Consider the following 55,210-nt stretch of genomic DNA (forward strand, 5'->3'; position numbering starts at 1 on the left):
CACCATCGCCCCCAGCGACGCGATGGTCAGGGCGACGCCGAGGTAAGCGATCAAGCCATTCATGGCGAAACTGCCCAACGGGCTGGCTGCCGCGGACAGGAAGGACACGGTGGCGAACATCCGGTTGCGATGTTGCTTGGGGGTCGCCAGCAGCCTCACGGCAGAGGTCGGAATGTTGATCAGCATCAGGCCCACCCCACCGCAGAAAAACGCCAGGGGCACGACGACTATCGATGAGAGCGTGCCGGCCAGCCACATATTGCCGCCCAACAGCGCAAAGCCTGCGGCGACACACAGGTCGCGGGACACCCGATAGGTCAACCAACCGGTGATCTTGTAGCTGCCCGCCAGGATGCCCAGGCCGAAGCACGCATCCAGCAGGCCGAGGTAAGTGATCGGGAAGTGGATAACCGTCTTCACGTAGAGCGGCAGCAGGATGGTAAAAAACGGAAACAGGGCAAAGTTGACGAGCATCGCCACAAGGGCCAGGTAGAACTCGACTTTCACCTGATAGACCGCCTTGAACCCCGAGTAAATCATGCGCCAGCCGCTGGCAGCCGGGCTTTGTTCATCGGGGGCGCTGGCGCCGAGGCGGAGTGGGATCGAGGTAATCAGCACTGCCGCGCCAAGCATCGCAAAGAAGTCGACGGTAAACGCCAGCGTGGTGCCGAAGCTGAAAATCAATGCGCTGGCCATGACTGGCCCAAGCAGGTTGGAAACGGACGAGAGCATGCTTTTGGTGCGCATGGCCAGTGAGACCTGATCGTCACGCGCAAACAAGGGAATGATCGATGACTGCAACGGGTCACGCACACCGGCGACGGCACTGCTGACTAGCATCAGGGCGCCGACGCTCCAGGGGTTGAACAGCTGAGTCGCAGACAGAAAAACCATCGACAGCGCGGTCAGCACGCTGGTCAGGGATGCCAGCCTGAGGATCAGGATCTTGTTGTACTTGTCGCCCAGCCATCCCAGCAGCGGGCGGGCCAGCACCTCTGCCGCGATGGAGCAGGCGATCATGTTGGCGAAGGCGAGGGCGGAACCGGTTTCCTGCAAGGCCCACCACGCCACGGCGAGTTGGTTGCAGCGGCCACCGAGTACCACCAGCAAAAAGCTGAATTGTATTTTCAGCAGGCGCCGGTCGAGGGCCGGCAAGCCCCACATGGACCGATTGATGCCGGTTATTCGCCCGCTGGCGTCAACCGCGCTTCCAGCTCGGCCACTTTGGCCTCCAGGCTCTCCAACCGCGCACGCGTTCGGGCCAGCACTACCATTTGGCTATCAAACTCTTCCCGGCTCACCAAGTCGAGCTTGCTGAAACCGCTTTGCAGCAATGCCTTGAATTGGCTTTCGATTTCATTGCGGGGCAACGGCGTGTCACCGCTGAACAGGCGAGAGGCGTGGCCGCTCAGGGCGTCGAGGAGGTCTTTGGGCGCGAGCATGGGAAATATTCCGGAAAACAGTTGGCCGGCAGTGTATCACGCAGCGTCTATAGTCTTTTTCACGACGGCGGGCGCACGCTTTTCGCGCAGAGGGCCGGGCGGCGGCGCACTGTTTTTGTGCGCATTGCAACCGCCGAAGAGGCCCGCCGGTGGGCATAAGTGGGCAAAGGACTGATTTCAGTGATTTTTACGGAGCTGGCAAGGTTTCTGCTTAGACGATCATGACCCATGCACTGATGCAGTCGCTGTGACGAATGCAGTGCGCCGACGGATCAGGGGTACAGGTTTCGTCACCAGTGGTTCGCTGGCGTCGCAAAGGCAAATGCCGAGGCGACGACGCGTTACAAAGCCAGGCACTGCGCTTAGACTTGAGACGGGTTTGTTTTCCTGGGGCAAGTCCACCAATTCGGGAGAGAGTTTTCATGAAGCTAGTCACTGCCATCATCAAGCCGTTCAAGTTGGACGATGTGCGCGAGTCGTTGTCCGAGATCGGCGTGCAGGGCATTACCGTTACTGAGGTCAAAGGCTTCGGTCGGCAGAAGGGTCATACCGAGCTGTATCGCGGCGCGGAATACGTGGTCGATTTCCTGCCGAAGGTGAAGATTGATGTCGCCATTGACGACAAGGATCTTGATCGGGTTATCGAGGCGATAACCAAGGCCGCCAACACCGGCAAGATCGGTGACGGCAAGATCTTCGTGGTCAATCTGGAACAGGCTATTCGCATCCGTACCGGCGAAACCGATACCGACGCAATCTAAGCCGCCAAACCCCAACGCCCCAGGAGAAAACAATATGACTCTGCGTAAATTCGCAGGGCTCGGAGCCCTGTTGTCCATCGTAATGCCAAGCCTGGCCATGGCGGCAGACGAAGTGGCTGCTCCAGTCCTCAATTCCGGCGACACCGCCTGGATGCTGACCGCCACCGCTTTGGTGCTGTTCATGACCATCCCTGGCCTGGCGCTGTTCTACGGCGGCATGGTCCGTTCCAAGAATATTCTGTCGGTGATGATGCAGTGCTTCGCGATCACCGGCCTGATCAGCATCCTGTGGGTCGTCTACGGCTACAGCATCGCGTTCGATACCACCGGTATGGAACAGGGCGTCGTCAATTTCAACTCCTTCTTCGGCGGCATGGGCAAGGCATTCCTGGCAGGCGTGACCCCAGCCAGCATCACTGGCCCTGCGGCATTGTTCCCGGAAGCGGTGTTCATCACCTTCCAGATGACCTTCGCCATCATCACTCCGGCGTTGATCGTCGGTGCCTTCGCCGAGCGTATGAAGTTCTCTGCGATGCTGATCTTCATGGCGATCTGGTTCACCCTGGTCTACGCGCCGATCGCGCACATGGTGTGGAGCGGCAACGGTGGCCTGATGTGGGACTGGGGCGTGCTGGACTTCGCTGGCGGCACCGTGGTGCATATCAACGCCGGTGTGGCTGGCCTGGTGGCGTGCATCGTGCTCGGCAAGCGCAAAGGCTTCCCGACCACCCCGATGGCTCCGCACAACCTCGGTTACACCCTGATCGGCGCGGCGATGCTGTGGATCGGCTGGTTCGGCTTCAACGCCGGCTCCGCGGCTGCGGCCAACGGCACTGCCGGCATGGCGATGCTGGTCACCCAGATCGCTACCGCTGCTGCTGCGCTGGGCTGGATGTTCGCCGAGTGGATCACCCACGGTAAGCCAAGCGCACTGGGCATTGCCTCGGGCGTAGTCGCTGGCCTGGTTGCAATCACCCCAGCCGCAGGCACCGTGGGCCCGATGGGCGCCCTGGTGATCGGCCTGGTTGCCGGTGTGATCTGCTTCTTCTGCGCCACCAGCCTCAAGCGCAAGCTGGGCTACGACGACTCCCTGGACGCCTTCGGCGTGCACGGTATCGGCGGCATCGTCGGTGCGATCCTCACCGGTGTGTTCGCAGCCCCTGCGCTGGGCGGCTTCGGCACGGTGACTGACATCGCTGCGCAAGTCTGGATCCAGTGCAAAGGCGTTGGCTTCACTGTGATCTACACGGCGATCGTGACCTACATCATCCTCAAGGTGCTGGACATGGTCATGGGCCTGCGGGTGACCGAAGAGGAAGAGGCCGTCGGACTCGACCTGGCGCAACACAACGAGCGCGGCTACAACTTGTAATAGCGTGAAAAAAAGATGCCCGGCTTGCCGGGCATTTTTTTGCCTGGCGTTTGTCAGTCATACCAATGTGTAGCGGTTTTTACGCCGTGTTTGTGATGGGATGCACACGGCACTTTTCAGCGTGCGAATGTCTTACAGGCATGTAGGCGTATTCGACACTTTGTTTTTTCCCAGAGCGCGCTAGAATGCGCGCCGATGGGCGCAGAACTGTATTTATCTGGGCGAGCACCGTGATCATGGCGGTGCTCGTAAAGTCCTCGCCACCTTGCACGGTGATGGGGCATAAGCCACTGGTTACCCAGTGGATGTTGATTTTCTTCCGGCTGCCTCGACAGAGGGTGAAGCTGGGCTATAACTAATCTGCTTTTCGCAAGTCATGAGGTAGAACATGAGCGACGATGATCTGGAAAACGACGAACTCGAAGTAGGTGACGAAGACGACACCGAAGAAGGTCTGGAAGCGGCGGCGGAAGACGTTGCTGACGACGACGGTGGCGATGACGCACCTGCCCCGGCTGCCAAAGGCAAAGCCAAGGCAGCGGTGTCGGTCGATGAATTGCCGAGCGTTGAAGCCAAGAACAAAGAGCGTGATGCCCTGGCCCGTGCGATGGAAGAGTTCCTCGCTAAAGGCGGCAAAGTGCAGGAAGTCGAGGCCAACGTGGTGGCGGATCCACCGAAGAAGCCGGATAACAAGTACGGCAGCCGACCTATCTGAGGTCAGCACCCGCTTGTAAGAAAAAGCCCGCCGTCGCTGCGGGCTTTTTCATGCCTAGCGCAATACCCTGTGGGAGCGGGCTTGCCCGCGATGGCGCAGTGTCAGTCAATGAAAATGTGCCTGATAGACCGCTATCGCAGGCAAGCCAGCTCTCACATTGGGTTCGGTGTCAGTTCCAGCTGCGGAGCAACTCTGGCAGCTCCGCCAGGTTGCGAATCTCGGCATCCGGACGCTTATCCGCATCCCACGCCTTGCCCGTCGGGTTAAACCACACCGCTCGAAGCCCCGCCTGCTGCGCCCCAGCAATGTCGTCCCCTGGGTGATCGCCAACATGCACCGCCGCATTGGCATCCACCCCACCACGCTGCAACGCTTCCTGAAACAATCGCGCATCTGGCTTGGCAATGCCGATATCTTCTGCGCGAAGGGCAAAGTGGAAGTAATCCGCCAGCCCAACGCGCTGCACATCGGCGTTGCCGTTGGTGATCACCCCTAGCAGGAAGTGCTGGCGAAGCGCTTGCAGCATGGGCTCGGCTTCGGGGAATGGGGTGAGCTGGTGGCGCGCATGAATGAACGTCTCGTAGCAGACATCCGCCATTTCCGTAGCCTCGGGCTGTGGATAACCGGCTTCTTCAAACGCATGCGTCAACACCCGGTGGCGCAGGATGCTGATCCGGTGTTTCAGCTCGGGATGGCGTTCCAGCACCTGTTGGCGAAGACTGGCGAAATGCTCCAGCGGCAAGTCGCCGACCTTGGCGGCGTTAAGCGCCAGCCATTCTCGCATCGACGCTTCGGCACTGATGATGACGGGTACGTTGTCCCAGAGTGTGTCGTCCAGGTCGAAGGTGATCAGCTTGATACTCATGAGTCGCCGCCCTTGATTCGTTTGGCCCGTGGATGGGCGCTGTCGTACACCGTTGCCAGGTGTTGGAAGTCCAGATGGGTGTAGATCTGTGTGGTCTTGATGTCGGAGTGGCCGAGCAGCTCTTGAACCGCGCGCAGGTCTTGGGATGATTCCAGTAGGTGGCTGGCAAAAGAGTGTCGCAGCATGTGTGGGTGCAGGTTCTGGCCCAGCTCGCGCTCGCCGGCGGCCTTGACCCGCACTTGAATCGCCCGTGGCCCCAGGCGCCGGCCTTGCTGGCTGACAAACACCGCATCATCCGCCGGATTGGTCAGCAGGCGCAGCGGTAACCACAGGAGCAAGGCTTCGCGGGCTTTGCGGCCCACCGGCAACACGCGGGTCTTGCTGCCTTTACCGAGTACCTGTACCAGGCCGTCCGCCAAGTCCAACTGGTCGAGATTCAAGCCAGTCAGCTCCGACAGGCGCAGGCCCGATGAATAGAACAGCTCAAGGATGGCCTGGTCGCGATGGGCCAGGAAGTCATCTTCAACGGCGCCATCCAGCAATTGCAGGGCGCGATCGGTATCCAGGGTCTTGGGCAGGCGCCGTTCGCCCTTGGGTGGTGACAGGCCGTTGGCCGGGTCGTGATCGCACAGGCCTTCGCGGTTCAAATAGTGATAGAGCCCGCGTACCGCCGAGAGCAGGCGCGACAGGCTGCGCGAGGATTGACCTGCCTGGTGCAGGCGCGCGATCAGGCTGCGCAGGCTCTGGATATCCAGGGCCTTCCAGCTGCCGATCTGTTGTTTTTCGCAGTAGGCCAGGACCTTGTTCAAGTCCCGCCGGTAGGCTTCCAGGGTATGGGGCGACACCTGGCGCTCGTTGCGCAGGTGAGCGCAATAAGCGTCCAGTTGCCGTTCCATGGCTAGCGCACCGCGCGCAGGGCGGTGGTGAAGCGCGGCAGGACGCGGCCCAGTACCTCGGCGATGTAGGTCAGGAACAGCGTGCCCACTGAGCTTTTGTAATGGTGTGGATCACGGCTGGCGATGGCCAGCACGCCGTGCAGGCCTTGATGGCTGAGCGCGACCACCGCCGTGGAACCTATCTGCTTGCGCTGTTCGGCACCAAACAGGAAGTCCAGCTCATGTTCGCGCAAGGTGCCGCTGATGGTCTTGCCTTCGGACAACAGGCCGCCGATGGCGGTTTGTGCGTCGCTGCCACTGACCCAGCGTCCCACCGGCATCGGGTTGTCGCTGAACAGGATCAGGCTCACGAACGGCACCTGGAAGTCCTGGCGCAGGCTGTCTTCCACGGCGATCACCGTTTCTTCCAGGCTGGTAGCGTCCATCAGGGTCAGGATCAGGCGGCGGGTTTTCTCGAACAGGCGGTCGTTGTCGCGGGCGACGTCCATCAGGTGCGAGAGCTTGTGGCGCATCTCGATATTACGCTCGCGCAGGATCTTCATCTGCCGCTCCACCAGCGACACCGTGTCACCACGTTGGTGGGGGATGCGCAGGGCCGGCAGCAGTTCATCATGCTCGACGAAGAAGTCCGGATTAGCCTCAAGGTACGCCGCGACGGCAGCGGCCTCCAGACTTTCGCTCGGGAACGCTTCTGCGGGTACTTGAGGCTTATCGGTCATTGGATTGGCTCACTCATAGACGGACCTGTCCTTCGTATACGCGCGAGGCCGGCCCGGTCATCAGCACCGGGTGGCCAGGGCCTGCCCACTCGATGGACAAGCGTCCGCCGGGCAGGTCGATCAGCAGCGGCGAATCCATCCACCCCTGCCTGATCGCGGCCACGGCAGCGGCGCAAGCACCGGTGCCGCAGGCCTGGGTTTCGCCGGCGCCGCGTTCCCATACACGCAATTGCGCGCGGTTACGGTCGATCACCTGCAGGAAGCCCACGTTGACCCGCGCCGGAAAGCGCGGGTGGTGTTCGATTTTCGGCCCCAATTCATGCACGGGGGCGTTATTGATGTCGTTGACCCGCAGCACCGCATGGGGGTTACCCATGGACACGGCGGCGATATCGACGGTCTTGCCATCAACGTCCAGCGCGTAGCTGACAGCTTGCTCGGTAGCCTGGAACGGGATGTCCGCCGGCACCAGGCGTGGCGCGCCCATGTTGACGCTGATCTGGCCATCACTGCGGATATCCAGCTCGATCACGCCACTCTTGGTCTCGACGCGGATCTGCCGCTTGGCGGTCAGGCGCTTGTCCAGCACAAAGCGGGCAAAGCAGCGTGCACCGTTGCCGCACTGTTCCACTTCGGAACCGTCGGAGTTGAAGATCCGGTAACGGAAATCCACCTCCGGGTTGCTCGGCGCTTCGACGATCAGCAATTGGTCGAAACCAATGCCGGTGTGACGGTCGCCCCACTGTTTAGCGTGCTTGGGCAGGATATGCGCGTGCTGGCTGACCAGGTCGAGGACCATGAAATCATTGCCCAGCCCGTGCATCTTGGTAAAACGCAGCAGCATGGCTTACTCCGGCAGCAGGCTTTCGCCAGCATACAACTCGGCTACCGTCTCGCGGCGACGCACTTCAAACGCTTGATCACCGTCCACCAACACCTCGGCGGTACGGCCGCGGGTGTTGTAGTTGGAACTCATGACAAACCCGTAGGCACCGGCCGAATGCACGGCCAGCAGATCGCCTTCTTCCAGGGCCAGCTGACGGTCCTTGGCCAGGAAGTCGCCGGTCTCGCAGATCGGGCCGACGATGTCGTAGGCGCGGGCTTCGCTGGCGCGCGGCGTCACGGCGGTGACATTCATCCAGGCCTGGTACAGCGCCGGGCGGATCAGGTCGTTCATCGCCGCATCGACGATGGCGAAATCCTTGTGCTCGGTGTGCTTGAGGTACTCGACCTGGGTCAGCAGCACGCCGGCATTGGCGACGATATAGCGGCCAGGCTCGAACATCAGCGTCAGGTCACGGCCTTCGATGCGCTCGCGCACCGCCTGGATATAGTCGGCAATCAGCGGCGGCTCTTCGTCGCGATAACGCACGCCCACGCCACCACCGAGGTCGATGTGGTGCAGGTAGATGCCGCATTCACCGAGACGGTCGATCAATGCCAGCAGGCGGTCGAGCGCATCCAGGAACGGCGGCAGCGTGGTCAGTTGCGAGCCGATATGGCAGTCGACACCCAGCACTTCCAGGTTCGGCAGTTGCGCGGCGCGGATGTATACGTCCTCGGCGTCGGCAATGGCGATGCCGAACTTGTTCTCTTTGAGACCGGTGGAAATGTAGGGGTGGGTGCCGGCATCGACGTCCGGGTTGACGCGCAGGGAGATCGGCGCGCGAACGCCCATTTCGGCGGCCACGACTTGCAGGCGTTCCAGCTCGTCGGTGGATTCGATGTTGAAGCAATGCACGCCGACTTCCAGGGCGCGGCGCATGTCATCGCGGGTCTTGCCGACGCCGGAGAACACGATCTTGTCAGCCTTGCCGCCAGCGGCCAGCACACGTTCCAGCTCGCCACGCGACACGATGTCGAAACCAGCGCCGAGGCGCGCCAGGACATTCAGTACGCCGAGGTTGGAGTTGGCCTTGACCGCGTAGCACACCAGGTGCGGCACACCGTCGAGGGCATCGGTGAACGAGCGGTACTGGGCTTCGATATGCGCACGGGAATACACATAGGTCGGGGTGCCAAAGCGCTGGGCAATCGCGGACAACGCCACGCCTTCCGCGAACAGCTCGCCGTCCCGGTAGTTAAAAGCGTCCATGGAAGTCCCTTATTCGTAGGTGTCGTGCTTATGCGCTTTGGAAGGCTTTTGCGACGATTGCGCCTGTTCGTTCGGGTCTTTGCTGTCATCGGGCAGGTACAGCGGGCCTTTTTGACCACAGGCACTAACGAGGCAAGCGACCGCGACGAGCGCAGCAAGGGAAGAGATCAGGCGCTTCATGGCGAAATCCTTGAATATGCATTAATTGCGCCCGAGTATACCGACCACCCGCCAGCTTGCCTATGCGCTGGAATACCCGTCCGGCGGGGGTTTGCCGACACGGCCGGGAAGCGGACTACGCTGCTTGAGGATTTTCCACACCGTCAATCGTGTTGAAATCGGTATCCTTTGCAATCGGCGGGGCTCGCCCGTATCGTGCGGCGCTTGAGCAAAACCAGACACTTTTGAGGTTGCCACAATGAGTTTGACCGAAGCCCGTTTTCACGACCTGGTGGATGCGACCCAGCAGGCGCTGGAAGATATTTTCGACGACAGCGGCCTGGACGTGGACCTGGAAAACTCGGCCGGCGTGCTGACCGTCAAGTTCGAGAACGGCACTCAACTGATCTTCAGTCGCCAGGAGCCTTTGCGTCAGCTGTGGCTGGCTGCACGTTCCGGTGGTTTTCACTTCGATTACAACGAAGAAGACAACAATTGGCAGTGCGATACCAGCGATGAGCTGCTCAGTGAAATGCTCGCGCGGCTGGTCCTGGAACAAGCCGGCGCCGAGCTGGATTTCGACGAGATCTGACTGTGACCCAGCCTGCACCTGTCCGCCCGCCGAAGCCGCTGTTCAGTAATGTCAGCCCGGCGGTGCCGTCACCTTGTATCAGTTTGTGTCGCCTAGACGAGCAGAAAGTCTGCCTCGGCTGCTTCCGCCACGTGGAAGATATCCGTGAATGGCGCTCTGCCGACGATGCGCGGCGCCGGGTGATCTGCGCCGAGGCCGAGCAGCGCCGAGCCCACGCCTGAGGCCGTCTTGTTTATTTGTGACGCTGTGGTAGTGTCCGGGTACGCCTCAACTCATCGAGGCCCGTGAGAACCCCGCCTTTTCCTGGCGGGGTTTTGCTTTTTTGTGCAGAAAAAAGGAGTCTGCCTGAATCATGACCACCGCACCGTCCATCATCCTCACCCGCCTTGACGTGCAGCGTCTGGAGCAACTGATCGACCGCTTGGGCGACGAATCTCCCGGCGTCGAAGCGTTGCAAGCCGAACTCGACCGCGCCGAAGACGTGGTTGGCCACGATGAAGTGCCTGCGGGTGTCGTGACCATGAACTCCAGCGTGCATTGCCGTGAGCAAGGCAGCGGCAAGGACTACCACCTGACCCTGGTCTACCCGAAACACGCCAATGCCGATGAGGGCAAGATCTCGATCCTGGCTCCCGTGGGCAGCGCGTTGCTCGGTTTGCAGGTTGGTCAGCACATCGATTGGCCGGCACCGGGCGGCAAGACCCTCAAGCTGGAACTGCTCAATGTTGAAGGACAACCTAAAGACGGCGGCGCCTTCCCTCTCTAAATCTGACTCAGCGCCACGTTGAGCGACAGCTCCAGCTCGGCCTTGTAACGCAGGTACAGGTTGCTCGGGCTTTGCACATCGCCGAGCAGGCCGGACAGGTCCAGGTCGGTGATGTAGCAGCGGTAACGCTCGATCTCCCGGCGTTGCCCGACGATTTCCTGGGCGACCACTGCAAAGAGTTGGTCGCCAAATTCCAGTTCGGAAAACTCTCGCTGATTGCAGTACAAGGTAATGCCCACCTGGCCTGGGGCGGCCTTGCCGATAATCGCCTGCACGTCGTAAAACGGTTTGTTCGCCGGGTTCAGCGGCGCAGGTCGAGGTTCGATGCCGCGCGCGCGGCCGTTGCCAGATGGCAATAGCTGGTAATACAAGACCTGTACCGCGCCCAGCGGCTCTTGCGGGTCCAGCGGCGACAGCGCGTCCCGGCGATAAATGATCGACTGCAAGAAACGCTGCAACGGCGCCAACAGGCTCTGTTCATCGTGAAACGGCAGGCGCTGTTGCCAGAGCGCGTTGAATTCATCCAGCACATACAGCTCGGCGAAGCCTTCGTTGACCCGGTAGAACACCTGCACGCAATCGGCCATCCCCATCGGCAGCAGCAACGCCAGGTCGTGGTCTTCCAGGGCCATGGCGTCCAGGTGCAACGGGCTGTAGTTGGCTAATTCTTCGCTGAGGTAGGCGATCAGCGCATCCTGGGTCGGCAGGGATACATGGGTGGCCTGGCCCGGCATCAACTCCATGACGTGATAGTGCTGCTGCACCTGAAGCAAATAGCGGTGATTGCCCTGGCCGAGCAGCAGGTTCTGCGCGGTGTCGAAGATTTCTTCCACGCGCTGGGCAATGAACTGCGCACGGTTGTGACAGAAACAACGCACCCGCAGGCGTGGCAGATGGTCCGACGGCAACTGGTTGAGGTAGTCGCGCAGGCAGTCGAGCAGCGCGTGCGGGCCGTCAAAGCGGCTGACCATCACCTCGTTCCAGCTGTTGAGCGTGACCTGGTCCAGGGTCAGCACCAGGTTGTCCCGTACACCGGCATAGCTCAGGGAGTCGGTGCGCTCGGTGGTCATCAGGATATTCAGGTCGCGGTGATGCTTGAGCGGGTCGACGCCGACGTTGATCAGCAACAACACTTCCTCCGGCACGGCCGAGCGCAGCAGGCGCTCTTCATCCACGCTGGCCAGGGGCAGGGCGATGGTTTGTTGCAGGCTGCCCAGCAGGTTGAACAGCTCGAATTCGGTCATGTCGCTGGTGCCGGGGTGCAAGGCCAGGCGGGTGCTGCTGTCGATCACGCCGTTGCGATGGCACCAAGTGAGCATTTCCAGCAGGTCGCGGCTGCGCTTGATCGGCGCAAAATGCTCCCATTCCAGCGCCGTGAGGTTACCGTTGTAAAGGCCCCAGTGGTGCTGGCCCGGCTCCTTGCGGTTGGGCGATTGCACCAGGGTCAGGGTGTCTTCGGCCAAGTCCGGGGCAATGCCGGGGTTGATGAACTCGACCTTGCCGGCCTTGCGTTCAAAGGCGGCGTACAGGCGCCGACCCAGCACATTGAGGTCGCGCTTGTTGATCAGGCTGACCGTTTGTTCGGTGCGGGCGAATTGGGTCAGGAAGCGGTAACTGTAATTGAGCTCGCTGACCAGCGCCCGCCGCTCGGAGGCAACCTGGCGCACCTTCCATTGACTGCGGCTGTCGAGCAACGCCAATTGGCGCTGGTCCCAGCCCCATTCATGGGCCAGGCGCTCCAGCAGCAGGCGTTGCCAACTGGTGGTGCGCTGGCCCGCGCTGAGCTTGCGGTTGACCTTCAGGTACAGCGCGCGCCGCACCAGTTCCAGGCGCTCGGGCTCGTTGCGGGCCTTGAGGTATTCCTCGATACGGCGGTACACCACGATGTACGGGTCCAGCTCATCCAGATCCATCTGGTTGGCGAACACCGCTCGCTTGAAGCGCAGGCTCAGGCAGTGCACGTTCGGGTGTTCGCTGGCGTAGACCTCGGTCAGCAGCAGCTTGAGCACGGATTTGTAGGGTGACTCGATGCCTTTGAACAGTTGCCACAGCCCGGCACCAATGAATTCGCCTGGGGGAATGCGCGCCAGGTGACCCAGGTCGAGGGTTTCGTCGGCGCGGATAAAACGCTTGGAAATCAGCGTGTGGGTGAACTCGGCATAACGGGTTTCTTCATACACCGGCACCAGCCACCAGATCGGTGTGCGTCCGGCCAGCCAGATGGCGGTGCGGTAGAACTCATCCAGCAACAGGTAATGCTGGGTGGTGCCGCAGTCGTCGGAGCTCAGTTGCGTGTCGCGCTCTCCGAGCACAAAGCGTGTCGGCTCGATCAGGAAGAAGTGCGCCTCGGCGCCCATGGTCAGGGCCCAGGCTTCCAGCAACTGGCACTTTTTGCGCAGTTCGGCCAGCTCAGTTTCGCTCAGGTCCGGGGCGTGACACACCCACACGTCCATATCGCTCTGGTCGGCCTGGGCCAGGGTGCCCAGGCTGCCCATCAGGAACAGGCCATGGATCGGTCGCGGCGGGTTGCCGTGGCGCGGTTTGTAGGAGAACGAACGGGTCAGGCGCTGGGCTTCGGTGAGGGCTTGGGCTTCCGGTTCGTAATTCGACAGGCCTGCTGGCGTACTGCCCGACACATAACCCGGCAGCAACGGATGGTTGACGTGGAAAAACAGCGGCAATAGGTTCAGCACGCTTTGCTGGCGCGGCGTCAGCCCCTCGATGGCCCGGGCCATGCGGCCTTCATTGAGGGCCATGAACCGCGCGCGCAACTGGGCCAGCACCTTGCGGTCGATGCCTTCGTCCAGGTCGGGGCGGATTTCATGGGTGCGGGTCATGTCGAACTCGGTGGCTCGCAGGGCCCGACGTGGGCGGCCGTGTAGGAGTTTACAGCCAGTAGCGTAGGAGGTTTAGAGGGAAATGGTTTTTGACGTCAGAATTTTTGCACTTCCACAGCAACGCCCTCGGAATCCGCAGGAGGCGGACTCCATGGGCGTATCAGATATCAGGCGGCTTCTTTGGTCGTGGCAGTGGTCAAGATAGTCAGCAGGGTCTGGGCCTGCTCTGCGGCGTCCCGGCCAAGGCTGGTCAGGTAGCCCCCGTCCGGCTGGTCGATAAGCCCTTTCGCGTGGAGGCGTTTGGCAGCGGCGATGGCAGTCGGCGCGGCGGTCTGGTGGACTTTCAGACCTTCTTTGGTGCTGTCCAGGGGGAAGAGTACAAGGATTTCCAGTTCGGCAACCAACTCAGGGGTATACGACATAAGGACTCCAGACTTTCTAAGAATTTATTAGAGGCTAGCAGGCCATAAGGTGAACGCACTTTGCCGAACTGTCCAGTGTGTTGCCGCGTGTTGGATTTATTGCTTTTCGGGCGGCAATTCCGGCAGCGCGCGCAGTGCAGTTTCATACCATTCGGTATTGAAGGCGCGGTCCTCTTCCAGCAGCGCGTCGATCTCGATAGCCAGCACGTGAGCCATCAGTTGCAGGATATCTTCACGCTCGTAGCCCACCAGGGTCAGCTTGTTGAACGTGGCCTTGGCGGCCGGTGGGTTTTCGCTCTCGATCTGGTTCTCGATCGCTTCGGTCAGGGTGGTTTCGGCGAATTCTTCTTCGTCGTTGTCGATATCGGTCGGCTCGCTCATGGCAGGCTCCTCAAGGAAAGGGCGCCAGTCTAACTCCATTCAGGCCGGTGATGCTTCTGGTCAGGGCTGGCGTCGGGATCTATAACACTTGCAGCCAACCCCATTCCCGGCCTGGAGGCACCTGCAATGCTCAAGCTCTACGGATTCTCGGTCAGTAACTACTACAACATGGTCAAGCTGGCGCTGCTGGAGAAAGGGCTGCCTTTCGAAGAGGTGCCTTTTTACGCTGGTCAAACCCCCGAAGCCCTGGCCGTGAGCCCGCGGGGCAAGGTGCCGGTGCTGGGCGTGAAACAGGGTTTTATCAACGAAACCAGCGTGATCCTCGAATACATCGAACACACCCAGGAAGGGCCGGCGCTGCTCCCGGCCGAGCCGTTCCAGCGTGCACTGGTGCTGGCGCTGTGCCGAGAAATCGAGCTGTACATCGAGTTGCCTGCCCGTGCGTGTTTTGCCGAGGCGTTTTTTGGCATGCCGGTACCGGAGGCAATCAAGGAGAAGTCCAAGGCCGAGTTGCTGTTGGGTTTCGGGTCGTTGGGCAGGCACGGCAAGTTCGCACCCTATGTGGCGGGGGAGAGTTTCACCATTGCCGATCTGTATTTCATGTACAGCGTGAACCTCGCCTGCGCGGTGGGCGAGAAGCTGTTTGGCCTGGATCTGCTGGCTGAAATGCCGGCGGCCAAGGCGTTGCTGGAAAGGTTGCACGCCATGCCCAACGCTCAGAAAGTGGCGGCGGACAGAGAGGCGGCGATGCCGGCGTTTATGGCGATGATCGCGGCCAAGAAATAGATTTTTGGCGTCTGGCAGAACGCTATCGCGGGCAAGCCCGGCTCCCACATTGGAATGCGATTTCCTGTGGGAGCTGGCTTGCCTGCGATGCTTTTAGCGGCTGGCGAGCAATTCCTGGCCGCGCAACACAGCTGCTTTCACCTGCGCCGGTGCAGTACCGCCGATGTGATTACGGGCATTTACCGAGCCTTCCAGGGTCAGCACGGCAAACACGTCCTGCTCGATCTGGTCGCTGAACTGACGCAGTTCTTCCAGGCTCATTTCCGCCAGGTCCTTGCCGGTGTCGACGCCATATTTAACTGCGTGGCCAACGATTTCGTGGCAATCGCGGAACGGCAGGCCACGGCGTACCAGGTAGTCCGCCAGGTCGGTCGCGGTGGAGAACCCGCGCAACGCCGCTTCACGCATGATCGCGTGCTTAGGCTTGATCGCCGGGATCATGTCGGCAAACGCGCGCAAGGAGTCGCGCAGGGTGTCGGCAGCGTCGAACAACGGCTCTTTGTCTTCCTGGTTGTCCTTGTTGTAGGCCAGCGGCTGGCCTTTCATCAGGGTCAGCAGGCCCATCAAGGCGCCGAACACGCGGCCGCTCTTGCCCCGCACCAGTTCGGGGACGTCGGGGTTTTTCTTTTGCGGCATGATCGAGCTGCCGGTGCAGAAACGGTCCGGCAGGTCGATGAACTGGAATTGCGCGCTGGTCCACAGCACCAGCTCTTCGGAGAAACGTGACAGGTGCATCATGGCGATGCTGGCGGCGGCGCAGAATTCGATAGCGAAGTCACGGTCCGACACGCCATCCAGGGAGTTGCCGCCTACGGCGTCGAAGCCCAGCAATTGCGCGGTGTATTCGCGGTCGATCGGGTAGGTGGTGCCGGCCAGCGCGGCGCTGCCCAATGGCATGCGGTTGGCACGCTTGCGGCAATCCACCAGACGCTCGTAGTCGCGGCTGAGCATTTCGAACCAGGCCAGCAGGTGGTGGCCGAACGTCACCGGTTGCGCGGTCTGCAGGTGAGTGAAGCCCGGCATGATGGTGTCCGACTCACGCTCGGCCTGTTCCAGCAAACCTTTTTGCAGGCGGGTGATTTCGGACAGGATCAGGTCGATTTCATCACGCAGCCACAGGCGGATATCGGTGGCCACCTGGTCGTTACGGCTGCGACCGGTGTGCAGCTTCTTGCCGGTCACACCGATGCGGTCGGTGAGGCGGGCCTCGATGTTCATGTGCACGTCTTCCAGGTCGACGCGCCAGTCGAAGGTGCCGGCCTCGATCTCGCCACGGATGGTGGTCAGGCCGTCGATGATGCTGTCGCGCTCGGCGTCGGTCAGCACGCCGACCTTGGCCAGCATCGTCGCGTGGGCGATGGAGCCCATGATGTCGTGGCGGTACAGGCGCTGGTCGAAGGTGACGGAGGCGGTGAAGCGGGCGACGAAGGCGTCGACGGGTTCACTGAAGCGGCCGCCCCAGGACTGGTTGGTCTTGTCGGTGCTCATGGATTCGCTCGTGATCTGCTTAATAAAGAGGCATGGAAGTGTGCCGGCGATAATAACAGGGTTGCCCGTGGACGCGGTGCTGCGGGTCGTCGGCATTTTTATTTGTGCAAAGGATGGCTAAGTGCCTTGCCGCCGAACGCGTCCAGGACGAGACTGGGTACAGGGGTTTATTGAAACGATATTTGACGATTGAGCAATGTCGTCTCAGTGAGCGTCTACAGTTGGACTGATAGTGTGTGAATGCACCAAAGTCGGGTGATGCGGTCAGAGCCCAGACTATCCATTTAAAAAGGGGGGTATTCGGATTGTGTATCAGCAAACCCTACGACGATGCCCGAAGGCAGCAGGTCTTGGGCGCTATTGAACAGGTCCGGGTAAATATGGGTGCCACTCTCAGGGCACTTTTTGCCGCTCGCGCTAGTCTTAGCGTGGATCGCTGTGACGCAAGTCACCGCACCTGTCTACGCTATCCTTGTGCGAGACTCACGCAGGAATCCAGCGCAATATGAATGTCCTGATCGTTGATGACGAACCCCAAGCCCGCGAGCGACTGAGCCGTTTGGTCAGTGATCTCGAGGGTTACGCAGTACTCGAACCGAGCGCCACCACGGGCGAAGAGGCGTTGACGCTGATCGACAGCCTCAAGCCGGATGTGGTGTTGCTCGATATCCGTATGCCAGGCCTCGATGGCCTGCAAGTTGCCGCCCGACTGAGCGAGCGAGAGTCGCCACCCGCCGTGGTGTTTTGCGCAGCAGGCGATGAGTTTTCCGCGGAGACGCTGGAGGCCAGCGGTGTCAGCTTCCTCACCAAACCGGTGGCTGGCGAAGCATTGCTCAAGGCCCTGAAAAAAGCCGAACGCCCAACGCGTGTGCAACTCGCCGCCCTGACTCAGCCAGCAGCCCAGAGTGGTAACGGGCCGCGCAGCCATATCAGCGCACGCACCCGCAAAGGTATCGAGCTGATCCCCTTGGGCGAGGTGGTCTATTTTATCGCCGATCACAAGTATGTGACCTTGCGCCATCAGGGCGGCGAAGTGCTGCTCGATGAACCGCTCAAGGCGCTTGAGGATGAATTCGGCGACCGCTTCGTGCGTATCCACCGCAATGCGCTGGTGGCCCGCGAGCGCATCGAACGCCTGCAACGCACGCCGCTGGGGCACTTTCAGCTATTCCTGAAAGGCCTGAATGGCGACGCACTGATCGTCAGCCGACGGCATGTGGCGGGTGTGCGCAAGATGATGCAGCAGCTTTAGCCGGAGGGCTGTGGCGAGGCCTGCAATTCATATCCCGGTGCGACGCGGCCAGGGAGGCCCCGCACTTGCTGATTCAAATCAAAGCGTATTTGCCTGAGCTGTTATTATCTGCCGTATCTATTCAGTACGGATTGATCCATGTCCTCTCGCGAAATCCGCATCGCCACCCGTAAAAGCGCCCTGGCCTTGTGGCAGGCCGAATACGTCAAAGCACGCCTGGAACAGGCCCACCCTGGTCTCAAGGTGTCCCTGGTGCCCATGGTCAGTCGCGGTGACAAGCTGCTCGACTCGCCACTGTCGAAGATCGGCGGCAAGGGTTTGTTCGTCAAGGAACTGGAAACCGCGCTGCTGGAAAACGAAGCCGACATCGCCGTGCATTCGATGAAAGACGTGCCCATGGACTTCCCCGAAGGCCTGGGCCTGTTTTGCATCTGCGAGCGCGAAGACCCGCGTGATGCTTTTGTTTCCAACACCTACGCGTCCCTGGATGAGTTGCCTCTGGGTAGCATCGTCGGCACGTCGAGCCTACGTCGTCAGGCACAGCTGCTGACCCGTCGCCCAGACCTGCAGATCCGCTTCCTGCGTGGCAACGTCAACACCCGACTGGCCAAGCTGGACGCCGGTGAATATGACGCGATCATCCTCGCCGCGGCCGGCTTGATTCGCCTGGGCTTCGAAGACCGCATCACCTCGGCCATCAGTGTCGAGGACAGCCTGCCTGCAGGCGGACAGGGCGCCGTTGGTATCGAATGTCGCACCGCCGACAGTGAAATCCACGCCCTGCTCGAACCCCTGGATCACCATGACACCGAAGTCCGCGTCACGGCCGAGCGTGCCCTGAACAAGCACCTCAACGGTGGCTGCCAGGTGCCGATCGCCTGCTACGCCGTGCTTGAAGGTGAAAATCTTTGGTTGCGTGGCCTGGTGGGCGATCCGGACGGCGGCACGCTCCTGACCGCCGAGGTGCGCGGCCCGCAGCGTGAAGCCACGGCCTTGGGTATCCAGGTAGCCGAGGAACTGCTGGACAAAGGCGCTGGTGCCATCCTGCAGAAGGTCTACGGCGAGGCCGGTCCGCAGTGACCGAATGGCGCGTGTTGCTGACGCGGCCTGCCGAGGAGTCGATGGCCCTGGCGGCCTCGTTGTCCGAAGCTGGCATTTTCAGCAGCAGCCTGCCTTTGCTGGATATTGAGCCGCTCCCCGTCACACCTGAACAGCAATCCGTCTTCCATGACCTGGGGCGTTACTGTGCGGTGATCGTCGTCAGTAAGCCGGCGGCGCGCCTTGCCGTGGTGCAGTTGGATCGCGCATGGCCACAGCTGACGTGGTTCAGTGTCGGCGCGGCTACCGCGCAGGTGCTGGCCGAGCATGGCCTCAGTGTTAAGTATCCGCCTACTGGCGACGACAGCGAGGCTTTGCTTCAATTGCCCGCGTTACGCGAGGCTATCGCCCGCCCGGGTGCCCAGGTGTTGATCCTGCGCGGCGAGGGCGGTCGGGAACTGCTGGCGGAGCGTTTGCGTGAACAAGGTGCTAGTGTCGACTATCTGGAGTTGTATCGCCGTTTCCTGCCGGCCTACGACGCCGGGGCACTGATGCAACGCATCCAGTTGGAACGCTTGAACGGCCTGGTGGTCAGCAGTGGGCAGGGTTTTTTACACCTGCAAACCCTGGCTGGAGCCCATTGGCCCCAGGTGGCACAGCTGCCGTTGTTCGTGCCAAGCCCGCGAGTCCTGGAGATGGCGCGGGCCGCTGGCGCAGAAAAAGTTGTGGATTGTCGCGGCGCGAGTGCCGCGGCTTTGTTAGTGGCGATACGGAGTTATCCCGTTCCCACTCTCTGAAACGCAAAGGACGGATACGTGAGCGAAACAGCCTTGCCTAAAGATGAAACCCAACCCGCACTTGATGCGCCGGTTGAGTCACCGGTCTCCGCGCCGCGCCGTGGCAATGGCCTGGCAATCGTCGCCCTGTTGCTCGGCGTTGCCGGTGTGGCCGCTGGCGGTTGGGGAATCTGGCAGGTCCGCGCCCTGCAAGCCAGTAGCCAGCAGCAACTGGGCCAGGTGCAGACCCTCGATGACCAATCCCAGTCCCTCAAGCAAAGCCAGCAACAACTGGCAGCGCGACTGGCGCAGTTGCCGGCTGCGGATGAGCTGGAGGAGCGCCGTCGCCTGGTGGCCCAATTGCAGGGTGATCAGCAGCGCCTGAGCCAACGCCTGGAAACTGTGCTGGGATCCAGCCGCAAGGACTGGCGCCTGGCTGAGGCGGAACACTTGATCCGCCTGGCGAGCCTGCGCCTTTCTGCCCTTCAAGATATCAACAGCGCCCAGGCGTTGGTCCAGGGTGCTGACGAGATTCTTCGCGAGCAAAGCGATCCAGGCGCCTACGCCGCGCGTGAGCAGTTGGCCAAGAGCCTTGCCGCTTTGCGCAGCACCGAGCAGCCGGACCGCACCGGGTTGTACCTGCAATTGGCGGCCTTGCGTGATCAAGTGGTGCAACTGGCAGCTATCGCTCCTGAATATCAGTTGACCGAACCTGCTTCCCAGGGGCGTCCAACCACCGATACGGAAAGCCGCTGGAGCCAATGGTGGGAGCAGATTTCCCGTTACTTCCGCATCGACTTCAACCCGGATGACAACATCCGTCCGCTGCTGGCCGGCCAAGGTTTGAACCAGGTGCGCCTGGCCCTGAGCCTGGCGCTGGAGCAGGCGCAATGGGCAGCGCTCAATGGTGAGTCGGCGGTCTATAGCCGCTCATTGGGCGAGGCGCGCAGCGTGTTGCAGGACAACTTCAACCAAGACAACCCGCAGAGCAAGGCGATGCTGGCGCGTATCGCCGAGCTTGAGCCCAAGGCGGTATCGGTGGTGACGCCGGACCTGGCCGCGAGCCTTGCTGCCGTGCAGGCGTACCTTGAACGTCGTCATCTGTCTGCCGACGAAGCCAAGGCGGCGGCCACGCCGGCGAAGCAGGAGTAGAGCCGATGAAACGTTTCTATGTGATTCTGGTGCTGGCGATTGCAATCGCGCTGGCACTGGCCGTGGGCATTTCGAAACACACCGGCTACGTGCTGATTACCTACCCTCATGTGCTGCATTACGAGTCGAGCTTGTGGGCGACCCTGGTAGCGGTGTTTGCCATCGGCCTGGCGATCTACCTGGTCCGTGTGCTGCTGAGCCTGGTCACCACCTCCGGTGGGGTGGTCAACCCGTGGTCGCGGCGTAACCGCAGCCGTCGCGTGCAGATCGCCATCGAGCAGGGCCAGATGGACCTCGCCGAAGGTCGCTGGGCCAGTGCCGAGCGCCACTTGCATCGTGCAGCCGAAGCCGAACGTCAGCCACTGCTCTACTACCTCGGCGCAGCCCGTGCCGCCAATGAGCAGGGGCGTTACGAAGAGTCCGACGGTCTGCTGGAGCGCGCCTTGGAGCGTCAGCCCCAGGCCGAGCTCGCGGTTGCCCTGAGCCATGCACAACTGCAACTGGACCGCGGTGATACTGACGGCGCACTGACCACCTTGCAGGCCATGCACGAACGTCATCCCCACAACGCCCAAGTCCTGCGTCAATTGCAGCGTTTGCATCAGCAGCGGGGCGATTGGTCGTCGGTGATCCGCCTGCTGCCGGAACTGCGCAAGGATAAAGTGCTGCCCGCCAGCGAGCTGGCCGAGCTTGAGCGTCGCGCGTGGGGCGAGAACCTGAGCCTCGCAGCCCAGCGTGAAGAGCAGGGCGAGGCCGGCTTGCAATCCCTCGAGCGGGCCTGGCAGCAACTCACTTCAGCCCAGCGCCAGGAGCCGCAATTGGTCCTGGCTTATGCCGAGCAACTGCGCCAGTTGGGCGCCGATGCCAAGGCCGAAGAAGCGCTGCGTGGAGCGATAAAGCGCGGCTACGACAGCCATCTGATTCGGCTCTACGGCTTGCTGCGTGGCAGTGACCCCGCCAAGCAATTGAAGTTTGCCGAAGGTTGGCTCAAGGATCACCCAGGTGATGCCAGCCTGCTGCTGACGCTTGGCCGTCTGTGCTTGCAAAACAGCCTGTGGGGCAAAGCGCGGGATTATCTGGAAAGTAGCCTTCAGGTGCAGCGCAATCCCGAGGCCTGTGCCGAGTTGGCGCGATTGTTGGCGCAACTGGGTGATACGGAGCGCAGCAACCAGCTGTTCCAAGAGGGGCTGGGGTTGCTGGATAACCGTTTGCTGGCGTCACCGCTGCCTGTTCCGGTCCGCGCTTGATGTAGGCGATGGTTGATGGTTGGCTCGGATATGTCTGGCAGCCACCCCCTCATTACGTCGAAAAGACGGGCTGTAGAGCGTTTGTGGGCAGCGTCCGACGCTCAATAGCCCAACGTCTTCCATCTTCTGGCGGTAAGTCCTTACCGTCTCGCGGAATCGTCTGCTCTGGCACGTATTGAAAGGGGTCAGGCCTTTCCTCTACCGTAGCGACCTATCTTTCGCGATGCGGATAAAGCATGTCTTTGGCCCCTTCACGCTCCTTGTTTTTCCTTGCGTTCCTGGCAGGTGCGCTGACATTGGGCGCGTCCTTTTACCTCGAGTTCGGCGCCTCCTTGCGCCCTTGCTTCCTGTGCCAGCTGCAAAGAGGGTTCCTGGCGGCTTTCACATTGATCAATCTGGTCGCCGTGATCCATAACCCCCAGCGTTCCGTGGGCTGCGTGTATGGGCTGGCGGGCATGGCCTTCGCGTTGCTCGGCGCCATTACCGCCACACGCCAGGTATTGCTACAAAACGCCGCACCGGGTCAGGCGGCTGATTGCTGGCCTAGCCTGCACTACATGATCGAAAACCTGTCGTTTTCGCAGGCCCTGCAATTGACGGTCAAAGGCACTGTTGACTGCGTGGAGATCAACTGGACGCTGTTTGACTTGAGTGTGCCGGAATGGAGCTTGTTGTTCTTCGTCGGGATGTTGATCCTGGGGGGCATGCAGTTTTCACGGCTGCTTTTAAGCCATCATTTGCGTCCGGTGAGACGCTGAAGGTCAGTTGCGGTTCGTAGGACGGGATTAAACACTTGTATGAACTTTCTGTCCTGCGTACCTTGAAGCCACAGTCATGCGGGCATAATCTGGCCCGCACGTGTCATTGAAACCGTTTGTCAGATGCGGCCTTGTCCGGTTGCTGCTTTATCCTTGAAGTGTTGCGCGGGCACCAGGCGGCAGCGCCCCTATAGGGAAGAGAGATCATCATGCTGGAAAGTTGTCAGAATGCTCAGGAACGCTGGGGTGGGGTGCACAAGCTGATCGACAGCTGGCTGAAGGCACGTCACGAACTGGTTCGGGCCTTTGATGCGCTCGGCGCCAAACCCGAGGCACTGGCGCAGAACCGTGAACCGCTGCAGGATTTCTGCGGCGTGTTGGTGGACTATGTGTCAGCCGGCCATTTCGGCGTCTACGGACAACTGACCAAGGAGGCGGAAGCCTTTGACGATCAGCGTGGCCTGGATTTGGCTGAGACCATTTACCCACGCATCGATGTCATCACCGAGAAGCTGCTGGCCTTCACCGACCTGTGTGATGCCGGAAACTGTGTTGCAGCAAAATTCAAAGAATTGGGTGCGCTGCTGCATGAGCGATTCGAGCTGGAAGATTGCTTGATCGAAGTGCTGCATAACGCTCACAAGGAAGAGTCTGCTACTCAGGCTTGAAGCTCGATCGCGATACAAAAAAACGGTGCGCATGACGCACCGTTTTTTATGGCCTCAGTGTCGGGTTCCGAGCAACTCGATCTCGAACACCAAAGGGGTATAGGGCGGGATCAATTCGCCGGCACCGTCGGCACCATAGGCCTGGGCTGACGGGATCACCAGGCGCCATTTCGCGCCCACTGGCATTTGCTGCAGTGCACTGCTCCAGCCGCTGATCACGCTGTCCAGACGGAACCACTGGGGTTGCGTGCTTTGGTCGAACACCGTCCCATCGGGCAATCGTCCCACGTACTTCACTTGGACTTGATCGCTGGCCGTTGGCTTCTCGCCAGTGCCGGGAGTGAGTTCGGTAAGCAGGATTCCATCCGCCAATTCGCGCACGCCTTTTACGGCTTTTTCCTTGCTCAGGAATTGTTGTTCGGCCGCGAGCGCTTTTTCGCTTTGCGGTGCCTGCGCATCGGCTTCGTTCTGTGCTTCGTGCTGGGCAAGAATCTGCTCGATGCGTGCGTTGTCCAATGCCAACGGCTTGCCTTGATACGCTTGCTTGAGGCCGTCGATCAACGCTTGTAGCTGCAGGTCCGGAACCTCCTGGCGCAAGCGTTCACCAAGGCTCGCGCCCAGGCTGTAGGCGAGGTCGTGTTGGTTTTGTTCAGTGGTTTTTGCCGGCGATTGCTCGCTCGCATTGGTCACTGATATTGCTAGACCAAGCACAAGAAAAAGGTAACGCGACATGGGTATGCTCCCGCCGAAAGTGCGACGGATTATGCCAGTGTGAACGGGTAAAAAGTGCCGCGTGTTTTCGTTATATCGATAAGAATTTTCGCGCGGTGCAACGCAAGGCAAACGATACTGTCAACATGCCCTAGCGGCGGTAAGAGCAGAGGGCTAGTATGAGCCGCACCCACGTCAGCCAGGAGGTAAACCATGTCGGCCAAACAGAAGCCTGTTAATACCCCGTTGCATTTACTCCAACAACTCTCGGGCAGCTTGCTCGAACATCTGGAAAGCGCTTGTTCCCAAGCTCTGGCCGATGCAGAAAAACTGCTCGCCAAGCTGGAAAAACAACGCGGTAAAGCGCAAGAAAAGCTGCACAAATCCCGCACCAAACTGCAAGACGCCGCCACTGCCGGCAAGGCCAAGGCACAAGCCAAAGCCAAAGACGCTGTCAAAGAACTTGAGGACCTGCTGGACGCCCTCAAGGATCGCCAAGCTGAAACCCGCGCCTACATTTCCCAACTGAAAAAAGATGCCCAGGAAAGCCTGAAACTGGCCCAGGGCGTTGGTCGTGTGAAGGAAGCTGTGGCTAAAGTGCTGGGTGCTCGTACCCCTGCAAAAGCGGTTGCAGCGAGCGCGTCGAAAAAGCCAGCGAGCAAGGCTGTTGCTGCCAAGGCACCTGCTAAAGCTGTGGCAAAACCTGCTGCCAAAACTGCTGCTGCGAAACCAGCCGCCAAGCCAGCTGCTAAAACCGCTGCTGCGAAACCAGCCGCCAAGCCAGCTGCTAAAACCGCTGCTGCGAAACCAGCCGCCAAGCCAGTTGCTAAAACCGCTGCTGCGAAACCAGCCGCCAAGCCAGCTGCTAAAACCGCTGCTGCGAAACCAGCCGCCAAGCCAACTGCCAAAACCGCTGCTGCGAAACCAGCCGCCAAGCCAGCTGCCAAAACTGCTGCTGCGAAACCAGCCGCCAAGCCAGCTGCCAAAACTGCTGCTGCGAAACCAGCCGCCAAGCCAGTTGCCAAAACTGCTGCTGCGAAACCAGCCGCTAAGCCAGCTGCCAAAACTGCTGCTGCGAAACCAACCGCTAAGCCAGTTGCTAAACCTGCTGCTGCAAAACCGGCCGCCAAGCCAGCCGCTAAACCTGCTGCTGCGAAACCAGCCGCGAAGCCAACTGCTAAACCTGCCGCTGCAAAACCCGCTGCGAAGCCAGCCGTTGCCAAGCCAGCTGCTGCAAAACCAGCACCGGCCAAGCCAGCAACGCCTGCTGCTGCCCCGGTAGTGTCCACCGCTCCAACTGCACCGGCCAGCAGCGCGACTGCACCGGTAGCGCCAAGCACCACTCCAACCAGCGCTTCCTAAGCGTTGGTGACCACGACGCGCAGCTGCTGCAGCGCGTCGTGGTCAAGGTTGGCGGCATCCTCAGCCGCCAGTCCTTGCAGCCAGTGCTGTTGATCTAGCGCCTTCCCTACAGGCCATGTTTGCGCCAACGCTTCCAGGCGCGCCAGCAACTGCCGTTCGGCGTCCAGCTCCAGGGCCTTGACTCGCTCACGCAACCCAGCCAAATCCTCATCCTGCTGCGCCATGGCGCGCCATTGTGTGCGCACCCGTCTTAACGGTTCGATCACGTCTGTCTGCCAAGGCCTGGCGATGTGCTTCAGCGCCTGTATGCGTTCGGCGGTTACTGTCACCGCACGCTGTTCCAGCCACGCGCCACACAGCAACAGGCACACGTCCGCACCTTGCGCCTGCAAACGCAGGCAAGCGGCTTCGCACCCTGGGCGGGCGTAAGTCGAGAGGGCAAAGCTCCACAGGTCAGCGCACATATTCACACCCAAGCCAGCGGCCAACGAAGCTGGTAGACTCCGCCGCCATTATGATCCGACTTCAAAGCCTAACATTACAGCGTGGCCCGCAACGTCTTCTCGAAGACGCCGAGCTGACCCTGCACGCCGGTCACAAAGCCGGCCTGATCGGTGCCAACGGCGCCGGCAAATCCACGTTGTTCGCCCTGTTGCTGGGTGAGCTGACCCCGGATTCCGGGGACTGCTTGCTGCCGGCCGACTGGCGCATCGCCCATATGCGCCAGGAGATCGACACCCTGGACCGTATCGCGATCGACTACGTGCTCGATGGCGACCTGCGCCTGCGCCAGGTGCAACACGACCTGGCTGAGGCCGAGAAAGCCCAGGACGGCGCCGCCCAGGCCCGCCTGCACTCGGAACTCGACAGTGCCGACGGGTACACCGCCGACGCCCGCGCCCGCAAAATGCTCGCCGGCCTTGGCTTTACCAACGAACAGATGGACCGCCCGGTTGCTGACTTCTCCGGCGGCTGGCGCATGCGCCTTAACCTGGCCCAGGCCTTGATGTGCCCCTCGGACCTGTTGCTGCTCGACGAACCGACCAACCACTTGGACCTCGATGCGATCCTGTGGCTGGAAGACTTCCTCAAAAGTTACCAGGGCACCTTGCTGCTGATTTCCCACGACCGGGATTTCCTTGACGCCGTGGTCGACAACATCGCCCACGTCGAACAGAAGAAAATCACCCTCTACCGTGGCGGCTACACCGCGTTCGAACGTGCGCGTGCCGAACGCTTGGCCCAGCAGCAGCAAGCGTTCGAGAAGCAACAGGCGCAGCGTGCGCATATGGAAAGCTACATCGCCCGCTTCAAGGCCCAGGCCACCAAGGCCCGCCAGGCCCAAAGCCGGATCAAGGCCCTGGAGCGGATGGAGGAGTTGTCGGCGGCCCATGTCGATTCGCCGTTCGACTTCGTGTTCCGCGAATCGGTGAAGATCTCCAGCCCGTTGCTGGATCTTTCCGATGCGCGTCTGGGTTACGGCGACAAAACCATCCTGGAAAAAGTGAAGCTGCAGCTCACGCCGGGTGCGCGCATCGGTTTGCTTGGCCCCAACGGCGCGGGTAAGTCGACGCTGATCAAGAACCTGTCCGGTGAGCTTTCGCCCCTGTCCGGCCGACTGACCCGAGGCGAGAACACGGTGGTGGGCTACTTCGCCCAGCATCAGCTGGACTCTCTCGATTCCAAGGCCAGCCCGTTGCTGCACCTGCAGCGCCTGGCGCCGACCGAGCGCGAGCAGACCCTGCGCGACTTCCTCGGCGGTTTCGACTTCCGTGGCGCGCGCATCGACGAGCCGGTGCTGAACTTCTCCGGCGGCGAAAAAGCCCGCCTGGCCCTGGCATTGATCGCCTGGGACCGTCCGAACCTGCTGCTGCTCGACGAACCGACCAACCACCTGGACTTGGAAATGCGCCTGGCGCTGACCATGGCACTGCAGGAGTTCAGCGGCGCGGTACTGGTGGTGTCTCACGATCGCCATTTGCTCAAAAGCACCACGGATAACTTCCTGCTGGTGGCGGACGGCAAAGTCGAGGAGTTCGACGGCGACTTGGACGACTACGCGCGCTGGCTGACGGACTACCGCCTGCGCAACGCGCCGGTCAGCAACACCCCGGTCAACCCGGACAAGACCGACAAAAAGGCCCAGCGCCAAGCCGCCGCCGCGTTGCGTCAGCAACTGGCGCCGCACAAGCGTGAGGCTGACAAGCTGGAAGCCGAGTTGGGCAAGGTGCATGAGCGCCTGGCCAAGATCGAAGCCAGCCTGGGCGACAGCGCCGTCTACGAGGCCGCCCGCAAGGATGAGTTGCGCGACCTGCTGGCCGAACAGGCCAAGCTTAAGGTGCGTGAAGGGCAATTGGAGGAGACCTGGATGGAAGCCCTCGAATTGCTCGAAACCCTGCAAGCGGAGCTGGAGGCGCTGTCCTGATGGAAGCGTTGCAGTTGCCGATACCGACGCAGTGGGTCGAGCCCGTGTGGGTTGGCGTGCAAATCCTGCTGATCCTGCTGGCGGGTTACCTTGCCCAGCGTTTTGTCGCCAAAGGCCTGACCCGGCTGGGTGAGCGTTACCCGTTCCCGCCGCAGCTGCTGATGCCGCTGCGCGGTGGTCTGCGCTGGCTGATCATGGGGAGTGCGCTGATCTTTGTGTTGGGGCGCCTGGGTGTGTCCGCCACGGTGTTGTGGACGGCGTTGTCGGGGTTTGTCGCGGTTGCCGCCGTGGCGTTCTTCGCCATGTGGTCGGTACTGTCCAACCTGCTGTGCGCCATTCTGATCTTCACCGTCGGGCCGTTTCGCCTGGGCGATATCGTCGAGTTGGTGGATACCGTCGACAAACCGGGGGTAAAGGGGCGGGTCGTGGCGATCAACCTGCTCTACACCACGCTGGTCGAAGTGGCAGAGGCCGGTACCGACAGCGCAATGGTCCAAGTGCCCAACAGCCTGTTCTTTCAGCGCTCGGTGCGGCGTTGGCCCGGCACTCACGTGTTTCCGGGCGACCGCTAGTATTCACATCTTGTAAAAATCTATAGCCAGCCTTTGGTCGGCGGAGTTAGCTTAAGGCACAACAGCAAACTCCCTCTTGAGGTGTGCAATGGCACTTGATACGTGGCTGGCCTTTTTCCTGGCCAGTTGGATCATCTCCCTTTCCCCCGGCGCCGGCGCCATCGCTTCGATGTCCAGCGGCCTGCAATACGGCTTCCTGCGCGGCTACTGGAACGCCATCGGCCTGCAACTGGGGCTGGCGATGCAAATTGCCGTCGTCGCCTGCGGCCTGGGTGCCATCCTGGCGACATCTTCCACCGCGTTCTATGCGATCAAATGGTTTGGCGTGGCGTACCTGGTGTACCTGGCCATCAAGCAATGGCGCGCCTTGCCCATGGACATGACCGATGATGCCGCTGTGCGCCCGATCGGTAAGCCGATGGCGATGATGTTCCGTGGTTTTCTGGTCAATGCCAGCAACCCCAAGGCTTTGGTGTTCATGCTGGCGGTGCTGCCACAGTTCGTGAACCCGCAGGCGCCGCTGCTGATCCAGTACCTGATCTTGGGTGCAACGATGATCTGCGTCGACATGGTGGTGATGGCGGGGTATACGGGGTTGGCGTCGAAAGTGTTGCGCCTGTTGCGCACGCCTAAGCAGCAGAAACGCATGAACCGTACGTTTGCCGGGTTGTTTGTCGGCGCTGCCGGCTTTCTCGCCAGCCTGCACCGCGCAACAGCTTAACTGCAAAAACCGGATCACAAATGTGGGAGCTGGCTTGCCTGCGATGCAAGCGCCGCGGTTTAACTGATGCGCCGCGGTGATGCTATCGCAGGCAAGCCAGCTCCCACATTGGTTTGTGTTGCTTGTGAAATCGGGGTTCAACGCAGGATTTTGGGTGCTTCGTCCCTTGGCAGGTTGTTGCGCAGCGCCGGCTTGTCCGGGTCTTGATACCCGCCCCCCAATTGCTCCGCCAACTGCCGCGCCACATCCTCACCCAGTGCTTTCGACACGTCTTTCACCACGCGCGGCCGGTTCAGGCTCACGCGTATGTCACGGCTGTTCACCAGCTTGGTGTCCTGGCCTTCACCCATGGCGGTGAACGCCGAGGTGATCTCGTAGGTGCGCGTATTGATCAGGCTGAAATCCGCCACCAACGTCAGGCCCAGTACGGCCGAGTAGCTGTTGGTGTGGTCCAGGGCGTTGATGTCCTGGGTGAAGTCGATGTCCGATAGGGTGCCGAACAGTACATAGTCGGCGCCCTTGAAGTTACCGGCCTTGATGCGCTTGATCACGTCGTAGACGTCACCCTTGGCATCGGCGGTGTAGGGCGTGCCCTGTACCAGCTGGAACTGACGCGACTTGAGGATCTCGCCCTTGATATCACCGCTGAATTTGCGCAGCTCGGTCTGTTCGATATAACTGGTACGGCTTTCGTACTCGCTGTAGTTCGACGCACCGCTGGCGTGGTGGCTGCTTGCTTGGAAGTTGTTGCTGGCCGATACCTGGTGAATGTATTCCTCGACCCGCGCCTCGTAGGCCAGGTCGGTCACCGCGATCTTCGGGGCGGCCGAGGCGCCAAAGGCGCACAGCAGGCCGATCATGCCGATCCATGCACGCATTGCTTAGCGCTCCGTGGTCTTGCGAATTTCTTTTTCGTCCATCCATTCGGCCAGGCCGCTCTCGACGTCCACCAGTTGCAGGCTGAATTTGTAGAACACGTCCTTGTAGTCCGAGCTGCGTTTGACGATGGAGCTGATGGAGCCTTCCAGGCGGTACTTGGCGGCGACCATGTTGCCGGTCTTGCTGACGGTCGATTTCTTGTACAGGCCGCTCTGGTTCTGCAGCTTGAGCTGGTCGACCTGGCTCTGCATGTCGGTGTTGTCGCTGGCGAAGCGGGCGGTGCCGGTCTTCATCAACTGTGTCTTGATCGACGTGGTGATCTCGCGAGTGTCGATGTACTCGCTGGTCTTGTTCTTCACGTCATACACCTGCACCACCGGGCGACCCTGCAAGATGCCGGATTGGGCGAGGGAGCGGGTCATGCTTTCGGCGATCATCTGCAGGTCGGTGGAGCCGAATTCGTTGGTGACTGTTTCTACGGCTTTGGTGTCGCCGTAGCTGATGTTCTTGCTGCCCAGTACGGGCGAGGTGTTGGAACAGCCGCTGGCCAGCAGGGCAACGACAGCGAGCATCGAGAAGCGTGCAAACATGGGGAATTCTCTCTGAAACGTAAAAGGGGAACGGCTCAAGGCGTCTTCACTTCAAGGCGGAAGTCCGCCGCCTGGGGCAGGTTGGCAATGGCCGGCAGGAAGGTCGCCTGGTTGGCGTATAGGCTCAGCACTTTCCAGGTTTCTTCGTCGCCTACCGGGAAGCCGTCGGCGCCCAGCCAGGCGAAGCGGTAATACATCGTCTGGTTGCTGCTGGTGATATTGCTCAACTGCACCTTGGCGGTGAGGAAGCCGTTCTCGCGCGCAACGCGGATGGCGCCGACGGCGATACCCTTGAATTTGCCCATCACCACGATTTTGCTTGCGGCGCTGCCAGGCTCCGGGGGTGGCGGGGTGGCGCAGCCGGCCAGCAGGACCAGCGCCAAGGCGCCGAGGATAAAATGACGCATAGCGTGCTCCTTAAGGTTGTTTGAGGGCGATGGCCTGGTTGGCGGTGCTCGGCACTACATGAGCGGCCAGGCCACCGGCGAATACCTGGTTACCCACCACGCGCAGCGTGATCACCTGGTAACGCTGGTCAGCCTTGACCGTCACCAACGTGCCGCCCAGGGCGTTGGGCAGGCTGACCTGATGCTCGCCGTGCTTGAGGCGCAGGCGCGTCACCTGGGTCATGTCCGGCAGGGTGCGCCAGGTGCGGGTGTCGGCACCTTCGGTGACCGCCGAGGCGATACCCAGCACCAGGCCCGCCATGGGGTTGGTCTTGTTCAGGTTGTTTTGCGCCACGCCACGGCTGACCGCACGCACCGTGGTGCGCAGGATGATCCCCGGCATGTCATCGCGCAGGGCACGGCGGGACATGGCCGTAGTGCTGTTGAGTGCCGTGAGGTTCCGTTGCTGGCCGTCGACGCCGATCTGGGCGAAGGTCGCGGTGGACGTGTCGGCCTTGATCACCGGGAACGACAGCGGGGTGATCACCAGATTGCCGTTGATCGGGATCGGAATCGGCAGGCGAATCGAATCGCGGGCCGGCGCCAGACCGCTCTGCACCACGATCAGCACGTCGGTTTCATCGGCACCGACCTTGGATTTGTCCAGGTCCAGCAAGGCCTGTTCAAGTAATGGTGTGTTGGGGCGCAACTCAGCCGCCTTACGGTAACCGGGGGCCGCCAGATCTTTTTCGCCCAGGGCTTCGTAGACGAAACCGGCCAGGTAATGGCTGAACGCACTCTGGTAACTGTTCTTCAGACCGACCACTTCCGGCGCATCGAGGGCTGCTACCGGATAGCCGCGCAGGTCTTTCATCTGGGTGGTCACGCCTTCACGCTCGGCTTCGTCCTCGCGCTTGAGGTATTCCTTATCCCGCAGGTCCGCTATCACCGCTTCGCGTTCGTGGGTCTTCTTGATCTCGGTGCGCGCGCCATCGAAGTCGTTCAAGGCCAGCAGGTTCAGGGCCATCTGCGTGGTCAGCATGACCTTCTCGTAGTCATAGCCCTCGTAGCGCCGCACCTTGTCGTTGGCGATGAAACTGCCGAACTGGGCCAGGTATTTGGCGCTGTCGAACTTGACCGCCTCTTCCCATTTGTAGACCTGCAAATCAGCACTGCGCCACGCGGTCTGACTCCCCGTCAAATCACCCTTGGCCCGCAGCAACTCACCCTTCTCGAAGAAATAGAGCAAGTCTTTGTCTTCGCCGCTGTTGTTCTTCTCCAACAGCGTCAACGCCGCGTCGACATTCCCGGTGGCCAACTGCTGATTGGTAGCCTGCAACTCGGTGTCATAGCTGCGGAACATCGAACAGCCCGACAACAACGTTACCGCCGAGAGCGCAAGCAAAGGTAAAGCGCGAAATGCCATGCAGCCTTCTTCCCTGAAAGTAATAACCGATGTGGTAATTCCTCATAAAAACGAGGAACGAAATTCCCTTTCGCACTAACAGGGCGCGGCATTATAAGCACCATTACTGGCAAAACAATGGCTATTTGCCCGACGAAGTCGCCCAATGCGCCACCAGTCCGCTTCTAAAAATGCCTCGCTTTTACCAACGACAAATCACTTTCGCCTTGAGTCAAACCCCTTAAGCCCTAACAATGTGTTACTTCGTATTTCCATTTGAGATTCGTTCATGACTGCCCCCTTCCGTTTTCTCGCCTGGCTGATGCTGCCGGCGCTGATGTCGTGCAGCTTCAACCTGCTGGCTGCGACTGCCGAGGGCGCCCCACAAGCCCTGCATTTGCTGGACTACATTGGCGCTGACTATCCTCCGACGGTGGAAGCGGGCAAGGTTATCGATGAATCCGAATACCGCGAACAGGTGGAGTTTCTCGGGGTGTTGCAAGGGCTGGTGGCAGAGTTGCCTCAGCGCCCGGAGCGCGCGGCGTTGGTCAAAGGTGTCGATGAACTGTTAGCGGCTGTAACTGCCCATCAGGACGGCGCAACGGTTGCTCGGCAAGCCCGCCAATTGGGCGCCCAACTGGCCGTGGCCTATGAAGTCAGCCAGGCCCCGGCGATCACGCCTGATCCAACGCGAGGTGCGCCGCTCTACGCCCAGCATTGCTCGGTGTGCCACGGCACCGCGGGCGCCGGTGATGGCCCGGCCAGCGTCGGTATGACGCCACCACCGGCCAATCTGCGCGACCCTGTGCGCCTGGACCGCTTGAGCCTCTATGCGATCTACAACACTCTTGGCCTGGGCGTCGAAGGCACCGATATGCCGTCCTTCGCTGATCAACTCGACGACCGTCAGCGCTGGGACCTGGCCACCTACATCGCCGGCTTCACCGCCGACCCGGCCGCCGCGAAAAGCGAGCAACCGTTCAACCTCGCCGACCTGGCGCGCCAGACTCCGAACGAAGTCCTGGCCGCCAACGGTGTAGCTGCCGCCACGACATTCCGCGCCCAGCGTGCGCAACCGCCGCAGGTCAAGCGTGGCCCGGCGCAGCTACTCGACTACACCGCCACCACCCTGGACAAGAGCCTGGCCGCGTTCCGCAACGGAGACCACGAACAGGCCTACGACCTGTCGGTAGCCGCCTACCTGGAAGGCTTCGAGCTGGTGGAAAGCTCTTTGGATAACGTCGACGCCAACGTGCGCAAGGACACCGAGAAGGCGCTGATGGCCTACCGGCAGTCGTTGCAGGACGGTTTGCCGGTCGAGCAGGTGCAGCAGCGCCTGGATGTGGCCAAAGGCAAACTCACCGAATCCGCCGGCCTGCTGGGCAGCGATGGCCTGAGTTGGTCGCTGAGCTACATCTCGGGCCTGCTGATCCTGCTGCGTGAAGGCCTGGAAGCCATCCTGGTGCTTGCCGCGATCCTCGCGTTCCTGCGCAACACCGGCCAGCAGTCGGCGGTGCGTAGCGTCAACGTGGGCTGGGGCCTGGCGCTGTTGGCGGGTCTCGCCACCTGGGCGTTGGCCGCGTATGTGATTGACGTGAGCGGCGCCCAGCGTGAATTGCTTGAAGGCTGCACGGCGCTGTTTGCCAGTGTGATGGTGCTGTGGCTCGGCGTGTGGATGCACGACCGCCGCCACGCGGCCGCCTGGCAGGACTACATCAAGAGCAGCCTGGTCGGCGGCGGTGGGCGTTTCGGCTTTGCGATGCTGGCGTTTTTCTCGGTGTACCGCGAGCTGTTCGAGGTGATCCTGTTTTACGAAACCCTGTGGCTGCAAGCCGGCCCGGCTGGACACAACGCCGTGCTGGCGGGCGGTGCGACGGCGCTGGTGCTGCTGGTGGGCCTGGCGTGGGTGATTCTGCGCGGTTCGGCCAAGCTGCCGCTGGCGCTGTTCTTCGGTATCAATGCGGCGTTGCTGTGTGCGCTGTCGGTGGTGTTCGCCGGGCATGGCGTGAAGGCGTTGCAGGAAGCCGGCATCTTCGGTACGCGGCCGGTGGCGTTCTTTGACTTCGACTGGTTGGGCATCCACGCCGATGCGTACTCGCTGAGTGCGCAGGCTGTGGCGATCCTGGCGATTGTGGTGCTGTATGGTCGCAGTCGGTTGGCCGAGAAACGCCGAGTGGCGGCCTGACATGCGCGTGTGGATCGATGCCGACGCCTGCCCTCGGGCAGCCAAGGACCAGGTGGTGAAGTTCGCCCTCAAGCGTCAGTTCGAGGTGGTGCTGGTGGCCGGGCAAAGCCAGATCAAGCCGAGCTTTGCGTGTGTGAAGCTGATTGTGGTGCCCAGCGGTCCGGACGCGGCGGATGACTACCTCGTAGAGCACGCGCTGCCTGGTGAGTTGGTGATCTGCAGCGACGTGCCCTTGGCCGACCGCCTGGTGAAAAAGGGCGTCACCGCCCTCGATCCACGGGGCAAGGAGTTCAGCCCGGCGAACATGAGCGAACGCCTGGCAGTGCGTAACCTGTTCACGGATCTGCGTGAACAGGGCCAGATGGGTGGGGGGCCACCGCCTCACGGTGAAAAAGAAAAGCAGGCGTTTGCCAATGCTCTGGACCGAATCCTCACGCGCCTGATGCGCCAACCCTGACCTGTGGCGAGGGAGATTCCTCGCCAGCATCGGTGATCAGTCGTTTTCGTGGGTGAGTTCCAACACCCGGTCCACCAGCTTGTTGATCCCCGAAGCGACCTCGCTGATGCTCTTGCCAAGCATATAGGCCGGCGTGCTCACCAGTTTGCGCGCCTTGTCCTCGACGATATCTTCCACCGTGCACTCTTGGTGGGTAGCGCCCATCTTGTCCAGCGCGGCGGCGGTGTCGGCGCAGTTACCGATGGTGCAGGTCACGCCCGGGCCATAGATCTTCGCCGCCAGGGCCGGTGAGATGCAGATCAGCCCCACCGGCTTGCCCGCTTCGGCAAAGGCCTCGGCCAGCTCCAGCACCTGTGGGTTGACGCTGCAGCCTGCGCCTTCCACGGCAAAGTTCGACAGATTCTTCGCCGCGCCAAACCCGCCGGGCACGATCAGCGCATCAAAATCTTCGGCATTGGCTTCGCGGATGTCTTTCACATCACCGCGGGCAATTCGGGCCGACTCCACCAGTACGTTGCGTGACTCGGGCATTTCTTCGCCGGTCAGGTGGTTGATGACATGCAGTTGCGCGATGTTGGGGGCAAAACATTGGACCTGAGCGCCGCGCTGGTCCAGGCGCAGCAAGGTGATCACGCTTTCGTGGATCTCTGCGCCGTCGTACACGCCGCAGCCGGAAAGGATCACTGCAATCTTTTTGCTCATGGGCATTTCTCCTGGGGTCTTGGCGTTAAATGTCTACTAATTTGTCATCTGTTGCCAATGGGATCTCGTGTCGCTGCACCTAATCTTGATGTAACAAAATTAGACCGGACTAGACCATGGACTTCGTGCCTTACGCGGTACCGTTTTTCATCGCCTTGATCGTGGTAGAGCTGCTTGCTGACCGCTGGCGCGGCGAGCGTAACTACCGGGTGGCGGATGCCATCAACAGCCTCAGCACCGGCGTGCTGTCCACCACCACAGGGCTGTTGACCAAGGGTGTAGGGATTTTGACCTACGCTTTCGCCCTCAAACATCTTGCATTGATTGATCTCCCGGCCCAAAGCGTCTGGACCTGGGTATTCGCCTTTGTGTTCTACGACTTCTGCTACTACTGGCTGCATCGCATGGGCCATGAACGCAACATCCTGTGGGCCGCGCACTCGGTGCATCACCAGAGTGAGGACTACAACCTCAGCACCGCCCTGCGCCAGACCAGCACCGGCTTCCTGCTGAGCTGGATCTTCTACCTGCCTCTGGCCGTACTCGGCGTGCCATTGGTGGTGTTTATCAGCGTGGCATCGCTCAATTTGCTCTATCAATTCTGGGTGCACACTCGGCATGTGCCCAAGCTCGGCTGGTATGAATGGTTTTTCGTCACGCCGTCCAATCATCGGGCCCACCATGCACAGAACGCTCTCTACATGGATCGCAACTACGGCGGGGTGTTCATTATTTGGGACCGGCTGTTCGGCACCTTCCAGGAAGAGGACGACAATGAACCGGTGATTTTCGGCGTGACAACGCCGTTGGCCAGCTGGAATCCGCTGTGGGCCAACCTGCAGTTTTATGCGCAGTTGTGGAGTGATGCGCGACGTACAGAGCGCTGGTGGGACAAGTTGCGCATCTGGTTCATGCGCACCGGTTGGCGCCCGGCCGACGTGAAGGCCAAGTACCCGCTGGCCAAGCATGACCTGACCCAGTTCCGTAAATTCGAAGTGCCGCTGGATGGTCGCCAGCAGGTCTACATCGCCCTGCAATTCGCGGCGTATGTGGGTTTTGGCAGCTATTTGATGAATTTCGGCGAAGGCTTGCCCACGGCGGCGCTGATCCTGGGTTGGAGTGCCATGGCGCTGGGGTTGTTTACCTTGGGTGTAGCTCTGGAGAATCGCCCGTGGGCGCTGAAGGCCGAGCTTTCGCGGCTGGTGCTGAATGTGCCGCTGATCTGGCTGGCGCCGTTGGTTGGGCTATGGCCCGCCAGCAACCTGGGCTGGCTGGGCCTGCTGAGCTACAGCCTGCTCAGCGTGATCGGCCTCTACTGCTGCAGAAGCCGGTTTACTCGACTGGTGTCTTAGGCGTTTCGACCGGGACCGGCTCGGCCGCGAGCCGGGCCTTGGCCTCGGCGCAGGCCTCGCGGGCGATGCGTGCATTCTTGATGCGGCGACGCAGCCACAGGCCGAAGCCCAGTAGCAGTAGCGCGCCCAACACCCACAGCTCGTACTTCTTGATGCTGCCCAGCATACCTTCCAGCACCGCGCCGAAGTGATAGGCCGCAGCGCCCAGGGCCAACGCCCAGATCGCGGCACCAATGCCGTTGAGGATCAGGTAGCGCAGAGGTGGGTAGCCGGACAGGCCGATCGCCACCGGCATGACCGTGCGCAGCCCGTAGACGAAGCGGAAGCTCAACACCCAGATATCCGGGTGCTTGCGGATATGCTCCAGGGCCTTGTCCCCCATCAATTGCCAGCGCGGCTTACGCGCCAACAACTTGCGACCGTGTTTGCGGCCCATGTAATACCAAAGCTGGTCGCCGGCGTAGCTGCCGAAAAAGGCAACTACCACCACCAGGTTGATATCCATGTAGCCACGGAACGCCAGGAAGCCCGCGAGAACCAGAATGGTCTCGCCTTCAAAGAAGGTGCCCAGGAAGAGCGCAAAGTAGCCGAAGTCATGCAGAAATTGTTGAAGCATGGTCTGGGGTGCTGGCGAAATGAACGCGCAGCCTACGCCTTCACGAAGATTCATGAAAGTATCGAGATGTGTCACGAAGTGAACAATTCCTACGTAAATGACGAATGCGGCTACAGGTCGCATGCTTAAGCACAACTGTCATACCTTCGTCATAATGGCCGCTTATAACTGCAACGCTCGCCCGTGAACCCGGGCTCAGGAGTCTGTCGTGAGCTTTACCCCTGCCAATCGTCTGTTCCCCGCCACCCGTCTGCGTCGCAATCGTCGTGATGATTTCTCTCGCCGCCTGGTGCGTGAAAACGTGCTCACGACCAACGATCTGATCCTGCCGGTGTTTGTGCTGGACGGGGAAAATCGTCGGGAAGCGGTGGCTTCGATGCCGGGAGTGGAGCGTTTGACCATTGATCTGCTGCTTGAAGAAGCCGCCGGTTGGGTCGAGCTGGGGATTCCGGCGTTGGCGCTGTTCCCCGTCACGCCGTCTGAACTCAAGTCCCTGGATGCTGCCGAAGCCTGGAACCCTCAAGGGATCGCCCCGCGCGCCACCCGCGCCCTGCGCGAGCGTTTCCCGGAGCTTGGGGTGATCACCGACGTGGCGTTGGACCCGTTTACCACCCACGGCCAGGATGGCATTCTGGACGAAGACGGCTATGTTCAGAACGACATCACCGTCGATGCACTGGTCAAGCAAGCCTTGTCCCACGCTGCCGCTGGCGCCCAGGTGGTTGCGCCGTCAGACATGATGGACGGCCGCATCCAGGCGATTCGCGAAGCCCTGGAGCTGGCCGGTCACGTCAATGTGCGGATCATGGCCTACTCGGCCAAGTACGCCAGCGCCTATTACGGGCCGTTCCGCGATGCGGTGGGCTCGGCGTTGAACCTGGGCAAGGCCAACAAGGCTTCGTACCAGATGGACCCGGCCAACAGCCATGAAGCCCTGCACGAAGTGGCGGCCGACCTGGCCGAAGGCGCTGACATGGTGATGGTCAAGCCGGGGATGCCGTACCTGGACATCCTTTACCGGGTCAAAGAAGAATTCAAAGTGCCGACGTTTGTCTACCAGGTCAGCGGCGAGTACGCGATGCACATGGCTGCAATACAGAATGGATGGCTGAGTGAAGGGGTGATCCTAGAATCCCTGACAGCCTTTAAACGCGCCGGGGCTGATGGCATTCTGACCTACTTCGCCGCCCGCGCCGCCCAATTGCTTAGAGAGCAACAATAGCCCTCACAGGAACATTCAATGAATACCGAAGGACTCTCAGAAGTTGCCGTAAAAGACGCTCACCCGGTGGTTGAACAAGTCACCGAGACCCCGCCGGAACATGAGCCTGCGGCGCCTGCCGTGGTGGCCGAGCCGCCCGTGCCGGCCCCGGTGGCGGCGGTGACCAACCTGGATGACAGCAGCCTGTACATCCACCGCGAGCTGTCACAACTGCAATTCAACATCCGCGTGCTGGAGCAGGCGCTGGATGAGTCCTACCCGCTGCTGGAGCGTCTGAAGTTCCTGCTGATTTTCTCCAGCAACCTGGACGAGTTCTTCGAGATCCGCGTCGCCGGCCTCAAGAAGCAAATCACCTTCGCTCGTGAACAAGCCGGCGCCGACGGCCTGCAGCCGCATCAGGCCCTGGCGCGCATCAGCGAGCTGGTGCACGGCCATGTAGACCGCCAATACGCGATCCTCAACGACATCCTGTTGCCGGAACTGGAGAAACATCAGGTCCGCTTCATCCGTCGCCGTCACTGGACCACCAAGATCAAGACCTGGGTGCGTCGTTACTTCCGTGATGAGATCTCGCCAATCATCACCCCGATCGGCCTTGACCCGACGCACCCGTTCCCGTTGCTGGTGAACAAGAGCCTCAACTTCATCGTCGAGCTGGAAGGTATCGACGCCTTCGGTCGCGATTCCGGCCTTGCCATTATCCCGGCCCCGCGCCTGTTGCCACGCATCATCAAGGTACCTGAAGAGGTGGGGGGTGCTGGCGATAACTATGTATTCCTCTCGTCGATGATCCACGCCCACGCCGATGATCTGTTCCAGGGCATGAAGGTAAAAGGTTGCTACCAGTTCCGCCTGACCCGTAACGCCGACCTGGCGCTGGACTCCGAAGACGTCGAAGACTTGGCCCGTGCGCTGCGTGGCGAGTTGTTCTCGCGGCGCTACGGCGATGCGGTGCGCCTGGAAGTGGCCGACACCTGCCCGAAACACCTGTCGGACTACCTGCTCAAGCAGTTCAACCTGGCCGAATCCGAGCTGTATCAGGTCAACGGCCCGGTCAACCTGACGCGCCTGTTCAGCATCACCGGCCTGGACAGCCATCCGGAGTTGCAATACACGCCGTTCACGCCGCAGATCCCGAAACTGCTGCAAAACAGCGAGAACATTTTCAGCGTGGTGAGCAAGCAGGACATCCTGCTGTTGCACCCGTTTGAGTCCTTCACCCCGGTGGTCGACCTGCTGCGCCAGGCTGCCAAGGACCCGCATGTATTGGCGGTACGCCAGACCCTGTACCGTTCTGGCGCCAACTCGGAAATCGTCGACGCCTTGGTCGACGCCGCGCGTAACGGCAAGGAAGTCACGGCGGTGATCGAACTGCGTGCGCGTTTTGACGAAGAATCCAACCTGCAACTGGCCAGCCGTCTGCAAGCGGCCGGTGCAGTGGTGATCTACGGTGTGGTCGGCTTCAAGACCCACGCCAAGATGATGCTGATCCTGCGCCGCGAGGCCGGTGAAATCGTGCGTTACGCCCACTTGGGTACCGGTAACTACCACGCCGGCAATGCCAAGCTCTACACCGACTACAGTCTGCTGACCTCCGACGATGCCTTGTGTGAAGACGTCGGCAAGTTGTTCAGCCAGCTGATCGGCATGGGCAAGACCTTGCGCATGAAGAAGCTGCTGCACGCGCCGTTCACCCTGAAAAAGGGCATGCTCGACATGATTGCCCGCGAAACCCAGTTTGCCCTCGACGGCAAACCGGCGCACATCATCGCCAAGTTCAACTCGCTGACCGATCCGAAGATCATCCGTGCGTTGTACAAGGCCAGCCAGTCCGGTGTGCGCATCGACCTGGTGGTGCGCGGCATGTGCTGCCTGCGTCCAGGCATTGTCGGGGTGTCGCATAACATCCATGTGCGCTCGATCATCGGCCGCTTCCTGGAACACACGCGGGTGTTCTACTTCCTCAACGGCGGCGAAGAGCAGATGTTCCTCTCCAGTGCCGACTGGATGGAGCGCAACCTCGATAAGCGGGTAGAAACGTGCTTCCCGGTGGAAGGCAAGAAGCTGATCATGCGGGTCAAGAAGGAGCTGGAAAGCTACCTGACCGACAACACCCACAGCTGGAGCCTGCAGTCGGACGGCCGCTACGTGCGCAACACGCCGACCGGCAACCAGAACCCGCGCAGTGCGCAGGCGACGTTGTTGGAGAAGCTGGGTAGCCCGATTTTGACGGTGAATTAAAAACCGACGCGGTCTGAAAATGTGGGAGGGGGCTTGCCCCCGATGACGGTGTCAGTCAACAGATTCATTGACTGGTCCACCGCCATCGGGGGCAAGCCCCCTCCCACATTTATTTTGCAGAGTTCTTCAGGTCAGGTTAACGCAGGTTCAGACTGAACCCCACCCGCGTCAACCACTCGGCTTCCTGGGCAAAATCCGCCTGGGTCAGCTGGTTTTCATCCAGCCAGCCTTTCGGGAACACCACATCCAGGCTGTCGCCGTCGGCGCGCAGGGTCACCTGGGGCATTTCCTGGGTACCACGGATGTGGTGGAACAGGATCGCAAAGCGCAGCAACACACACAGGCGGATCAGCTTGATGCCTTCGTCACCGAATTCAGCGAATTTGTCCTTGGGGATGTTACGGCGATGGCCGCGCACCAGCAGGGCGAGCATTTGCTGGTCTTCGCGGGAAAAACCGGCCAGGTCCGAGTGTTCGATCAGGTAGGCGCCGTGCTTGTGGTAATGATAGTGGGCGATGTCCAGGCCCACTTCATGCACCTTGGCGGCCCAGCCCAGCAACTCGCGCCAGACGCCGTCTTCCAGGTCCCAGTCCTCGGCCACCTGGTCGAAGGCGTGCAGGGCTTTGCGCTCCACACGGGCGGCTTGTTTCAGGTCGACGTGGTAACGCTCCATCAACGAGGTGAGCGTGCGCTCACGCACGTCTTCATGGTGGTGGCGGCCTAATAGGTCGTAGAGCACGCCTTCACGCAGTGCGCCATCGCAGTGGTCCATGCGTTGCAGCTCAAGGGCGTCGAAGATCGCTTCGAGAATCGCCAGGCCGGCCGGGAAGATGGTGCGACGATCGGGCTTGATACCGTCGAAGTCGATTTTCTCGGCGTCCCCCAACTTGAACAGCTTACGCTTGAGCCATGCCAGGCCTTCGGCATTTACTTCGCCAGTGCCGTGGCCGCCGGCTTTCAGGGCCAGGCCGATGGCGCGGATGGTGCCGGACGAGCCGATGGCTTCATCCCAGGTCAGGCGGTGCAGGGCGTGCTCGATGCTCATGATCTCCAGCCGCGCCGCCGTATAGGCCTGGGCGTAGCGCGCCGGGGTGATCTTGCCGTCCTTGAAGTAACGTTGGGTGTAGCTGACGCAACCCATCTGCAGGCTTTCGCGCAACAAGGGCTCGAATCTTTGCCCAATGATGAATTCGGTACTGCCGCCGCCGATGTCGGCGACCAGGCGTTTGCCGGGGGTGTCGGCCAGGGTGTGGGACACGCCTAGATAGATCAGGCGCGCTTCTTCACGACCGGAGATGACTTCGACGGGATGCCCAAGGATCTCCTCGGCGCGGCGTATGAATTCGCCACGGTTGCGGGCTTCGCGCAACGCGTTGGTGCCGACGATTCGCACGGCACCCAGGGGCATGCCGTTGATCAACTGGGCAAATCGCTTCAGGCAATCGAGCCCACGCTGCATGGACTCTTCATTGAGCTGGCGCTCGTCGTCGATGCCGGCAGCCAGTTGTACTTTCTCGCCGAGCCGCTCAAGGATGCGGATTTCGCCGTTCTGGGCCTTGGCCACGACCATGTGAAAGCTGTTGGAGCCCAGGTCGATGGCGGCGATCAGGGACAGATTCTTGGCTTGGGATTGCGGCATGGTAAGGGGGTCTCGGTCGATAACCCAGCCATCGTGCCACGATCGACCTTTGGTGCCAACGCGTACGGCTTCGGTAATTTTCCTGCGGGTGTCTATGAGGAATTCTTGTGGGATATGTAGGGAGGTTTTCTAAGTTGAAAGAAAAGTGGTGATTGTCTTTGTAGGAGTTATTAACGATTGATTGTAGTTGTGGTGTTTACGACTTTGCCTACAACGTGGAGATTAATAGCTTGTCGGAATTGACTTTAAACCTACTCGGCACTTAGGTTCGGCCCACTTTTTATTTTTACGCCTCCCACAAATATTGGCGTGTTCTCTGATTCATTAATTAGGTGCCAACGCTACAGACTGTCATCCGGCAATTTTGCCGTGGTGTTATTTATTTATGGTCAGAGTTTTCGGCTGTCGTAAATGCACCTACTCATTACAGATGACAGGTTGAATATGAAAAAAATGCTTGGTGTGACAGTGGGTGCTCTTTGCTTGGCCGCAAGTATTGGGGCCCACGCAGCTGATGTTGCTGAACTGATTGTACGAGGGACTATCAAACCGGTGGCTTGCAACCTTAGCCTCGCCGGTAGCGGCATCGTCGATTACCAGACAATTCCCGCCTCAAGCCTGTCACCGACGAATTTCACTCCTCTTGCCGCGAAAACGGTGAGCTTGAACATCAGTTGCGGCCAATCGCCGGCGCAGTTTCGAGTGGCGCTAAGCGACCTGAAATCCGCCAGCAAGGTGGCAGGCATCCTCGGTGCCGGGTTCACCGAGGCGCAGAACTACGGCCTGGGACTCACCAATAGCAACAAGCGTACCGGTGGGTACTCCGTTACTCTCAAAAACCTGCAATCGTCCAGTGGGGCCCTGAACCCTATCATGCGCACCAGCCAGGGGGCGGCCTGGCAGAACAGTGACGGTAAAGTCGCCCAATCGCCTGCCCAGTATTCGTGGCGTAGCGGTACCACTGCGGTACCTGCATCAATCACCAGTCTTACAGGCACGCTTGAAGTGAAAGCCGTTATCAACCGCACGAACGATTTGGACCTGACCCGTGATGTAACGCTGGATGGTCGCACCAGTCTGTCAGTGGATTACATCTAAGTACGTCATTAATGGCCGACATGAACGCAAAGATACTTACCTCTCTCTGTTAAGTGTCGGCTGTTTTGATGTGTGCGTTTGTTGGTGTTCGACTTTATGGTTGCGGGGAAAATCGGTGAATGCTCTATCAATAATCCTGAAGTCGTTGTTGCGCTATATAAGCTTGTGCCTTTTTTTGTGTGGTATGGCAGTAGCGGACGGAATGCAGCCGGAAACAACCGTTGTCATTCTGAATGAGGAAGAGGGTGAGGCGACACTTAACGTTAAAAATACGGACCCTGGCCCTGCGTTACTTCATTCGGTCATACAAAACATACCGGAAGACCTGGAACCTTTGTTGATCGTGACGCCCCCGATTACTCGGGTCGAAGCGGGTGACACTCAACTGGTGCGCTTCATCAGTACTACGAAGATACCGCTCAAGACCCAGCGCCTGAAACGGGTTTCATTTGAAGGTATCCCCGAGGCACGTGCTCCCGGCGGTGCGACCATTGGTATCACTCTGCGCCAAAGCCTGCCATTGATCCTGCACCCTAAGGGCTTGCCCAGGCATGATGCGCCCTGGCAGTTGCTGACCTGGAAGCGTGAAGGGGATCAGCTGAAGGTCCACAACAACAGCGCCTACGTCGTACGCCTGGGGATGGAAGTACAACTGCACCCGCAGGCAAGCTTTGCAACGTTGCCACGAACCTACATCCTACCTGGCGAAGTGCTGACGCTCGAGTCGGCAGGCCCAGTGGCGGGAGTGGCGTCCGTGGAGATTCATCCGGCCACGGTCTATGGGTTTACGGTGGACAATTACCGCGCGCCCGTTACGGCTGATGCGGATTGACGGGCCTATGAAAAAGATCAGGCATACCCGTCGTTCTGCCAATAGCGTGCCGAGCAATGTTTCCCAGCTTCGTTCCAGAATTCTGCTGGGGCTCGCGACGCTCTGGAGTCTGCCAGGCACCAGCGCAGCGGTTGGGCTGGGGCAGGGTTTTGACGTGGCCGCGTTGACCTCCCTCGGGATTGATCCGCAGGTGTCTGAATACTTTCGCAGCGCAGCGCGCTTTCGTGAAGGTGTCCATGTGGTCGGACTGCGAGTCAATGGCACTCCGTTGGGATTGGTTGACGCGCGTTTCGATTACCAGGGGCAGTTGTGCTTCACCCCCGCGTTGCTGGAAAAGGCCGGTCTGGTTACTCCGTCCAGGCTTCTGCGCGAGGGCATCACCTCTGACCAGGCCTGCCATGATTTCGTTGGGGAATACCCCGCGACCATGGTGCGGCTGCGCCCCAGCAGCGACGAAGTCACCCTGGTGGTGCCGACCCAGTCCCTGCGTGCGCCGGAGTGGGAGGGCGGGAGTTTTTCCGAGGGTGGCGCGGCCGCCATCTTCAACTACGACATATTGGGTTTCGATACCCACTCGCGCAGTGGGTCAAGTCGCTTCGTATCGGCCTATACCGAGGCGGGATTCAATCTGGGTAATTGGATTGTGCGTAGCCGCCAGTTTTATGTTTCCGACAATGGCGAGACGCGCACCGAACAGGTGAACGCCTATGCCCAGCGTGATATCGCGGCGTTGCAGTCGACGTTCCAGGTGGGGCAGATTTCCAGCAATAACCCGATTTTTGGCGGTGTACAACTCACAGGCTTGCAGTTCTCTCCGGACGGCCAGCAGCGCAGTGGTGCGGGCGACAGCAACGTCGTGGTTGAAGGGCTGGCTCAAAGCCAGTCGCGGGTCGAGGTGCGTCAATCGGGTGCATTGATCCATTCCACCCTGGTACCGGAAGGTCCGTTCAGGCTGACCGGTTTGCCGTTGCTGAACAGCACCAGCGATCTCGACGTGAGCGTGATTGACGTGCGTGGGGCAAAGCGCAGTTTTGTGGTGCCCGCTGCGTCCTTTTGGGGTGGGGCTCCGATCGAGCCGGGATATTACTTTTCCCTCGGCAAGGTGCGTGAAACGTCCATCGACAACCAGGATTCACCAGTGGTCGCCATGGGCAGCGGTACCTGGGGGCTGGGCCAGCGCTCGTCGCTGGGCTTCGGTTTGCTGAGTACCGACGAGTACCAGTCGGCCGGCGGATCGCTTAGCAGTGTGTTTTTCCATCAGATGACCGTGGGCGTGCGTCATAACCTGTCCCGTGATGCTCAAGATGAAGTGGGTGGCGCGCGTAGCACGCTATCTTTGGGAGCTCCTCTATTCGCCAATCTTGATATCAACCTGAGCGCTTCGGCACAGACTCGCGGCTACCGTGAGGTACTGGACGCCGGCCAGGCGTCGCGGGGGTACAACCTCGATGCGCGTTTCAAGCGCCAGTACACGGCAGGGTTGAACTGGGCGGACCCGTCCTTGGGCGGCTTCTCCTTCGGTTTTACCCGCAATTCGCAATTCGACGGGCAATCCAACGATCACCTCTTTGTCTCGTGGAACAACACGTTCAACGGCGTGGGTGTTGCACTGATTGCCGACGCCCAGGTAGGTGCGACCGATCCTCGGCGCCTGGACCCGGCTCGGGGCAGCCGCCGCGACGATCGGCTGGATGAGGGCACGTCTGTCAGGCTGCAGGTCACGGTGCCCCTCGGGGCCGATCGGAGTATGAGCACTTACGTCAGTCGTCGAGGTGACCGGCTGGATGCCGGCACCGCCCTCAGCGAGCGGGTCAACGACTATGTGAACTACGAGGTCGGTGTTGATCGGGACATGAAAGAGCGCGAGCAAAGTGTGCGCGGTCGTGTGGACGTCTTACCGCTGTATACCCGCGTGAGCTTGGGTATCGACCGCGATCCGTCGAACACCAACTATTCCGGCCAACTGCAAGGCGGCATCGTAGCCCATGAGCGCGGGGTAACCTTCTCGCCGTATGCGGTGCAGGACACCTTTGGCATTGTTTCGGTGGGCGATATCGGGACGGCCAAGGTTTCGACGCCCCAAGGACCGGTATGGACCGATTTCAGCGGCCAGGCGGTGATCCCCGGGCTGCAGGCCTACAGCAACAACCATCTGCAGGTGCAGACCCAGTCGCTGCCCAAGCGCGTCGACTTGAAGAACGGCACCAAGGTGCTCGCTGCCGGTCGGGGTTCAGTCAATATTCTCCACTTTGATGTGGTGAAAGTCCGTCGTCTGTTGCTTGAAGCCCAGGACGAACAGGGCCGGCCACTGCCTCAAGGCGCCGCAGTGTTCGGTCAGGACAACACCTTTGTGACCAGTGTGGTGGGTGACGGCATGATTTTCCTCAGCAATATCGATGGTCCTCAAACTTTGAAGGTTTCCCTGCCGGATTCGCAATCCTGCCTGCTGCAAGTCGACCCGGAGCAAGAGCCTGACGATGACAAACTCTATGAAACCGCACCGGTGGTCTGCCATGTTCGCTAAGCGCAGGAGCCTGTGGCTGTTGTGGGTGGCCCTTGTGGCGACCCAGGTGCAGGCTGAAAACTGCCGAATGACCCTGAGTGAGCCCCGTGTCGACTATGGTGTGATTCGCCCAGCGCAAGCTTCCTCCAGCAGGGCGCTAATGACGCTGGACACACCGCGCACGCTGCACTTGAGCGTGCTTTGCACGGACCCTTCGGCGATGTCGCTGCGTTTCAACGGTGCAGCCGCCGATGCCCAGGGCTTCCAGTTTGGTCAACAGGGACGTTTTACCTTGAACCTGAAGCAGGCTCAGGTCGACGGCAGGCCGGTATCGTGGCGGTCCGATGACACCTCCAGCGGACAGCTGCTACCGGGTCGTATGTTGTATGCAAGCGTAGGCGGTACGCCGGTGACGGGCCGTCGGCTGACAGCCCAAGTGGAGGTCGCGGTTCAACTGCCGGCCAATGCCCTCGCGGTGTCTCGGGAGACGCTGCTGGAAGGCCATGGCCAATTCGAACTGGTCAGCCCGGCTGTTCCGTAGAACCGATGAAATTGGCCAGCTCGGCGGTTTGCGGGCTAGCGAACAACACTTTGGGGTCGCCCACCTCATGCACCTTGCCCAGGTGCATGAACACCAGCTTGTCGCCGACTTCACGGGCGAAGCGCATTTCGTGGGTCACCATGATCAGGGTCATGCCGTCCTTGGCCAGTTGGCGCACCACGCTGAGCACTTCATTGACCAGTTCCGGGTCGAGGGCCGAGGTGATTTCGTCGCACAGCAGCACCTTGGGTGACATGGCCAGGGCGCGGGCGATCGCCACGCGTTGTTGCTGTCCACCGGACAGGCGATCGGGGAAGGCGTCGAACTTTTCGCCCAGCCCGACGCGCTCCAGCATTTGCCTGGCCAACTGGGCCGCCTTGGCCTTAGGCACTTTCTGCACCACTTGCGGCGCGAGCATGACGTTTTCGCCGACGGTCAGGTGCGGGAACAGGTTGAATTGCTGGAACACCATGCCGACTTTCTGCCGCAGGCTGCGCAGGTCGGCGCGGGCGGCGTCGAGGTATTCGCCATCGACTTCGATCACGCCGTCGTTGATCGACTCCAGGCCGTTGAGGGTACGCAGCAAAGTGGATTTGCCCGAACCGCTACGGCCGATGATCGCGACCACCTGGCCTTCTTCAACGGTCAGGTCGATGCCTTTGAGTACATGGTGATCGCCGTAATACTTATGCAGGGCGGAAATTCTAAGCAGAGGCATGCAGTCTCCTTTCCAGGTAGCGCGCACTGAGGGACAAGGGGTAGCAGAGCAAAAAGTAACCAAGGGCCACCAGGCCGTAGACCATGAAGGGCTCAAAGGTCGCGTTGGCGAGCATGCCGCCGGTCTTGGTCAGTTCGGTAAAGCCGATGATCGAGGTCACGGCGGTGCCTTTGACCACCTGCACCGAAAACCCCACGGTGGGCGCGACGGCAATCCGCAGCGCTTGGGGCAGGATCACGTAGCGCAGTTGCTCAAGCGGGTTAAGTGCAAGGCTGGCCGAAGCTTCCCATTGCCCGTGGGCGATGGAGTCGACGCAGCCCCGCCAGATTTCGGCGAGGTAGGCGCTGGTGAACAACGTCAGGGCAATTGCCGCCGCCAGCCAGGGCGAGATATCCACGCCGAGCAGGGCGATGCCGAAAAACACCAGGAACAGCTGCATCAACAGCGGCGTACCCTGGAACAGTTCGATATAGGTGCGCGCAAGGTTGCGCGGGAACGCGTTGCGGCTGATGCGCATCGTCATCACCAGCAAACCGATCACCCCGCCACCGACAAACGCCACCAATGACAGCAGCAAGGTCCACTGCAGGCCTGTAGCCAGGTTGCGCACGATGTCCCAGAACGAAAAATCACTCATCGGCTGTTCCTCATCACGAAGCGGCGGCCGATCCAGTTGAGCAACTGGCGAATCATCAGCGCCATGCACAGATACACCAGGGTGGTCAGGGCATAGGTTTCAAAGGCGCGGAAGTTGCGCGACTGGATGAAGTTGGCGGCAAAACTGAGTTCTTCCGTGGCGATCTGCGAGCACACCGCCGAACCGAGCATCACGATGATGATCTGGCTGCTCAGGGCCGGCCACACCTTGCCCAGCGCCGGCAGCAGCACTACGTGGCGGAAGGCTTCGAAGCGTGTCATCGCCAATGCGGCGGCGGCTTCCAGCTGCCCGCGCGGTATCGCTTGAATGCCGGCGCGGATGATTTCTGTGGAGTAGGCGCCCAGGTTGATCACCATCGCCAGCACGGCAGCTTGCCACTCGGTGATCTTCAGCCCCAGGGACGGCAGGCCGAAGAAGATGAAGAACAGTTGCACCAGGAACGGCGTGTTGCGGATCAACTCGACATACACACCGAAGATCCACGCAAACGGCTGGATCTTCCACGCCCGCACCACGGCGCCGACGGTGCCCAGGGCCACGCCGAGGATAGCGCCGATGGCCGTCAGCTCCAGGGTGAACAGCGCGCCGCGCAACAGCAGGTCGGTGTTGGCCAGCACCGGCACGAAGTCAAATTGATACGCCATGAGTCAGCTCCGTCGTTTCAGAGATCGGCGGGCAGTGGCTCTTTCAGCCATTGCAGAGCGTTCTTTTCCAGGCTGCCATCGGCCTTGGCCGCGACCAGGATCTGATTGACCTTCTCCAGCAGCGCCGGCTCGTTCTTGTTCACGCCCACGTACACCGGCGAATCCTTGAGCTTCACTTTCAGCGCGGGCACGCGTTTCGGGTTGCGTTCGCTGATCGCCACCATCACCACGTTACCGCTGGCGATCAGGTCGACCTGGCCGGCCAAGTAGGCGGCGATGGTCGAGTTGTTGTCTTCGAAACGCTTGATCGTGGCTTCCTTGGGCGCGACGGCGGTCAGCTCGATATCTTCAATGGCGCCACGGGTCACGCTGATGGTCTTGCCCTTGAGGTCGTCGGTGCTGCTGATGGCCGCTTCAGGCGGGCCGAACACGGCCAGGTAGAACGGTGCATAGGCCTTGGAGAAGTCGATGACCTTTTCCCGCTCGGCGTTCTTGCCCAGGCTGGAGATCACCAGGTCGACCTTGCCGGTGGTGAGGAAGGGAATGCGGTTGGTGCTGTTGACTGGGGTGAGTTCCAGCTTGACCTTGAGCTGGTCGGCCAGCAGCTTGGCGGTGTCGATGTCCAGGCCGCGGGGCTTCATGTCGGGTCCGACCGAGCCGAATGGCGGGAAGTCCTGAGGCACGGCGACCTTGAGGGTGCCACGGGCGACGATGTCGTCCAGACCGTTGGCCTGGGCGGGTGCCTGGCTCAGCATCAGGCTGGCAAACAGGGCAGTAAGCAGGGCGCTGTAGCGCTTGGTCATGGCAACTCTCCGAGAAGGGCGAAGGAATTTTCTGGATTTGCTCAGTGCACAGCCCATGCCATCACGCTCAATAACGCCTGAAAGCCAGGCACCCATTGCGTTTTGGTGGTCGGACTGGTCTGAACAGTTCGCGGACTTTTCGCACCCTTTTCGAGCGCCGACAAAACTCCGCGAGCCCCTTTGGGGCGTGGCTTGCCGCCGGCTGCGAATAGCTTTACAACTAGCCGCTCAGTTGACTGGAACCTTGAGTTTTCTATGAATTCCATCGCCCAAGCCGTACCGGAAGCGGCCCTGCAGGCCATACGCAAACTGATCAAGGAGCAAGGCTTCGGGCCGGGCGATGCACTGCCGTCCCAACGCGACCTGGCGGTGCAGTTGGGCGTGAGCCGGGCGTCGTTGCGCGAGGCGTTGTCGTCCCTCAGCGCGCTGGGTGTGGTCAGCGTGCAGCCCGGCAAGGGCGTGTTCGTGCAGGCCGCGGAGGAATCGCCAGGGTTTGCCTGGCCCTTTGCGGCCCAGGCCACGCCGCTGGATATCTTCCAGTTGCGCTATGCGCTGGAAGGGTTCGCGGCGGGATTGGCGGCGGTGACGCTGACCCTTGATGAGCTGGACAGCCTGGAAGATAACGTCGAGGCCATGCGCAAGGTACTCAAGACTGGCGACTTCGAGGCGGCCGCCCGACTGGACTTCGAATTCCACCAGCGCATCCTGCTGGCCAGCGGTAATCAGGCCATGGTGAGCATCCTGAGTGCCAGCGCCGAGGTGTTCCTGGAGAGTCAGAAGCTACCGTTCATCCGGCCGGAGCGGGCCATGGAAACCTGGCAGGAACACCGCCGGATCCTGCGCGCCCTGGCCCGGCGCGCCAGTGCGGCGGCGCAGAAAACCATGCAGGAACACGTGCGCAATGCGGCGCTGCGTACAGGTATTGCCTTCGTGATTCCCGTCACGCCCTGAGTTGGGCTATACCCAAACTCATGCATCACCATAGCAAGACTCAATCAGAGGCGGCTTCCTGAACGGTGGAAGGGCGGCTATGATGGGCCACGTTTTTTTTGCTTACAATCCGGAGACATCCATGAGCAACGATCTTATCAAGCACGTCACCGACGCGACCTTTGAGGCCGAAGTACTCAAGGCTGCTGGCCCGGTGCTGGTTGACTACTGGGCTGAATGGTGTGGCCCTTGCAAAATGATCGCTCCAGTCCTGGACGACATTGCGACCACCTACGAAGGCAAGCTGACCATTGCCAAGCTCAACATCGACGACAACCAGGAAACCCCGGCCAAGCACGGCGTGCGTGGTATCCCGACCCTGATGCTGTTCAAGAACGGCAACGTCGAAGCGACCAAAGTAGGCGCGCTGTCGAAGTCTCAGCTGCAAGCTTTCCTCGACGCGAACATCTAAGCGTCGTCAAAAAAGCCCCGCAAATAGCGGGGCTTTTTCGTGAAACAGGGCTAGACGCTCCGAAACTCAGGTGGTACATTCGGCCCCGCACTGGTTTCTCCACTGCCCCCTGCATGCCGTCGCCGACGCACTCCTTTTCGATTAGTACGCGATCCTGTCGCCTTCTCCGCGGCGCGGCCTCATTAAGCCAAAAGCTTAATTTCCCCCCTCCATAAATGATTACGTCATTCCTATATGAATCTGACTGAACTCAAGCAAAAGCCGATTACCGACCTGCTCCAGCTGGCCGAAGAAATGGGCATAGAAAATATGGCCCGTTCGCGCAAGCAGGACGTGATTTTCTCCCTGCTGAAAAAGCACGCGAAAAGCGGCGAGGAAATCTCCGGTGATGGCGTGCTGGAGATTCTCCAGGACGGCTTCGGCTTCCTCCGCTCTGCTGACGCCTCCTATCTTGCCGGCCCAGACGATATCTACGTCTCGCCGAGCCAGATCCGTCGCTTCAACTTGCGCACCGGTGACACCATCGTTGGCAAGATCCGACCTCCGAAGGAAGGCGAGCGTTATTTCGCCCTGCTCAAGGTCGACACGATCAACTTCGATCGTCCCGAGAACGCGAAAAACAAGATTCTCTTCGAGAACCTGACGCCGCTGTTCCCGACCGTGCGCATGAAGATGGAAGCCGGCAACGGTTCCACCGAAGACCTGACCGGTCGTGTGATCGACCTGTGCGCCCCGATCGGCAAGGGCCAGCGTGGCCTGATCGTCGCACCGCCGAAAGCCGGTAAGACCATCATGCTGCAGAACATTGCAGCGAACATCGCGCGTAACAATCCTGAAGTTCACCTGATCGTGCTGTTGATCGATGAGCGTCCGGAAGAAGTGACCGAAATGCAGCGCACCGTGCGCGGCGAAGTGGTTGCCTCCACGTTCGATGAGCCGCCAACCCGCCACGTGCAGGTTGCCGAAATGGTGATCGAGAAGGCCAAGCGCCTGGTCGAACACAAGAAGGACGTGGTGATCCTGCTCGACTCCATCACCCGTCTGGCCCGTGCCTACAACACCGTGATCCCGAGCTCCGGCAAGGTATTGACCGGTGGTGTCGATGCCCACGCCCTGGAGAAGCCGAAGCGTTTCTTCGGCGCCGCGCGGAACATCGAAGAAGGCGGCTCGCTGACCATTATCGCCACCGCACTGGTTGAAACCGGTTCGAAGATGGACGAAGTGATCTACGAAGAGTTCAAGGGTACCGGTAACATGGAACTGCCCCTGGACCGTCGCATCGCGGAAAAACGCGTGTTCCCGGCGATCAACATCAACCGTTCCGGCACTCGCCGCGAAGAGTTGCTGACCGCCGACGACGAACTGCAGCGCATGTGGATCCTGCGCAAGCTGCTGCACCCGATGGACGAAGTGGCAGCCATCGAGTTCCTGATCGACAAGCTGAAAACCACCAAGACCAACGACGAGTTCTTCCTGTCGATGAAACGTAAGTAATACGACGTTTCAGGTCCGAAAGAATGGCGCCCCCAGGGGCGCCATTTTTTTGCCTGAAATCTTTAACCACCGCTGGTGGGCAATTGCGCCGTCGATAGGGCTGCCAGCCGCCCTCAGAGCAGGTACGATGTACGCCTATTTTACGGGTGGCATGGTTAATGAAATTCAAGGATCTTCGGGATTTCGTGCAGCAACTTGAGCAGCGCGGAGAGTTGAAACGTATTCAGGTGCCGGTTTCCCCGGTCCTGGAAATGACTGAGATTTGCGACCGCACCCTGCGTAACAAGGGCCCGGCGCTGCTGTTCGAGAACCCGACCGGCTTTGATATCCCGGTGCTCGGCAACCTGTTCGGTACCCCCGAGCGCGTGGCCTTTGGCATGGGCGCCGAGTCGGTCAGCGAGCTGCGCGAGATCGGCAAGCTGCTGGCCTTCCTCAAGGAGCCCGAGCCGCCCAAGGGGCTCAAGGACGCCTGGTCGAAGCTGCCTATCTTCCGCAAGATCATTGCCATGGCCCCCAAAGTGGTCAAGGACGCGGTGTGCCAGGAAGTGGTCATCGAAGGCGACGATGTCGACCTGGCCATGCTCCCGGTGCAAACCTGCTGGCCCGGCGATGTCGGCCCGCTGATCACCTGGGGCCTGACCGTCACCAAGGGCCCGAACAAGGACCGCCAGAACCTCGGTATCTACCGCCAGCAAGTGATCGGCCGCAATAAGGTGATCATGCGTTGGCTGAGCCACCGTGGCGGCGCGCTGGACTTCCGCGAATGGTGCGAAAAACACCCCGGTAAGCCGTTCCCGGTCTCCGTGGCCCTGGGCGCCGACCCGGCCACCATCCTCGGCGCCGTGACCCCGGTGCCCGACAGCCTGTCCGAATACGCCTTCGCCGGCCTGCTGCGGGGTAACCGCACCGAGTTGGTGAAGTGCCGTGGCAACGACCTGCAAGTGCCGGCTACTGCCGAAATCATCCTCGAAGGTGTGATTCATCCGGGCGAAATGGCCGATGAAGGCCCTTACGGCGACCACACCGGCTACTACAACGAAGTCGACAGCTTCCCGGTGTTCACCGTCGAGCGCATCACCCACCGGATCAAACCGATTTATCACAGTACCTACACCGGCCGTCCGCCGGATGAGCCGGCGATTCTGGGCGTGGCACTCAACGAAGTATTCGTGCCGATCCTGCAAAAGCAATTCCCGGAGATCACCGACTTCTACCTGCCGCCGGAAGGCTGCTCGTACCGCATGGCCATCGTGACCATGAAGAAGTCGTACCCAGGCCATGCCAAGCGGGTAATGCTCGGTGTGTGGTCGTTTTTGCGACAGTTCATGTATACCAAGTTCGTTATTGTCACCGACGACGACATCAATGCCCGCGACTGGAACGACGTGATCTGGGCCATCACCACGCGCATGGACCCCAAGCGCGACACGGTGATGATCGACAACACGCCGATCGACTACCTCGACTTCGCCTCTCCGGTGTCGGGCCTGGGTTCGAAGATGGGCCTGGACGCCACCCACAAGTGGCCGGGTGAAACCACCCGCGAATGGGGTCGGGTGATCGTCAAGGATGAAGCTGTCACCGCCCGTGTCGATGCGATATGGAAAGAATTGGGAATAGATTGATGCGTGTAACCCTGCAACCTTCCGGCGCCGTGCTGGAGCTGGTCCCCGGCGAGCGAATCCTCGAAGGCGCGCGCCGCCTAGGGTACGAATGCCCTCAGGCCTGTCGCAACGGCGTGTGCCACGTGTGTGCCGCGCTGCTGGTGGAAGGCCGCGTGCAGCAGGCCGGTGAAGTGCGTGATCACGGTGAGTTCTACACCTGCATTGCCGAGCCACTGGAAGATTGCATTGTGTTGTGGGATG

General features: G+C 60.6%; 57 protein-coding genes and 1 pseudogene (2 of these 58 only partly in view). 33 read left to right on the forward strand and 25 right to left on the reverse strand.

Translation table 11 applies throughout. The features are described 5' to 3' along the window. Positions 1 to 1,164: the 5' portion of an MFS transporter gene (locus tag EJ576_RS01540; protein WP_126569459.1), read on the reverse strand. The gene continues 117 nt to the left of window position 1, outside the view; 1,164 of the gene's 1,281 nt are visible here — the first part of the coding sequence; its start codon is at positions 1,162 to 1,164; its stop codon lies off the left edge, out of view. 17 nt (positions 1,165 to 1,181) lie between these two features. Next, complete coding sequence (locus EJ576_RS01545; protein WP_010207460.1) at positions 1,182 to 1,442, reverse strand: accessory factor UbiK family protein; 261 nt, start codon at positions 1,440 to 1,442, stop codon at positions 1,182 to 1,184. A gap of 422 nt (positions 1,443 to 1,864) precedes the next feature. Between EJ576_RS01545 and glnK the strand changes: the two genes are divergently transcribed. From glnK to sutA, 4 genes and pseudogenes are all read left to right on the forward strand, one after another. Beyond that, positions 1,865 to 2,203 (forward strand): P-II family nitrogen regulator, encoded by a 339-nt coding sequence (glnK, locus tag EJ576_RS01550; RefSeq protein ID WP_002555808.1) that lies wholly within the window; start codon positions 1,865 to 1,867, stop codon positions 2,201 to 2,203. 34 nt (positions 2,204 to 2,237) lie between these two features. Then, positions 2,238 to 3,575 (forward strand): ammonium transporter, encoded by a 1,338-nt coding sequence (locus EJ576_RS01555; protein ID WP_016975881.1) that lies wholly within the window; start codon positions 2,238 to 2,240, stop codon positions 3,573 to 3,575. 211 nt (positions 3,576 to 3,786) lie between these two features. Next, a pseudogene (locus tag EJ576_RS01560) lies at positions 3,787 to 3,861 on the forward strand (YjbQ family protein); the annotation flags it as partial. A gap of 102 nt (positions 3,862 to 3,963) precedes the next feature. Further along, positions 3,964 to 4,290 (forward strand): transcriptional regulator SutA, encoded by a 327-nt coding sequence (gene sutA, locus EJ576_RS01565; RefSeq protein ID WP_016975879.1) that lies wholly within the window; start codon positions 3,964 to 3,966, stop codon positions 4,288 to 4,290. A 169-nt stretch (positions 4,291 to 4,459) separates the two neighbouring features. On the opposite strand, the gene EJ576_RS01570 is transcribed toward sutA, so the two are convergent. Genes EJ576_RS01570 through EJ576_RS01595 form a run of 6 tightly spaced genes read right to left on the reverse strand, consistent with a single transcriptional unit; the run spans position 4,460 to position 9,045 of the window. Next, positions 4,460 to 5,155: an HAD family hydrolase gene (locus EJ576_RS01570; RefSeq protein WP_126569460.1), complete on the reverse strand. Its 696-nt coding sequence runs from the start codon at positions 5,153 to 5,155 to the stop codon at positions 4,460 to 4,462. Continuing rightward, positions 5,152 to 6,051, reverse strand: a complete 900-nt coding sequence (gene xerC, locus EJ576_RS01575; RefSeq protein ID WP_028618449.1) for a tyrosine recombinase XerC — start codon at positions 6,049 to 6,051, stop codon at positions 5,152 to 5,154. The genes EJ576_RS01570 and xerC overlap by 4 nt, the downstream gene beginning before the upstream one ends. Positions 6,052 to 6,053: 2 nt before the next feature. After that, entirely contained in the window at positions 6,054 to 6,770 is a 717-nt protein-coding gene (locus EJ576_RS01580; RefSeq protein WP_126569461.1) for a DUF484 family protein, read from the reverse strand. A 13-nt stretch (positions 6,771 to 6,783) separates the two neighbouring features. Further along, entirely contained in the window at positions 6,784 to 7,614 is an 831-nt protein-coding gene (dapF, locus tag EJ576_RS01585) for a diaminopimelate epimerase (protein ID WP_126569462.1), read from the reverse strand. Positions 7,615 to 7,617: 3 nt separating this feature from the next. Then, a complete protein-coding gene (gene lysA, locus EJ576_RS01590; protein WP_068935427.1) occupies positions 7,618 to 8,865 on the reverse strand; it encodes a diaminopimelate decarboxylase in 1,248 nt (415 codons plus the stop codon). 9 nt (positions 8,866 to 8,874) lie between these two features. After that, positions 8,875 to 9,045 (reverse strand): lipoprotein, encoded by a 171-nt coding sequence (locus tag EJ576_RS01595; RefSeq protein WP_010207449.1) that lies wholly within the window; start codon positions 9,043 to 9,045, stop codon positions 8,875 to 8,877. 238 nt (positions 9,046 to 9,283) lie between these two features. On the opposite strand from EJ576_RS01595, the gene cyaY reads away from it, so the two are divergent. The 3 genes from cyaY to rnk all read left to right on the forward strand — a co-directional run bounded on the left by cyaY (position 9,284) and on the right by rnk (position 10,382). After that, entirely contained in the window at positions 9,284 to 9,616 is a 333-nt protein-coding gene (cyaY, locus tag EJ576_RS01600) for an iron donor protein CyaY (protein ID WP_122729836.1), read from the forward strand. 2 nt (positions 9,617 to 9,618) lie between these two features. Continuing rightward, positions 9,619 to 9,837 carry a DUF1289 domain-containing protein gene (locus EJ576_RS01605; RefSeq protein ID WP_015886498.1) on the forward strand — a complete coding sequence of 73 codons (219 nt, stop codon included), beginning with the start codon at positions 9,619 to 9,621 and terminating at the stop codon, positions 9,835 to 9,837. A 131-nt stretch (positions 9,838 to 9,968) separates the two neighbouring features. Continuing rightward, positions 9,969 to 10,382 (forward strand): nucleoside diphosphate kinase regulator, encoded by a 414-nt coding sequence (rnk, locus tag EJ576_RS01610; protein WP_122687029.1) that lies wholly within the window; start codon positions 9,969 to 9,971, stop codon positions 10,380 to 10,382. Here the strand turns inward: rnk and EJ576_RS01615 are convergent. The 3 genes from EJ576_RS01615 to EJ576_RS01625 form a co-directional block, all read right to left on the reverse strand. Beyond that, complete coding sequence (locus EJ576_RS01615; RefSeq protein ID WP_126569463.1) at positions 10,379 to 13,219, reverse strand: class I adenylate cyclase; 2,841 nt, start codon at positions 13,217 to 13,219, stop codon at positions 10,379 to 10,381. The two genes, rnk and EJ576_RS01615, sit on opposite strands and share 4 nt — an antisense overlap. 167 nt (positions 13,220 to 13,386) lie before the next feature. Beyond that, entirely contained in the window at positions 13,387 to 13,641 is a 255-nt protein-coding gene (locus tag EJ576_RS01620; RefSeq protein ID WP_010207442.1) for a TIGR02647 family protein, read from the reverse strand. Between the two features lie 96 nt (positions 13,642 to 13,737). Then, positions 13,738 to 14,022: a hypothetical protein gene (locus EJ576_RS01625; protein WP_126569464.1), complete on the reverse strand. Its 285-nt coding sequence runs from the start codon at positions 14,020 to 14,022 to the stop codon at positions 13,738 to 13,740. Positions 14,023 to 14,148: 126 nt separating this feature from the next. On the opposite strand from EJ576_RS01625, the gene EJ576_RS01630 reads away from it, so the two are divergent. After that, entirely contained in the window at positions 14,149 to 14,808 is a 660-nt protein-coding gene (locus tag EJ576_RS01630) for a glutathione S-transferase family protein (protein WP_126569465.1), read from the forward strand. A 93-nt stretch (positions 14,809 to 14,901) separates the two neighbouring features. On the opposite strand, the gene argH is transcribed toward EJ576_RS01630, so the two are convergent. Beyond that, positions 14,902 to 16,296 (reverse strand): argininosuccinate lyase, encoded by a 1,395-nt coding sequence (gene argH, locus EJ576_RS01635; protein WP_028618439.1) that lies wholly within the window; start codon positions 16,294 to 16,296, stop codon positions 14,902 to 14,904. A gap of 505 nt (positions 16,297 to 16,801) precedes the next feature. On the opposite strand from argH, the gene EJ576_RS01640 reads away from it, so the two are divergent. The 7 genes from EJ576_RS01640 to rsd all read left to right on the forward strand — a co-directional run bounded on the left by EJ576_RS01640 (position 16,802) and on the right by rsd (position 23,187). Further along, entirely contained in the window at positions 16,802 to 17,548 is a 747-nt protein-coding gene (locus EJ576_RS01640) for a LytTR family DNA-binding domain-containing protein (protein WP_028618438.1), read from the forward strand. A 138-nt stretch (positions 17,549 to 17,686) separates the two neighbouring features. Then, positions 17,687 to 18,628: a hydroxymethylbilane synthase gene (gene hemC / locus EJ576_RS01645; protein ID WP_028618437.1), complete on the forward strand. Its 942-nt coding sequence runs from the start codon at positions 17,687 to 17,689 to the stop codon at positions 18,626 to 18,628. Beyond that, a complete protein-coding gene (locus tag EJ576_RS01650; protein ID WP_126569466.1) occupies positions 18,625 to 19,383 on the forward strand; it encodes a uroporphyrinogen-III synthase in 759 nt (252 codons plus the stop codon). The genes hemC and EJ576_RS01650 overlap by 4 nt, the downstream gene beginning before the upstream one ends. Before the next feature lie 18 nt (positions 19,384 to 19,401). Further along, on the forward strand, positions 19,402 to 20,514 hold the full coding sequence (locus EJ576_RS01655; RefSeq protein WP_123474808.1) for a uroporphyrinogen-III C-methyltransferase: 1,113 nt from the start codon (positions 19,402 to 19,404) through the stop codon (positions 20,512 to 20,514). Positions 20,515 to 20,519: 5 nt separating this feature from the next. Next, positions 20,520 to 21,761, forward strand: a complete 1,242-nt coding sequence (locus EJ576_RS01660) for a heme biosynthesis protein HemY (protein WP_122729828.1) — start codon at positions 20,520 to 20,522, stop codon at positions 21,759 to 21,761. Between the two features lie 236 nt (positions 21,762 to 21,997). Further along, positions 21,998 to 22,519, forward strand: coding sequence for a disulfide bond formation protein B (locus tag EJ576_RS01665; protein ID WP_122729826.1), 522 nt, complete (start codon positions 21,998 to 22,000; stop codon positions 22,517 to 22,519). Positions 22,520 to 22,728: 209 nt separating this feature from the next. Next, positions 22,729 to 23,187 (forward strand): sigma D regulator, encoded by a 459-nt coding sequence (gene rsd / locus EJ576_RS01670; RefSeq protein WP_126569467.1) that lies wholly within the window; start codon positions 22,729 to 22,731, stop codon positions 23,185 to 23,187. A 54-nt stretch (positions 23,188 to 23,241) separates the two neighbouring features. Here the strand turns inward: rsd and EJ576_RS01675 are convergent, their stop codons facing one another. Continuing rightward, a complete protein-coding gene (locus EJ576_RS01675; RefSeq protein ID WP_122729822.1) occupies positions 23,242 to 23,919 on the reverse strand; it encodes an FKBP-type peptidyl-prolyl cis-trans isomerase in 678 nt (225 codons plus the stop codon). A 192-nt stretch (positions 23,920 to 24,111) separates the two neighbouring features. On the opposite strand from EJ576_RS01675, the gene EJ576_RS01680 reads away from it, so the two are divergent. Next, positions 24,112 to 25,260 carry an AlgP family protein gene (locus EJ576_RS01680; protein WP_126569468.1) on the forward strand — a complete coding sequence of 383 codons (1,149 nt, stop codon included), beginning with the start codon at positions 24,112 to 24,114 and terminating at the stop codon, positions 25,258 to 25,260. Here the strand turns inward: EJ576_RS01680 and EJ576_RS01685 are convergent. After that, a complete protein-coding gene (locus tag EJ576_RS01685) occupies positions 25,257 to 25,724 on the reverse strand; it encodes a TIGR02444 family protein (protein WP_126569469.1) in 468 nt (155 codons plus the stop codon). The two genes, EJ576_RS01680 and EJ576_RS01685, sit on opposite strands and share 4 nt — an antisense overlap. Before the next feature lie 50 nt (positions 25,725 to 25,774). On the opposite strand from EJ576_RS01685, the gene EJ576_RS01690 reads away from it, so the two are divergent. The 3 genes from EJ576_RS01690 to EJ576_RS01700 all read left to right on the forward strand — a co-directional run bounded on the left by EJ576_RS01690 (position 25,775) and on the right by EJ576_RS01700 (position 28,978). Continuing rightward, a complete protein-coding gene (locus EJ576_RS01690; RefSeq protein WP_126569470.1) occupies positions 25,775 to 27,685 on the forward strand; it encodes an ATP-binding cassette domain-containing protein in 1,911 nt (636 codons plus the stop codon). Then, positions 27,685 to 28,257 (forward strand): mechanosensitive ion channel family protein, encoded by a 573-nt coding sequence (locus tag EJ576_RS01695; protein WP_028618427.1) that lies wholly within the window; start codon positions 27,685 to 27,687, stop codon positions 28,255 to 28,257. Before EJ576_RS01690 ends, EJ576_RS01695 begins: the two co-directional genes overlap by 1 nt. An 88-nt stretch (positions 28,258 to 28,345) precedes the next feature. After that, positions 28,346 to 28,978: a LysE family transporter gene (locus tag EJ576_RS01700; protein ID WP_028618426.1), complete on the forward strand. Its 633-nt coding sequence runs from the start codon at positions 28,346 to 28,348 to the stop codon at positions 28,976 to 28,978. Between the two features lie 137 nt (positions 28,979 to 29,115). Here the strand turns inward: EJ576_RS01700 and EJ576_RS01705 are convergent, their stop codons facing one another. Genes EJ576_RS01705 through EJ576_RS01720 form a run of 4 tightly spaced genes read right to left on the reverse strand, consistent with a single transcriptional unit; the run spans position 29,116 to position 32,259 of the window. Further along, positions 29,116 to 29,856 carry a penicillin-binding protein activator LpoB gene (locus tag EJ576_RS01705; RefSeq protein ID WP_122729816.1) on the reverse strand — a complete coding sequence of 247 codons (741 nt, stop codon included), beginning with the start codon at positions 29,854 to 29,856 and terminating at the stop codon, positions 29,116 to 29,118. 3 nt (positions 29,857 to 29,859) lie between these two features. Beyond that, the gene (gene lpoB, locus EJ576_RS01710; protein ID WP_028618424.1) at positions 29,860 to 30,447 is read right to left on the reverse strand and encodes a penicillin-binding protein activator LpoB; all 588 of its coding nucleotides are present in this window, start codon (positions 30,445 to 30,447) and stop codon (positions 29,860 to 29,862) included. A gap of 35 nt (positions 30,448 to 30,482) precedes the next feature. Then, positions 30,483 to 30,854, reverse strand: coding sequence for a YcfL family protein (locus EJ576_RS01715; protein WP_028618423.1), 372 nt, complete (start codon positions 30,852 to 30,854; stop codon positions 30,483 to 30,485). A 10-nt stretch (positions 30,855 to 30,864) separates the two neighbouring features. Continuing rightward, positions 30,865 to 32,259: a COG3014 family protein gene (locus tag EJ576_RS01720; protein WP_126569471.1), complete on the reverse strand. Its 1,395-nt coding sequence runs from the start codon at positions 32,257 to 32,259 to the stop codon at positions 30,865 to 30,867. Between the two features lie 268 nt (positions 32,260 to 32,527). Between EJ576_RS01720 and EJ576_RS01725 the strand changes: the two genes are divergently transcribed. Together EJ576_RS01725 and EJ576_RS01730 are read left to right on the forward strand one after the other, a co-directional pair. Beyond that, a complete protein-coding gene (locus tag EJ576_RS01725) occupies positions 32,528 to 34,423 on the forward strand; it encodes an FTR1 family protein (protein WP_122729812.1) in 1,896 nt (631 codons plus the stop codon). Between the two features lies 1 nt (position 34,424). Then, positions 34,425 to 34,880, forward strand: coding sequence for a YaiI/YqxD family protein (locus tag EJ576_RS01730; protein WP_028618420.1), 456 nt, complete (start codon positions 34,425 to 34,427; stop codon positions 34,878 to 34,880). A gap of 36 nt (positions 34,881 to 34,916) precedes the next feature. Here EJ576_RS01730 and elbB read toward each other — a convergent pair whose 3' ends face one another. Next, a complete protein-coding gene (elbB, locus tag EJ576_RS01735) occupies positions 34,917 to 35,582 on the reverse strand; it encodes an isoprenoid biosynthesis glyoxalase ElbB (protein WP_028618419.1) in 666 nt (221 codons plus the stop codon). Positions 35,583 to 35,698: 116 nt separating this feature from the next. On the opposite strand from elbB, the gene EJ576_RS01740 reads away from it, so the two are divergent. Further along, positions 35,699 to 36,934, forward strand: coding sequence for a sterol desaturase family protein (locus tag EJ576_RS01740; protein ID WP_122686937.1), 1,236 nt, complete (start codon positions 35,699 to 35,701; stop codon positions 36,932 to 36,934). Here EJ576_RS01740 and EJ576_RS01745 read toward each other — a convergent pair. Continuing rightward, complete coding sequence (locus EJ576_RS01745) at positions 36,915 to 37,550, reverse strand: DedA family protein (protein ID WP_033897595.1); 636 nt, start codon at positions 37,548 to 37,550, stop codon at positions 36,915 to 36,917. The two genes, EJ576_RS01740 and EJ576_RS01745, sit on opposite strands and share 20 nt — an antisense overlap. A gap of 208 nt (positions 37,551 to 37,758) precedes the next feature. On the opposite strand from EJ576_RS01745, the gene hemB reads away from it, so the two are divergent. Both hemB and ppk1 read left to right on the forward strand, forming a co-directional pair. Next, positions 37,759 to 38,772 carry a porphobilinogen synthase gene (gene hemB / locus EJ576_RS01750; protein ID WP_126569472.1) on the forward strand — a complete coding sequence of 338 codons (1,014 nt, stop codon included), beginning with the start codon at positions 37,759 to 37,761 and terminating at the stop codon, positions 38,770 to 38,772. 18 nt (positions 38,773 to 38,790) lie between these two features. Beyond that, on the forward strand, positions 38,791 to 41,013 hold the full coding sequence (gene ppk1, locus EJ576_RS01755; RefSeq protein WP_028618415.1) for a polyphosphate kinase 1: 2,223 nt from the start codon (positions 38,791 to 38,793) through the stop codon (positions 41,011 to 41,013). 136 nt (positions 41,014 to 41,149) lie between these two features. On the opposite strand, the gene ppx is transcribed toward ppk1, so the two are convergent. Further along, complete coding sequence (gene ppx, locus EJ576_RS01760; RefSeq protein ID WP_164393856.1) at positions 41,150 to 42,652, reverse strand: exopolyphosphatase; 1,503 nt, start codon at positions 42,650 to 42,652, stop codon at positions 41,150 to 41,152. A gap of 444 nt (positions 42,653 to 43,096) precedes the next feature. Between ppx and EJ576_RS01765 the strand changes: the two genes are divergently transcribed. The 4 genes from EJ576_RS01765 to EJ576_RS01780 all read left to right on the forward strand — a co-directional run bounded on the left by EJ576_RS01765 (position 43,097) and on the right by EJ576_RS01780 (position 47,626). Further along, entirely contained in the window at positions 43,097 to 43,750 is a 654-nt protein-coding gene (locus EJ576_RS01765) for a DUF1120 domain-containing protein (RefSeq protein WP_123475104.1), read from the forward strand. Positions 43,751 to 43,865: 115 nt separating this feature from the next. Next, positions 43,866 to 44,582: a fimbria/pilus chaperone family protein gene (locus tag EJ576_RS01770; protein WP_371923927.1), complete on the forward strand. Its 717-nt coding sequence runs from the start codon at positions 43,866 to 43,868 to the stop codon at positions 44,580 to 44,582. Positions 44,583 to 44,589: 7 nt separating this feature from the next. Then, on the forward strand, positions 44,590 to 47,106 hold the full coding sequence (locus EJ576_RS01775; protein ID WP_256656582.1) for a fimbria/pilus outer membrane usher protein: 2,517 nt from the start codon (positions 44,590 to 44,592) through the stop codon (positions 47,104 to 47,106). Further along, positions 47,096 to 47,626 carry a hypothetical protein gene (locus EJ576_RS01780; protein ID WP_178083515.1) on the forward strand — a complete coding sequence of 177 codons (531 nt, stop codon included), beginning with the start codon at positions 47,096 to 47,098 and terminating at the stop codon, positions 47,624 to 47,626. The genes EJ576_RS01775 and EJ576_RS01780 overlap by 11 nt, the downstream gene beginning before the upstream one ends. Here the strand turns inward: EJ576_RS01780 and EJ576_RS01785 are convergent. Genes EJ576_RS01785 through EJ576_RS01800 form a run of 4 tightly spaced genes read right to left on the reverse strand, consistent with a single transcriptional unit; the run spans position 47,607 to position 50,449 of the window. Continuing rightward, entirely contained in the window at positions 47,607 to 48,344 is a 738-nt protein-coding gene (locus tag EJ576_RS01785; RefSeq protein WP_126569473.1) for an amino acid ABC transporter ATP-binding protein, read from the reverse strand. The two genes, EJ576_RS01780 and EJ576_RS01785, sit on opposite strands and share 20 nt — an antisense overlap. After that, positions 48,331 to 48,981: an amino acid ABC transporter permease gene (locus EJ576_RS01790; RefSeq protein WP_028618409.1), complete on the reverse strand. Its 651-nt coding sequence runs from the start codon at positions 48,979 to 48,981 to the stop codon at positions 48,331 to 48,333. The genes EJ576_RS01785 and EJ576_RS01790 overlap by 14 nt, the downstream gene beginning before the upstream one ends. Beyond that, entirely contained in the window at positions 48,978 to 49,646 is a 669-nt protein-coding gene (locus EJ576_RS01795) for an amino acid ABC transporter permease (RefSeq protein ID WP_028618408.1), read from the reverse strand. Before EJ576_RS01795 ends, EJ576_RS01790 begins: the two co-directional genes overlap by 4 nt. A 17-nt stretch (positions 49,647 to 49,663) precedes the next feature. Further along, positions 49,664 to 50,449, reverse strand: a complete 786-nt coding sequence (locus tag EJ576_RS01800) for a transporter substrate-binding domain-containing protein (RefSeq protein ID WP_095013955.1) — start codon at positions 50,447 to 50,449, stop codon at positions 49,664 to 49,666. A 255-nt stretch (positions 50,450 to 50,704) separates the two neighbouring features. Between EJ576_RS01800 and EJ576_RS01805 the strand changes: the two genes are divergently transcribed. From EJ576_RS01805 to EJ576_RS01825, 5 genes are all read left to right on the forward strand, one after another. After that, positions 50,705 to 51,400 carry a FadR/GntR family transcriptional regulator gene (locus tag EJ576_RS01805; RefSeq protein WP_028618406.1) on the forward strand — a complete coding sequence of 232 codons (696 nt, stop codon included), beginning with the start codon at positions 50,705 to 50,707 and terminating at the stop codon, positions 51,398 to 51,400. 121 nt (positions 51,401 to 51,521) lie between these two features. Then, entirely contained in the window at positions 51,522 to 51,851 is a 330-nt protein-coding gene (gene trxA / locus EJ576_RS01810) for a thioredoxin TrxA (protein ID WP_015886460.1), read from the forward strand. A 234-nt stretch (positions 51,852 to 52,085) separates the two neighbouring features. Beyond that, complete coding sequence (gene rho, locus EJ576_RS01815; RefSeq protein ID WP_003176825.1) at positions 52,086 to 53,345, forward strand: transcription termination factor Rho; 1,260 nt, start codon at positions 52,086 to 52,088, stop codon at positions 53,343 to 53,345. Between the two features lie 158 nt (positions 53,346 to 53,503). Continuing rightward, positions 53,504 to 54,970, forward strand: coding sequence for a 4-hydroxy-3-polyprenylbenzoate decarboxylase (ubiD, locus tag EJ576_RS01820; RefSeq protein WP_122729800.1), 1,467 nt, complete (start codon positions 53,504 to 53,506; stop codon positions 54,968 to 54,970). Continuing rightward, positions 54,970 to 55,210, forward strand: partial view of a CDP-6-deoxy-delta-3,4-glucoseen reductase gene (locus EJ576_RS01825; RefSeq protein ID WP_126569474.1) — the beginning only. The gene runs 728 nt beyond the window's last position; 241 of the gene's 969 nt are visible here — the first part of the coding sequence; the start codon lies at positions 54,970 to 54,972; the stop codon falls past the right edge of the window. The genes ubiD and EJ576_RS01825 overlap by 1 nt, the downstream gene beginning before the upstream one ends.

Source organism: Pseudomonas sp. C 49-2, from assembly GCF_003970195.1.
Classification (GTDB): Bacteria; Pseudomonadota; Gammaproteobacteria; order Pseudomonadales; family Pseudomonadaceae; genus Aquipseudomonas; species Aquipseudomonas canadensis.

Bases quoted from the DNA above. Each gene is read 5' to 3' on its own strand.
- EJ576_RS01545 (WP_010207460.1), bottom strand. From the start codon at position 1,442: ATGCTCGCGCCCAAAGACCTCCTCGACGCCCTGAGCGGCCACGCCTCT.
- glnK (WP_002555808.1), top strand. From the start codon at position 1,865: ATGAAGCTAGTCACTGCCATCATCAAGCCGTTCAAGTTGGACGATGTG.
- EJ576_RS01555 (WP_016975881.1), top strand. From the start codon at position 2,238: ATGACTCTGCGTAAATTCGCAGGGCTCGGAGCCCTGTTGTCCATCGTA.
- sutA (WP_016975879.1), top strand. From the start codon at position 3,964: ATGAGCGACGATGATCTGGAAAACGACGAACTCGAAGTAGGTGACGAA.
- EJ576_RS01570 (WP_126569460.1), bottom strand. From the start codon at position 5,155: ATGAGTATCAAGCTGATCACCTTCGACCTGGACGACACACTCTGGGAC.
- xerC (WP_028618449.1), bottom strand. From the start codon at position 6,051: ATGGAACGGCAACTGGACGCTTATTGCGCTCACCTGCGCAACGAGCGC.
- EJ576_RS01580 (WP_126569461.1), bottom strand. From the start codon at position 6,770: ATGACCGATAAGCCTCAAGTACCCGCAGAAGCGTTCCCGAGCGAAAGT.
- dapF (WP_126569462.1), bottom strand. From the start codon at position 7,614: ATGCTGCTGCGTTTTACCAAGATGCACGGGCTGGGCAATGATTTCATG.
- lysA (WP_068935427.1), bottom strand. From the start codon at position 8,865: ATGGACGCTTTTAACTACCGGGACGGCGAGCTGTTCGCGGAAGGCGTG.
- EJ576_RS01595 (WP_010207449.1), bottom strand. From the start codon at position 9,045: ATGAAGCGCCTGATCTCTTCCCTTGCTGCGCTCGTCGCGGTCGCTTGC.
- cyaY (WP_122729836.1), top strand. From the start codon at position 9,284: ATGAGTTTGACCGAAGCCCGTTTTCACGACCTGGTGGATGCGACCCAG.
- rnk (WP_122687029.1), top strand. From the start codon at position 9,969: ATGACCACCGCACCGTCCATCATCCTCACCCGCCTTGACGTGCAGCGT.
- EJ576_RS01615 (WP_126569463.1), bottom strand. From the start codon at position 13,219: ATGACCCGCACCCATGAAATCCGCCCCGACCTGGACGAAGGCATCGAC.
- EJ576_RS01620 (WP_010207442.1), bottom strand. From the start codon at position 13,641: ATGTCGTATACCCCTGAGTTGGTTGCCGAACTGGAAATCCTTGTACTC.
- EJ576_RS01625 (WP_126569464.1), bottom strand. From the start codon at position 14,022: ATGAGCGAGCCGACCGATATCGACAACGACGAAGAAGAATTCGCCGAA.
- EJ576_RS01630 (WP_126569465.1), top strand. From the start codon at position 14,149: ATGCTCAAGCTCTACGGATTCTCGGTCAGTAACTACTACAACATGGTC.
- argH (WP_028618439.1), bottom strand. From the start codon at position 16,296: ATGAGCACCGACAAGACCAACCAGTCCTGGGGCGGCCGCTTCAGTGAA.
- EJ576_RS01640 (WP_028618438.1), top strand. From the start codon at position 16,802: ATGAATGTCCTGATCGTTGATGACGAACCCCAAGCCCGCGAGCGACTG.
- hemC (WP_028618437.1), top strand. From the start codon at position 17,687: ATGTCCTCTCGCGAAATCCGCATCGCCACCCGTAAAAGCGCCCTGGCC.
- EJ576_RS01660 (WP_122729828.1), top strand. From the start codon at position 20,520: ATGAAACGTTTCTATGTGATTCTGGTGCTGGCGATTGCAATCGCGCTG.
- EJ576_RS01665 (WP_122729826.1), top strand. From the start codon at position 21,998: ATGTCTTTGGCCCCTTCACGCTCCTTGTTTTTCCTTGCGTTCCTGGCA.
- rsd (WP_126569467.1), top strand. From the start codon at position 22,729: ATGCTGGAAAGTTGTCAGAATGCTCAGGAACGCTGGGGTGGGGTGCAC.
- EJ576_RS01675 (WP_122729822.1), bottom strand. From the start codon at position 23,919: ATGTCGCGTTACCTTTTTCTTGTGCTTGGTCTAGCAATATCAGTGACC.
- EJ576_RS01680 (WP_126569468.1), top strand. From the start codon at position 24,112: ATGTCGGCCAAACAGAAGCCTGTTAATACCCCGTTGCATTTACTCCAA.
- EJ576_RS01685 (WP_126569469.1), bottom strand. From the start codon at position 25,724: ATGTGCGCTGACCTGTGGAGCTTTGCCCTCTCGACTTACGCCCGCCCA.
- EJ576_RS01690 (WP_126569470.1), top strand. From the start codon at position 25,775: ATGATCCGACTTCAAAGCCTAACATTACAGCGTGGCCCGCAACGTCTT.
- EJ576_RS01695 (WP_028618427.1), top strand. From the start codon at position 27,685: ATGGAAGCGTTGCAGTTGCCGATACCGACGCAGTGGGTCGAGCCCGTG.
- EJ576_RS01700 (WP_028618426.1), top strand. From the start codon at position 28,346: ATGGCACTTGATACGTGGCTGGCCTTTTTCCTGGCCAGTTGGATCATC.
- EJ576_RS01705 (WP_122729816.1), bottom strand. From the start codon at position 29,856: ATGCGTGCATGGATCGGCATGATCGGCCTGCTGTGCGCCTTTGGCGCC.
- lpoB (WP_028618424.1), bottom strand. From the start codon at position 30,447: ATGTTTGCACGCTTCTCGATGCTCGCTGTCGTTGCCCTGCTGGCCAGC.
- EJ576_RS01715 (WP_028618423.1), bottom strand. From the start codon at position 30,854: ATGCGTCATTTTATCCTCGGCGCCTTGGCGCTGGTCCTGCTGGCCGGC.
- EJ576_RS01720 (WP_126569471.1), bottom strand. From the start codon at position 32,259: ATGGCATTTCGCGCTTTACCTTTGCTTGCGCTCTCGGCGGTAACGTTG.
- EJ576_RS01725 (WP_122729812.1), top strand. From the start codon at position 32,528: ATGACTGCCCCCTTCCGTTTTCTCGCCTGGCTGATGCTGCCGGCGCTG.
- EJ576_RS01730 (WP_028618420.1), top strand. From the start codon at position 34,425: ATGCGCGTGTGGATCGATGCCGACGCCTGCCCTCGGGCAGCCAAGGAC.
- elbB (WP_028618419.1), bottom strand. From the start codon at position 35,582: ATGAGCAAAAAGATTGCAGTGATCCTTTCCGGCTGCGGCGTGTACGAC.
- EJ576_RS01740 (WP_122686937.1), top strand. From the start codon at position 35,699: ATGGACTTCGTGCCTTACGCGGTACCGTTTTTCATCGCCTTGATCGTG.
- EJ576_RS01745 (WP_033897595.1), bottom strand. From the start codon at position 37,550: ATGCTTCAACAATTTCTGCATGACTTCGGCTACTTTGCGCTCTTCCTG.
- ppk1 (WP_028618415.1), top strand. From the start codon at position 38,791: ATGAATACCGAAGGACTCTCAGAAGTTGCCGTAAAAGACGCTCACCCG.
- ppx (WP_164393856.1), bottom strand. From the start codon at position 42,652: ATGCCGCAATCCCAAGCCAAGAATCTGTCCCTGATCGCCGCCATCGAC.
- EJ576_RS01765 (WP_123475104.1), top strand. From the start codon at position 43,097: ATGAAAAAAATGCTTGGTGTGACAGTGGGTGCTCTTTGCTTGGCCGCA.
- EJ576_RS01775 (WP_256656582.1), top strand. From the start codon at position 44,590: ATGAAAAAGATCAGGCATACCCGTCGTTCTGCCAATAGCGTGCCGAGC.
- EJ576_RS01780 (WP_178083515.1), top strand. From the start codon at position 47,096: ATGTTCGCTAAGCGCAGGAGCCTGTGGCTGTTGTGGGTGGCCCTTGTG.
- EJ576_RS01785 (WP_126569473.1), bottom strand. From the start codon at position 48,344: ATGCCTCTGCTTAGAATTTCCGCCCTGCATAAGTATTACGGCGATCAC.
- EJ576_RS01790 (WP_028618409.1), bottom strand. From the start codon at position 48,981: ATGAGTGATTTTTCGTTCTGGGACATCGTGCGCAACCTGGCTACAGGC.
- EJ576_RS01795 (WP_028618408.1), bottom strand. From the start codon at position 49,646: ATGGCGTATCAATTTGACTTCGTGCCGGTGCTGGCCAACACCGACCTG.
- EJ576_RS01800 (WP_095013955.1), bottom strand. From the start codon at position 50,449: ATGACCAAGCGCTACAGCGCCCTGCTTACTGCCCTGTTTGCCAGCCTG.
- EJ576_RS01805 (WP_028618406.1), top strand. From the start codon at position 50,705: ATGAATTCCATCGCCCAAGCCGTACCGGAAGCGGCCCTGCAGGCCATA.
- trxA (WP_015886460.1), top strand. From the start codon at position 51,522: ATGAGCAACGATCTTATCAAGCACGTCACCGACGCGACCTTTGAGGCC.
- rho (WP_003176825.1), top strand. From the start codon at position 52,086: ATGAATCTGACTGAACTCAAGCAAAAGCCGATTACCGACCTGCTCCAG.
- ubiD (WP_122729800.1), top strand. From the start codon at position 53,504: ATGAAATTCAAGGATCTTCGGGATTTCGTGCAGCAACTTGAGCAGCGC.